This is a genomic window from Klebsiella sp. 10-1, assembly GCF_009758445.1.
Classification (GTDB): domain Bacteria; phylum Pseudomonadota; class Gammaproteobacteria; order Enterobacterales; family Enterobacteriaceae; genus Klebsiella; species Klebsiella scottii.
In genome coordinates, this window is sequence record NZ_WQRE01000003.1 from 228126 (window position 1) to 284799 (window position 56674).

Annotated in this window: 55 protein-coding genes (2 of these 55 only partly in view); 42 read left to right on the forward strand and 13 right to left on the reverse strand. The window is 57.4% G+C overall.

Features of this window, described 5'->3' with window-relative positions; all coding sequences use genetic code 11:
- From hisJ to hisP, 4 genes are all read left to right on the forward strand, one after another.
- Positions 1 to 410 carry the 3' portion of a histidine ABC transporter substrate-binding protein HisJ gene (hisJ, locus tag GO007_RS13065; protein ID WP_095100527.1) on the forward strand. 373 nt of this gene lie to the left of the window's left edge, so 410 of the gene's 783 nt are visible here — the last part of the coding sequence; its start codon lies beyond the left edge, outside the window; it ends in the stop codon at positions 408 to 410.
- 66 nt (positions 411 to 476) lie between these two features.
- On the forward strand, positions 477 to 1163 hold the full coding sequence (locus GO007_RS13070; protein WP_095100529.1) for a histidine ABC transporter permease HisQ: 687 nt from the start codon (positions 477 to 479) through the stop codon (positions 1161 to 1163).
- Positions 1160 to 1876 (forward strand): ABC transporter permease, encoded by a 717-nt coding sequence (locus GO007_RS13075; protein WP_095100531.1) that lies wholly within the window; start codon positions 1160 to 1162, stop codon positions 1874 to 1876. The genes GO007_RS13070 and GO007_RS13075 overlap by 4 nt, the downstream gene beginning before the upstream one ends.
- 7 nt (positions 1877 to 1883) lie before the next feature.
- The gene (hisP, locus tag GO007_RS13080) at positions 1884 to 2657 is read left to right on the forward strand and encodes a histidine ABC transporter ATP-binding protein HisP (protein WP_095100534.1); all 774 of its coding nucleotides are present in this window, start codon (positions 1884 to 1886) and stop codon (positions 2655 to 2657) included.
- Positions 2658 to 2704: 47 nt separating this feature from the next.
- Here hisP and GO007_RS13085 read toward each other — a convergent pair whose 3' ends face one another.
- The 6 genes from GO007_RS13085 to GO007_RS13115 all read right to left on the reverse strand — a co-directional run bounded on the left by GO007_RS13085 (position 2705) and on the right by GO007_RS13115 (position 7306).
- A complete protein-coding gene (locus GO007_RS13085) occupies positions 2705 to 3202 on the reverse strand; it encodes a GNAT family N-acetyltransferase (protein WP_095100536.1) in 498 nt (165 codons plus the stop codon).
- Positions 3203 to 3287: 85 nt separating this feature from the next.
- Complete coding sequence (locus GO007_RS13090; protein WP_095100538.1) at positions 3288 to 3854, reverse strand: helix-turn-helix transcriptional regulator; 567 nt, start codon at positions 3852 to 3854, stop codon at positions 3288 to 3290.
- Positions 3855 to 4347: 493 nt separating this feature from the next.
- Entirely contained in the window at positions 4348 to 5241 is an 894-nt protein-coding gene (locus GO007_RS13100) for a TIGR01777 family oxidoreductase (RefSeq protein ID WP_095100542.1), read from the reverse strand.
- An 18-nt stretch (positions 5242 to 5259) separates the two neighbouring features.
- Positions 5260 to 5622 (reverse strand): dihydroneopterin triphosphate 2'-epimerase, encoded by a 363-nt coding sequence (folX, locus tag GO007_RS13105; RefSeq protein WP_041146583.1) that lies wholly within the window; start codon positions 5620 to 5622, stop codon positions 5260 to 5262.
- 65 nt (positions 5623 to 5687) lie between these two features.
- Positions 5688 to 6317 (reverse strand): GSH-dependent disulfide bond oxidoreductase, encoded by a 630-nt coding sequence (gene yfcG, locus GO007_RS13110; RefSeq protein WP_095100544.1) that lies wholly within the window; start codon positions 6315 to 6317, stop codon positions 5688 to 5690.
- A gap of 80 nt (positions 6318 to 6397) precedes the next feature.
- Positions 6398 to 7306, reverse strand: a complete 909-nt coding sequence (locus GO007_RS13115) for a LysR family transcriptional regulator (protein ID WP_095100546.1) — start codon at positions 7304 to 7306, stop codon at positions 6398 to 6400.
- Between the two features lie 103 nt (positions 7307 to 7409).
- Between GO007_RS13115 and GO007_RS13120 the strand changes: the two genes are divergently transcribed.
- From GO007_RS13120 to yfcD, 4 genes are all read left to right on the forward strand, one after another.
- Entirely contained in the window at positions 7410 to 8831 is a 1422-nt protein-coding gene (locus GO007_RS13120; protein ID WP_095100548.1) for an aldehyde dehydrogenase family protein, read from the forward strand.
- Positions 8832 to 8916: 85 nt separating this feature from the next.
- Positions 8917 to 9561, forward strand: coding sequence for a glutathione transferase (yfcF, locus tag GO007_RS13125; RefSeq protein ID WP_095100550.1), 645 nt, complete (start codon positions 8917 to 8919; stop codon positions 9559 to 9561).
- 54 nt (positions 9562 to 9615) lie between these two features.
- Positions 9616 to 10167 (forward strand): phosphodiesterase, encoded by a 552-nt coding sequence (yfcE, locus tag GO007_RS13130; protein WP_095100552.1) that lies wholly within the window; start codon positions 9616 to 9618, stop codon positions 10165 to 10167.
- A 57-nt stretch (positions 10168 to 10224) separates the two neighbouring features.
- A complete protein-coding gene (gene yfcD / locus GO007_RS13135) occupies positions 10225 to 10779 on the forward strand; it encodes an NUDIX hydrolase YfcD (protein ID WP_095100554.1) in 555 nt (184 codons plus the stop codon).
- Between the two features lie 4 nt (positions 10780 to 10783).
- Here yfcD and GO007_RS13140 read toward each other — a convergent pair whose 3' ends face one another.
- On the reverse strand, positions 10784 to 11803 hold the full coding sequence (locus tag GO007_RS13140; protein ID WP_041146577.1) for a LacI family DNA-binding transcriptional regulator: 1020 nt from the start codon (positions 11801 to 11803) through the stop codon (positions 10784 to 10786).
- A gap of 238 nt (positions 11804 to 12041) precedes the next feature.
- Between GO007_RS13140 and GO007_RS13145 the strand changes: the two genes are divergently transcribed.
- The 5 genes from GO007_RS13145 (at position 12042) to GO007_RS13165 (ending at position 16219) form a co-directional block, all read left to right on the forward strand.
- Complete coding sequence (locus GO007_RS13145) at positions 12042 to 12485, forward strand: PTS sugar transporter subunit IIA (RefSeq protein ID WP_095100556.1); 444 nt, start codon at positions 12042 to 12044, stop codon at positions 12483 to 12485.
- Between the two features lie 77 nt (positions 12486 to 12562).
- Positions 12563 to 12835 carry a PTS sugar transporter subunit IIB gene (locus GO007_RS13150; RefSeq protein WP_041146575.1) on the forward strand — a complete coding sequence of 91 codons (273 nt, stop codon included), beginning with the start codon at positions 12563 to 12565 and terminating at the stop codon, positions 12833 to 12835.
- Between the two features lie 219 nt (positions 12836 to 13054).
- The gene (locus tag GO007_RS13155) at positions 13055 to 14446 is read left to right on the forward strand and encodes a PTS ascorbate transporter subunit IIC (RefSeq protein ID WP_045856066.1); all 1392 of its coding nucleotides are present in this window, start codon (positions 13055 to 13057) and stop codon (positions 14444 to 14446) included.
- On the forward strand, positions 14443 to 15273 hold the full coding sequence (locus GO007_RS13160; RefSeq protein WP_095100558.1) for a transketolase: 831 nt from the start codon (positions 14443 to 14445) through the stop codon (positions 15271 to 15273). The genes GO007_RS13155 and GO007_RS13160 overlap by 4 nt, the downstream gene beginning before the upstream one ends.
- The gene (locus GO007_RS13165; protein WP_045856062.1) at positions 15266 to 16219 is read left to right on the forward strand and encodes a transketolase family protein; all 954 of its coding nucleotides are present in this window, start codon (positions 15266 to 15268) and stop codon (positions 16217 to 16219) included. The genes GO007_RS13160 and GO007_RS13165 overlap by 8 nt, the downstream gene beginning before the upstream one ends.
- Before the next feature lie 65 nt (positions 16220 to 16284).
- Here GO007_RS13165 and pta read toward each other — a convergent pair whose 3' ends face one another.
- Complete coding sequence (pta, locus tag GO007_RS13170; protein ID WP_095101337.1) at positions 16285 to 18429, reverse strand: phosphate acetyltransferase; 2145 nt, start codon at positions 18427 to 18429, stop codon at positions 16285 to 16287.
- 275 nt (positions 18430 to 18704) lie between these two features.
- On the reverse strand, positions 18705 to 19907 hold the full coding sequence (gene ackA / locus GO007_RS13175) for an acetate kinase (protein WP_095100560.1): 1203 nt from the start codon (positions 19905 to 19907) through the stop codon (positions 18705 to 18707).
- A gap of 337 nt (positions 19908 to 20244) precedes the next feature.
- Here ackA and yfbV point away from each other — a divergent pair, with 337 nt between their 5' ends.
- The 4 genes from yfbV to GO007_RS13195 all read left to right on the forward strand — a co-directional run bounded on the left by yfbV (position 20245) and on the right by GO007_RS13195 (position 23861).
- Positions 20245 to 20700, forward strand: a complete 456-nt coding sequence (gene yfbV / locus GO007_RS13180; RefSeq protein WP_041146569.1) for a terminus macrodomain insulation protein YfbV — start codon at positions 20245 to 20247, stop codon at positions 20698 to 20700.
- Between the two features lie 86 nt (positions 20701 to 20786).
- Complete coding sequence (locus tag GO007_RS13185; protein ID WP_095100562.1) at positions 20787 to 21281, forward strand: YfbU family protein; 495 nt, start codon at positions 20787 to 20789, stop codon at positions 21279 to 21281.
- Entirely contained in the window at positions 21281 to 21952 is a 672-nt protein-coding gene (locus GO007_RS13190) for a sugar phosphatase (RefSeq protein ID WP_157349201.1), read from the forward strand. Before GO007_RS13185 ends, GO007_RS13190 begins: the two co-directional genes overlap by 1 nt.
- Positions 21953 to 22028: 76 nt before the next feature.
- The gene (locus tag GO007_RS13195) at positions 22029 to 23861 is read left to right on the forward strand and encodes an SLC13 family permease (protein WP_095100564.1); all 1833 of its coding nucleotides are present in this window, start codon (positions 22029 to 22031) and stop codon (positions 23859 to 23861) included.
- A 45-nt stretch (positions 23862 to 23906) separates the two neighbouring features.
- On the opposite strand, the gene yfbR is transcribed toward GO007_RS13195, so the two are convergent.
- Together yfbR and alaA are read right to left on the reverse strand one after the other, a co-directional pair.
- On the reverse strand, positions 23907 to 24506 hold the full coding sequence (gene yfbR, locus GO007_RS13200) for a 5'-deoxynucleotidase (RefSeq protein ID WP_095100566.1): 600 nt from the start codon (positions 24504 to 24506) through the stop codon (positions 23907 to 23909).
- A gap of 86 nt (positions 24507 to 24592) precedes the next feature.
- Complete coding sequence (alaA, locus tag GO007_RS13205; RefSeq protein ID WP_041146565.1) at positions 24593 to 25810, reverse strand: alanine transaminase AlaA; 1218 nt, start codon at positions 25808 to 25810, stop codon at positions 24593 to 24595.
- A gap of 883 nt (positions 25811 to 26693) precedes the next feature.
- Here alaA and GO007_RS13210 point away from each other — a divergent pair.
- From GO007_RS13210 to nuoN, 14 genes are all read left to right on the forward strand, one after another.
- Complete coding sequence (locus GO007_RS13210; protein ID WP_095100568.1) at positions 26694 to 27620, forward strand: LysR family transcriptional regulator; 927 nt, start codon at positions 26694 to 26696, stop codon at positions 27618 to 27620.
- A 652-nt stretch (positions 27621 to 28272) separates the two neighbouring features.
- The gene (gene nuoA / locus GO007_RS13215; protein WP_004865103.1) at positions 28273 to 28719 is read left to right on the forward strand and encodes an NADH-quinone oxidoreductase subunit NuoA; all 447 of its coding nucleotides are present in this window, start codon (positions 28273 to 28275) and stop codon (positions 28717 to 28719) included.
- Positions 28720 to 28734: 15 nt separating this feature from the next.
- Complete coding sequence (nuoB, locus tag GO007_RS13220) at positions 28735 to 29409, forward strand: NADH-quinone oxidoreductase subunit NuoB (RefSeq protein WP_002913178.1); 675 nt, start codon at positions 28735 to 28737, stop codon at positions 29407 to 29409.
- Between the two features lie 88 nt (positions 29410 to 29497).
- Positions 29498 to 31306: an NADH-quinone oxidoreductase subunit C/D gene (gene nuoC, locus GO007_RS13225; protein ID WP_095100570.1), complete on the forward strand. Its 1809-nt coding sequence runs from the start codon at positions 29498 to 29500 to the stop codon at positions 31304 to 31306.
- Between the two features lie 2 nt (positions 31307 to 31308).
- Positions 31309 to 31809, forward strand: a complete 501-nt coding sequence (gene nuoE, locus GO007_RS13230) for an NADH-quinone oxidoreductase subunit NuoE (RefSeq protein WP_041146562.1) — start codon at positions 31309 to 31311, stop codon at positions 31807 to 31809.
- Positions 31806 to 33143 (forward strand): NADH-quinone oxidoreductase subunit NuoF, encoded by a 1338-nt coding sequence (gene nuoF / locus GO007_RS13235; protein ID WP_095100572.1) that lies wholly within the window; start codon positions 31806 to 31808, stop codon positions 33141 to 33143. The genes nuoE and nuoF overlap by 4 nt, the downstream gene beginning before the upstream one ends.
- 83 nt (positions 33144 to 33226) lie before the next feature.
- On the forward strand, positions 33227 to 35953 hold the full coding sequence (nuoG, locus tag GO007_RS13240; RefSeq protein WP_095100574.1) for an NADH-quinone oxidoreductase subunit NuoG: 2727 nt from the start codon (positions 33227 to 33229) through the stop codon (positions 35951 to 35953).
- Entirely contained in the window at positions 35950 to 36927 is a 978-nt protein-coding gene (nuoH, locus tag GO007_RS13245) for an NADH-quinone oxidoreductase subunit NuoH (protein WP_041146559.1), read from the forward strand. The genes nuoG and nuoH overlap by 4 nt, the downstream gene beginning before the upstream one ends.
- Before the next feature lie 14 nt (positions 36928 to 36941).
- A complete protein-coding gene (gene nuoI / locus GO007_RS13250) occupies positions 36942 to 37484 on the forward strand; it encodes an NADH-quinone oxidoreductase subunit NuoI (protein WP_015365590.1) in 543 nt (180 codons plus the stop codon).
- 10 nt (positions 37485 to 37494) lie between these two features.
- Entirely contained in the window at positions 37495 to 38049 is a 555-nt protein-coding gene (gene nuoJ / locus GO007_RS13255) for an NADH-quinone oxidoreductase subunit J (protein ID WP_095100576.1), read from the forward strand.
- Positions 38046 to 38348, forward strand: coding sequence for an NADH-quinone oxidoreductase subunit NuoK (nuoK, locus tag GO007_RS13260; RefSeq protein WP_002913148.1), 303 nt, complete (start codon positions 38046 to 38048; stop codon positions 38346 to 38348). Before nuoJ ends, nuoK begins: the two co-directional genes overlap by 4 nt.
- Complete coding sequence (gene nuoL, locus GO007_RS13265; protein WP_095100578.1) at positions 38345 to 40186, forward strand: NADH-quinone oxidoreductase subunit L; 1842 nt, start codon at positions 38345 to 38347, stop codon at positions 40184 to 40186. The genes nuoK and nuoL overlap by 4 nt, the downstream gene beginning before the upstream one ends.
- A gap of 249 nt (positions 40187 to 40435) precedes the next feature.
- Complete coding sequence (nuoM, locus tag GO007_RS13270; RefSeq protein WP_095100580.1) at positions 40436 to 41965, forward strand: NADH-quinone oxidoreductase subunit M; 1530 nt, start codon at positions 40436 to 40438, stop codon at positions 41963 to 41965.
- Positions 41966 to 41971: 6 nt separating this feature from the next.
- Positions 41972 to 43429 (forward strand): NADH-quinone oxidoreductase subunit NuoN, encoded by a 1458-nt coding sequence (gene nuoN, locus GO007_RS13275; protein ID WP_095100582.1) that lies wholly within the window; start codon positions 41972 to 41974, stop codon positions 43427 to 43429.
- 92 nt (positions 43430 to 43521) lie between these two features.
- Here the strand turns inward: nuoN and rnz are convergent, their stop codons facing one another.
- Positions 43522 to 44442 (reverse strand): ribonuclease Z, encoded by a 921-nt coding sequence (gene rnz, locus GO007_RS13280; protein ID WP_095100584.1) that lies wholly within the window; start codon positions 44440 to 44442, stop codon positions 43522 to 43524.
- 135 nt (positions 44443 to 44577) lie between these two features.
- Between rnz and GO007_RS13285 the strand changes: the two genes are divergently transcribed.
- The 7 genes from GO007_RS13285 (at position 44578) to menE (ending at position 52183) form a co-directional block, all read left to right on the forward strand.
- Positions 44578 to 45054 carry a GNAT family N-acetyltransferase gene (locus GO007_RS13285; protein ID WP_095100586.1) on the forward strand — a complete coding sequence of 159 codons (477 nt, stop codon included), beginning with the start codon at positions 44578 to 44580 and terminating at the stop codon, positions 45052 to 45054.
- 124 nt (positions 45055 to 45178) lie between these two features.
- On the forward strand, positions 45179 to 46474 hold the full coding sequence (gene menF, locus GO007_RS13290) for an isochorismate synthase MenF (protein ID WP_095100588.1): 1296 nt from the start codon (positions 45179 to 45181) through the stop codon (positions 46472 to 46474).
- A gap of 76 nt (positions 46475 to 46550) precedes the next feature.
- Complete coding sequence (menD, locus tag GO007_RS13295) at positions 46551 to 48221, forward strand: 2-succinyl-5-enolpyruvyl-6-hydroxy-3-cyclohexene-1-carboxylic-acid synthase (protein ID WP_095100590.1); 1671 nt, start codon at positions 46551 to 46553, stop codon at positions 48219 to 48221.
- Positions 48218 to 48976: a 2-succinyl-6-hydroxy-2,4-cyclohexadiene-1-carboxylate synthase gene (menH, locus tag GO007_RS13300; RefSeq protein WP_095100592.1), complete on the forward strand. Its 759-nt coding sequence runs from the start codon at positions 48218 to 48220 to the stop codon at positions 48974 to 48976. Before menD ends, menH begins: the two co-directional genes overlap by 4 nt.
- Positions 48977 to 48990: 14 nt before the next feature.
- The gene (menB, locus tag GO007_RS13305) at positions 48991 to 49848 is read left to right on the forward strand and encodes a 1,4-dihydroxy-2-naphthoyl-CoA synthase (protein WP_095100594.1); all 858 of its coding nucleotides are present in this window, start codon (positions 48991 to 48993) and stop codon (positions 49846 to 49848) included.
- Positions 49848 to 50813, forward strand: coding sequence for an o-succinylbenzoate synthase (gene menC / locus GO007_RS13310; protein ID WP_095100595.1), 966 nt, complete (start codon positions 49848 to 49850; stop codon positions 50811 to 50813). The genes menB and menC overlap by 1 nt, the downstream gene beginning before the upstream one ends.
- Entirely contained in the window at positions 50810 to 52183 is a 1374-nt protein-coding gene (gene menE / locus GO007_RS13315) for an o-succinylbenzoate--CoA ligase (RefSeq protein WP_095100597.1), read from the forward strand. Before menC ends, menE begins: the two co-directional genes overlap by 4 nt.
- A 199-nt stretch (positions 52184 to 52382) precedes the next feature.
- On the opposite strand, the gene nudI is transcribed toward menE, so the two are convergent.
- A complete protein-coding gene (nudI, locus tag GO007_RS13320) occupies positions 52383 to 52808 on the reverse strand; it encodes a nucleoside triphosphatase NudI (protein ID WP_095100599.1) in 426 nt (141 codons plus the stop codon).
- 137 nt (positions 52809 to 52945) lie between these two features.
- Between nudI and GO007_RS13325 the strand changes: the two genes are divergently transcribed.
- From GO007_RS13325 to GO007_RS13340, 4 genes are all read left to right on the forward strand, one after another.
- A complete protein-coding gene (locus GO007_RS13325; RefSeq protein ID WP_095100601.1) occupies positions 52946 to 53914 on the forward strand; it encodes an Rpn family recombination-promoting nuclease/putative transposase in 969 nt (322 codons plus the stop codon).
- Between the two features lie 297 nt (positions 53915 to 54211).
- Positions 54212 to 54754 carry a YfaZ family outer membrane protein gene (locus GO007_RS13330; RefSeq protein ID WP_095100603.1) on the forward strand — a complete coding sequence of 181 codons (543 nt, stop codon included), beginning with the start codon at positions 54212 to 54214 and terminating at the stop codon, positions 54752 to 54754.
- Positions 54755 to 54848: 94 nt separating this feature from the next.
- A complete protein-coding gene (locus GO007_RS13335; protein ID WP_095100605.1) occupies positions 54849 to 56045 on the forward strand; it encodes a nicotinamide mononucleotide deamidase-related protein YfaY in 1197 nt (398 codons plus the stop codon).
- 204 nt (positions 56046 to 56249) lie between these two features.
- Positions 56250 to 56674 carry the 5' portion of an IclR family transcriptional regulator gene (locus GO007_RS13340; RefSeq protein WP_095100607.1) on the forward strand. It continues 358 nt past the right edge of the window, so the window shows 425 of its 783 coding nt (coding positions 1-425); the start codon lies at positions 56250 to 56252; the stop codon falls past the right edge of the window.

Below are 56674 nucleotides of genomic sequence, written 5' to 3' on the forward strand. Positions count from 1 at the left end.
CGCCGGATCTTACCCTCCTGAAGGGCAAGCGTATCGGCGTGCTGCAGGGCACAACGCAGGAAACTTACGGCAACGAACACTGGGCGCCAAAAGGGATTGAGATTGTCTCCTATCAGGGTCAGGACAATATCTATTCCGATCTGACCGCCGGCCGCATTGACGCTGCGTTCCAGGATGAAGTGGCCGCAAGTGAAGGCTTCCTCAAGCAGCCGGTAGGGAAAGACTATCAGTTCGGCGGCCCGTCCATTAAGGACGAAAAGCTGTTTGGCGTCGGCACCGGCATGGGCCTGCGTAAAGAGGACAACGAGCTGCGCGAAGCGCTGAACAAAGCCTTCGCTGAAATGCGCAAAGATGGCACCTACGACAAGCTGGCGAAAAAATATTTCGATTTTAACGTGTACGGCGACTAACCATCACGCGTACGCCACCGCGCGTATTTTAGCGCGCGGTGGTCGATGATAGACAGGGCAGACAGCATGCTGTACGGGTTTTCACAGGTAATATTGCAGGGCGCTCTTGTCACGCTGGAGCTGGCCCTTAGTTCGGTTGTGCTGGCGGTCCTGATTGGTCTGGCTGGCGCCGGCGCGAAGCTATCGAGCAATCGACCGCTGGCGCTGGTATTTGAAGGTTACACCACCTTAATTCGTGGCGTGCCGGATCTGGTGCTGATGCTGCTGATTTTCTACGGGCTGCAGATCGCGCTGAACGCTCTCACCGATGCGCTAGGTATGTCGCAGTTTGATATCGACCCGATGATTGCGGGCATTATCACTCTGGGCTTTATCTACGGCGCGTACTTTACGGAAACCTTTCGTGGCGCTTTCCTCGCGGTACCGAAAGGACATATCGAAGCGGCGACCGCCTTTGGTTTTAGCGGCGGGCAGACGTTCCGGCGTATTCTGTTCCCGGCGATGATGCGCTATGCGCTGCCGGGGATCGGCAACAACTGGCAGGTTATCCTGAAAGCCACGGCGCTGGTTTCGCTGCTGGGGCTGGAGGATGTGGTTAAAGCGACGCAGCTGGCGGGGAAAAGTACCTGGCAGCCCTTCTATTTTGCCATCGTCTGCGGCCTGATTTATCTCGTATTTACAACGATTTCCAATGGTGTACTGCTGCTGCTTGAACGCCGTTATACCGTGGGCGTGAAGAGGGCTGACCTGTGATTGAGATTATTCAGGAGTACTGGAAATCCCTGCTGTGGACCGACGGCTACCGCTTTACCGGCGTCGCAATCACGCTGTGGCTGTTAATCACCTCGGTGGTTATGGGCGGCGTGCTGGCGATTTTTCTCGCCATCGGGCGCGTCTCCAGCAATAAATACATTCAGTTTCCGATCTGGCTTTTTACCTATATTTTCCGCGGTACGCCGCTCTACGTGCAGCTGCTGGTGTTTTACTCCGGTATGTACACGCTGGAAATTGTCAAGGGCACCGAGCTGCTGAACGCCTTTTTCCGCAGCGGGCTGAACTGTACGGTGCTGGCACTGACGCTGAATACCTGCGCCTATACGACGGAGATTTTTGCCGGGGCGATTCGTTCGGTCCCCGCCGGAGAGATTGAGGCGGCGCGGGCGTATGGTTTTTCATCGGCCAAACTGTATCGCTGCATTATTCTACCCTCCGCGCTGCGCATCGCGCTGCCGGCGTACAGTAATGAAGTGATTCTGATGCTGCACTCCACCGCGCTGGCCTTTACCGCCACGGTGCCGGATCTGCTGAAAATTGCTCGTGATATTAACTCGGCGACCTATCAGCCGTTTACCGCCTTCGGCATTGCCGCGGTGCTGTACTTAATTATCTCGTATGTGCTGATTAGCCTGTTCCGCAAGGCGGAAAAGCGCTGGCTGCAGCATATAAAACCTTCTTCGACGCACTGAGAACGCCATGTCCGACAATAAATTAAACGTTATCGATCTCCATAAACGTTACGGCGAGCATGAGGTACTGAAAGGTGTCTCGATGCGGGCAGAAGCCGGGGACGTTATCAGTATCATCGGCTCATCGGGTTCCGGTAAAAGTACCTTTTTGCGCTGTATTAACTTTCTTGAGAAACCGAGCGAAGGCACGATTGTTGTTAGCGGGCAGAATATTGGCCTGGTTCGCGACAAGGATGGTCAGCTCAAGGTGGCGGATAAAAACCAGCTGCGCCTGCTGCGCACCCGTCTGACGATGGTATTCCAGCATTTCAACCTGTGGAGCCATATGACGGTGCTGGAAAACGTCATGGAAGCGCCCATCCAGGTGCTGGGACTAAGTAAGCAGGAAGCGCGGGTACGGGCAGAAAAGTACCTGGCGAAAGTCGGCATCGACGAGCGTCAGCAGATCAAATATCCGGTGCATCTCTCTGGCGGTCAGCAGCAGCGCGTGTCCATTGCGCGTGCGTTGGCGATGGAGCCTGAAGTCCTTCTGTTCGATGAACCGACCTCCGCGCTCGACCCTGAGCTGGTGGGAGAAGTGCTGCGCATCATGCAGCAGCTGGCGGAAGAGGGGAAAACGATGGTGGTGGTGACGCATGAAATGGGCTTTGCCCGCCACGTCTCCTCGCACGTTATTTTCCTCCATCAGGGCAAGATTGAAGAGGAAGGTCATCCCGATGAGGTTTTCGGTAATCCGAAAAGCCCGCGTTTGCAGCAGTTCCTCAAAGGCTCGTTGAAGTAAATTTCGCGCTCTCCCCGGCGGGGTAGATATACTCTGCCGGGGCAGGATCAGCGCTCCAGGCGATAGATCCAGTCATCGTAGTCAACGCCGTCCAGATGCCACGCCTTCTCCAGGATCTGGATCCGCCGGAAACCGTGTCTTTCCAGCAGCCGCGAAGAGCCTGAATTATCCCCGATGACCCACGCATTAATCGCGTTGATGCCGAGCCGGGTAAATCCGTAGCGGCAAATCTCCTTCAGCGCTTCGCTGGCATAGCCTTTCCCCTGAGCCTCAGGCAGCAGGGCATAGCCGACATCGGCTTCGTGCGGATTCTTACTACTGATGCGCAGGCCGATATCGCCAAGAGCCTCGCCGCGGCTATCGCGTAACACGAATACGCCGGATGCTTCACGGCGCGCATCGAACACGTTTCGCAGCGCCGTCTCGTCAAGAATGGGGCCCATAAAGCGCATCACCTGGCGATCGCTACGCAGGCGCAGGAAAAAGGGCCAGTCGGATTCGGTGAACGGAGAGAGCAGCAGGCGCGGGGTGGTTAGCGTAATCATAAGCGGGCCATTACGGTGGATCGTGGGTTCACCTTAACACCAGAAAGTACCGGATAACATGATCCTGTACCGATCGTGGCGGCGGTTATCCGGCGGCTGGTGAGGTCGGTAGCGGCTTGTCGAACCCGTGAAAATAGTGCAGCACGGTTTCGCTCTGGCGAGAGGCCCGCAGCTGCAGGGCCAGATTCAGGTTATCGAGGACCTCTGCGTGCGCCACCAGCGGCGAGTCCGCCGCAATTCTCGCTTCCGCGACCAGCCAGCCGACAATGGTTTTCCAGCGCCACAGCGGCGAGTTGCCTTTTACGCGCTGTACGGGGCCGGGAAATTTGCCGGAGCCTCGCGCCCCGTCTTTTAGCAGGGCAACGGCCTGTCGTGAAAGACCTGTGAGTTCGGCGATGTCGCTTAAGCCTACCAGCGTAGCGTCGACGGACTCGACCCGGGCATTCAGCTCCGATGCGGATTCGATGTTATCGATGGCAGACAGAATCGCCTGTTCGAGCGATTCGCTTTCGCGATCGAATTCCAGATACACCGCCGTGGCGTAAAAACAAACCAGCGCGTCAGCACAACCGGCGTGATGCAGCGCGTCCTCAAGACCTGGCGTATGGGCGCTAACGCCTGATAGCGTTAGGGTAAAGTTATAGAGGGTCATAGTTTGCGCTCCTTATGATTAAACCGAGCCGCCGACGTTGAACGGCAGCGGTCGACCATCCTGATAATTTGCCTGGCGTGATTCTCGGGAACGGCAGGGGTCGACCAGATGCTCATCATATGTTCACGATGATTAGCCGTCCCGCACCTGAGTCGTCCGAAGCAGTGCGCGCTCTTCCCGCCAGCGATAAAAATCCACCCCCGTGTGCGGGCATATTCGATGGCGGCTCTGATGTGTTTATCCGGATGTTCCTTCATCAATGCGTCCTCTGATACTGAATGTTGTGTTGACGGTTGTCAACAGTGTTGTGCTGAAAAAACAGACACCGGGACGTTATGACAGAGAGCGGGAAAGGAAGCTGGAATGAGCTTCACGGTGATAAGGGAACAGCGGCAGGAGATTGGATTACTGCGAGATGGCTTCCACGGGCGACAGGCCATCAGGGGAGTCTCAGGAGACTGGCAAATCCCCTGGGATTAAAAATGCGGCGCATTTACCCGAGGACGTCTTTTAACGCCTCATCCAGATCGTACCAGCGAAAGCCAAAGCCGGCGGCTTCCAGGCGTTTTGGCAACGCACGCTGGCCGCCGAGTACCAGTACCGACGATTCACCCATTAGCAGGCGTATCGCCGCCGCCGGGACGCGAAAAATTGCCGGGCGATTTAGCGCCTGCCCAAGCGCGTGGGCGAACTGTTCGTTACGTACCGGATAAGGCGAAACCATGTTAAAGGGGCCGCGCAGGTCGTTATCCAGCAGCCACAGAATACCGTTAACCATATCGTCGATATGGATCCATGCCAGATACTGCCTGCCGCTGCCGATAGGGCCACCGAGGCCGAGCTTAAACGCCGGAGTCATTTTAGCAAGGATGCCGCCTCTCGATGCCAGCACGACGCCGGTGCGTAAAAGGCAGACGCGGGTGCGGTCGCTTTGCGCTTCGCAGGCCAGCTGTTCCCAGCGGGCGCAGAGTTTGTGGGTGAACTCATTGTGCGGCGGCTCTTCTTCGGTGACGACGACTTCCCCCAGGTCACCATAATAACCTGCCGCAGAGCCGCTAATCAGCACCGCAGGCGGGGTGTCGCTGGCGTTGATGAGCGCGGCCAGCTGTTGCGTGATATCCCAGCGGCTGTGGCACAGGCGCTGTTTTTGTTCCGCCGTCCAGCGTTTGTCGGCGATCGGCTCGCCCGCCAGATTGATAACCGCGTCAATTTCGTTGAGATGCTGGCGATTGTCAAAGCCGCGCCACAGCGTGACGCGGGGATCGAGCCGGGACCGGGCTTTTTCCGGGCTGCGCGTGGAGACCGTTACGTTATGCCCCAGCTCCAGAAGCCGGGGGATGAGATGCCGACCAATCAGGCCGGTACCGCCAGTAAGCAGAATCTTCATAGCGCCTCCCTAAGAAGCCTACCGCCGCCAGCTCATGGTCATTGATACCGAGTCGGCGTAGCGGAGTGCATAAAGTTTATCGATCTCAACTTCAGCATAAGTGACCCAGTGATGTTCGCATGCGATATCGAGCACATCCTGAGTTAATTTTTCCAGTAAGGAGAAGCGGTTATTCTCAATATGGCTGATGATGCGCTTGGTGATGGTGCGGTAATTCAGCGCATCGTTGATATCTTCGCTGTTGCGGGATTGATCCGCCGGGTAGTGAATGGCGACGTTTACCACCACATCCTGACGGTTAGCAATCTCTTCCTCTTTAATACCAATAAAAGTACGCAAGCGTAGGTTCTTTATACGAATAATGGCGTCTGGCTGAGACATTGCAGGCTTCCTCCGTGTTGTAATTTCCGCAATCATACATGAAAGCAGGTCGTGCGAGCAGGGGGTTAAGATTGCTGAATTTTCAGCAACGCCTCGGCGGTTGCAGGGCGCTGGCGAATACGCTCAAACCAGTTATGTACCGCCGGGAAATTTGCGAGATCGATACGCTGGCGCTGATGCGCGTTAATCCACGGCCAGCAGGCGATATCGGCAATGCTGTAGCGGTCGCCGCCGAGCCACGGGCTGACCTCCAGACGCCGGTTGAGTACGCTATATAGCCGCTGCGTTTCCACCTGATAGCGCTCAATGGCATAGGGAACCGTCTGCGGTGCCGAATGGTTGAAGTGCTGATTTTGCCCCAGCATCGGCCCCAGTCCGCCCACCTGCCAGAACAGCCACTGCAGCGTAACGTGGCGCTCGCGCAGCTCGCCGCTCAGCAGCTTTGCCGATTTCTCGGCGAGATAGAGCAGAATGGCCCCGGATTCGAACAGGCTCAGCGGCGCGCCGCCGTCAACGGGAACGTGGTCGACTATCGCCGGGATTTTATTATTGGGTGAGAGGCTGAGAAACTGCGGGCGGAACTGTTCGCCTTTGGTGATATCTACCCGAATCAGCCGATAGGCCAGCTGAGCCTCTTCGAGGAACAGAACGATTTTTTGGCCGTTTGGGGTGGGTGCGTAGTAAAGATCGATCATGATGTCTCCCGCCGTCGTGGGTCGCCAATTTTTCGAGTATAGGCGACCTGGCGTATTGCGGGAGCGTAGGGGGGATAAATTCAGCGCGTTGTTGTGGGGGGAACCCCCATTTCGCGCACCAGCGCGATAAACGCCTGCAGTCCGGGCGGAATATGGCGGCGGCCCGGATAGTAGAGGGACAGGCCGCCAAATGAAGGGCACCAGTCGCCCATCACGCTGATGAGCCTGCCGCTGGCAAGATCGTCCTGGATAAACCAGTCAGAGATAAACGCCAGTCCGATACCCGCCAGCGCCGCGCGGTGGATGGCCTGCATCTCGCTCAGAATAATGCGCGGCGGGACGTTAAGCGCTACTTTTTGCCCATCCCGCTCCAGCTCCCAGCGATAAATTCCGCCATGCGACATGCGCATGCCAATCCCCTGATGACGCATAAGATCGTCCGGACCGTGCGGAACGCCGTGTCGGGCAAAGTAGTCCGGGGTTGCGACGATCAGCATCCGCGCGTCGGGCGTCAGGGCGACGGCAATCATATCCTGCGGCAGCGCTTCTGCGAGGCGGATCCCCGCGTCATAGCCTTCGGCAACGATATCCACCAGCCGGGATTCGGTGGTGATGTCGAGGCGCATTGCCGGATAGCGTTTGAGGAAGGCCTCGAAAATATCAAACAGCAGAGCAACGCTTTCGCGCGGCGCGTTGATCCGCAGGGTTCCGCTCGGCATTTCAGGCTGGGTGGCGACCTCCTCCGAGGCGCGTCGGATTTCAGCCACGGCGGGCGCTATACGCTCAACGTAACGCTGTCCGGCGTCGGTCAGCGCGACGCTGCGGGTCGTACGATTAAACAGGCGCACGTTGAGGCGAGCCTCCAGCCCGGCAACGGCGTTGCTGACGGCGGTAGCCGACATACCCAGCTCCCGGGCAGCCGCGCGAAAGCTTTGCCGATGCGCGACGGCGAGGAGAACTTCGAGTTCAGTAATACCGCTACGCTGCATAATTATCCCGATTTTCGTAACAGGTTGTGCTGATTATACCCTCTTATCGCGGCAATAAGACGACTCTATACTCCCGGGTATCAAGCAGGATGGAGAAATCATTATGCACAACATCGATCAAATTTATATCAACGGCCAGTTTGTCACGCCGCACGGTAGCGAAGAGTTTGCGCTGTTTAACCCGACGACCGAAGAGGCGATTGGCCTGGTGCGGCTGGCCGATGAACTGGATGCAGAGCGGGCGATTGCCGCGGCAAAAGCGGCATTTCCGGCATGGTCGCGGACGACGAAAGAGGAGCGTTTGGCCGTGCTGGAACGTATGTATCAGGCCGTTCAGGCGCGGGAAGCCGATTTGCTGGAAGCCATTGTGACGGAATACGGCGCGCCGGCTTCTCGTTCGCAATGGATGGCGGCGTGGCCGGCGCAAACTATCAGGCAGGCGATGGCGACGCTGGAGCGCTTTGAGTTTGTCGAGCAGGCCGGCCGAGCCCAGGTGGTGATGACGCCGGTCGGCGTCGCGGGATTGATTACGCCGTGGAACAGCGATGCCGGTTTTATTTGCAGCAAGCTGGCGACGGCGATGGCGGCAGGCTGTACGGCGGTGATTAAGCCGAGCGAGATGAGCGCCTGGCAGACGCAAATTATTAGCGAAGCGCTACACGCGGCCCGGATCCCGGCGGGCGTATTTAACATCGTCACCGGGCGCGGGGAGATCGTGGGGGACGTTATCAACCATCACCCCGATATCGCGAAAATTTCGTTTACCGGCTCAACCGCTGTCGGCAAGCATATTATCGAAAGCGGGGCGCAAACGCTGAAGCGCGTGACGCTGGAGCTTGGGGGCAAGTCGCCCACCGTCATTCTTAATGATGCGGATATACAGCAGGCGGTTCCGCTGGCGCTGGCGGCCGGGTTTATGAACAGCGGGCAGGCGTGCGTTGCCGGGACGCGTATTTTGCTCCCCGCGCGGCGCCAGGCCGAGTTTGAGCAGGCTATCGTGCAGGCCGTGGCGGCTGACTATATTTCTGGCGACCCGCGCGATCCGCAGACCGCGATTGGCCCGATGGTCAGCCATAAGCAGTGGCAGCGGGTGCAGGATTATATCCGCCTGGGCCAGCGGGAGGGCGCCAGGCTGCTGACGGGCGGCGTCGGTCGGCCGCAGGGCATGGAAAAAGGCTGGTGCGTTAAGCCGACCGTGTTCAGCGATGCGCATAATCAGATGCGTATTGCGCGGGAAGAGATTTTTGGCCCGGTGCTGGTCATTATTCCTTATCAGGATGAGGCCGAGGCGATTGCGATTGCCAACGACACCGCGTACGGCCTGAGCGCGCTGGTGTTATGCGGCGATCGTCAGCGCGGTACGGAGGTGGCTCTGGCGATTGAGTCCGGGCGCGTGCTGGTCAACACTCTCGAACATGAGCCGCAGGCGCCGTTTGGCGGGTTCAAGCAATCCGGGGTGGGGCGCGAGATGGGGAAATGGGGAATGCAGGCCTATCTGGAGCCGAAAACGCTGCTCGTCGGCTAGTGCGAAATCCTCATGGTGCGATAAGTGACATCCCTCAGAAGACAGGATATGTTGATTTATCGCCCCATTATTTGTCGAGGATGCCATGAGCCAGCCGGTTATTACCCTGTGGTCCGATGCCGATTTTTTCTCTCCGTACGTGATGTCAGCGTATGTTTCCCTGCAGGAGAAGAGCCTGCCTTTCACCCTTAAAACCGTCAATCTGGATAGCGGCGAGCACCTGCAGGCGGGCTGGAAAGGATTCTCCGCCACCCGGCGCGTGCCGCTGCTGGAGGTTGACGATTTTGCCCTCAGCGAATCGTCCGCTATCAGCGAATATCTCGACGAGCGCTTTGCGCCGCCGGAATGGGAGCGGCTCTATCCTCACGATCTGCAAAAGAGAGCCCGTGCCCGTCAGGTTCAGGCCTGGCTGCGCAGCGATCTGCTGCCCATTCGCGAAGAGCGCTCTACCGACGTGATTTTCGCCGGGCAAAAGAAACCCGCGCTTAGCGCGGCGGGCCGCAGGAGCGCGGAAAAATTATTCGAGACCGCTTCCGGGCTGCTGGCCCACGGCGGCACCAATTTGTTCGGCGAATGGTCTATTGCCGATACCGATCTTGCGCTTATGCTCAACCGGCTGGCGCTTAACGGCGATGAGGTGCCGGAGAGGCTGGCAGATTACGCCGCCTTCCAGTGGCAGCGTGCATCCGTTCAGCGCTATGCCGCACTGTCGGCCAAACGCGCCGGCTGATTCGCGTCTGCGGTTCCGCTATCATAGGGCATCGTAATGCGTGGAGATAAAAAAATGCGGCTGATGTTTGCATCGGATATTCATGGCTCTCTGCCCGCCGCAGAGCGCGTGCTGGAACGGTTTGCGCAGAGTGGGGCGCAGTGGCTGATTATTCTGGGCGACGTGCTCAACCACGGGCCGCGTAATGCTCTCCCTGAAGGCTACGCGCCGGCAGAGGTCGCCGGGAAGCTGAACGGCGCGGCGTCGCGCATCATTGCCGTACGCGGCAACTGCGACAGCGAAGTCGATCAGATGCTGCTGAACTTTCCCATTACCGCGCCCTGGCAACAGGTTTTGACCGAACAACATCGGCTGTTTCTGACTCACGGGCATCTGTACAGCCCCGAAAAATTGCCGCCGCTCTGCGCTGGCGATGTCCTGGTTTATGGTCATACTCATATTCCGGTAGCCGAGAAGCGCGGCGATATTTTTCTCTTTAACCCCGGTTCCGTGAGCATCCCCAAAGGGGGATTTCCCGCCAGCTATGGCCTCCTTGAAGGGGATCGGCTGCAGGTTTTAGCGCTCGATGAACATCAGGTTATTGCAGAGGTGGCAATTAACCCGTAATTTACCCCCAACCGTAAAGACGCGCCGCAAGAGCGCTTTAAAAAGTAAGGTTTCCTGATGGCGGAACAGAACGATTTGGCAAGCACAGAATGGGTAGATATCGTTAATGAAAACAATGAGGTGATAGCGCAATCCAGCCGCGAGCAGATGCGCGCGCAGTGTCTGCGTCATCGCGCAACCTACATTGTCGTTCATGATGGCATGGGCAAAATTCTGGTGCAGCGTCGTACCGAAATAAAAGATTTTCAGCCGGGCATGCTGGATGCGACCGCCGGCGGCGTGGTGCAGGCTGACGAGCAGCTGCTGGATTCAGCGCGTCGCGAGGCCGAAGAGGAGCTGGGCATTGCTGGCGTCCCCTTCGCCGACCACGGTCAGTTCTACTACGAGGATAAGCACTGCCGCGTCTGGGGAAGCCTGTTTAGCTGCGTGTCGCACGGCCCCTTTGCTTTGCAGGAAGAGGAGGTCAGCGAAGTGTGCTGGCTGACGCCGGAAGAGATCACCGCCCGCTGCGATGAGTTCACCCCGGACTCGTTAAAAGCGCTGGCGCTGTGGATGACCCGCAATGCCAACAACGAGTCGGCAAAGCCGGAAAAGCAGGAAGAGGAAGAGTAGCTGCCTAGCAGCTATCCCGCAGGCATAAACTGGAGACGATGGGTTTCCTGCCGCTCCAGTTGCCTTCATTAAGGCGCTCCAGAAGGGCGCGTCCAGCTTCAATACCAATCTTGTGATGCGGTACGGCCATCGTGGTTAGCGGCGGCTGGCAGACCCGGCTGACATCGCTATCGCCGAAGCCGACTACCGCCAAATCGTCCGGGACTTTAATACGTCGACGCTGGCACTCGTACAGCGCTCCGCACGCCAGCTCATCCGAAACGCAGACCAGCGCATCCAGCTCCGGCCACGCCAGCAAAAACTCCGGTAGCTGAGAAGCGCCGGTGGAAAAACTGGGGGGGAGCGCGGCGTTAATCACCCGATTCGGCGACATATGGTGGCGCAGCATCGCTTTGTACCACCCCTGCAGGTGCTGCTGAAAAATCCACTGCTCCTGGTTGGCGCACAGCAGGCCGATATTTTGGTAGCCGCGGTGGATGAGCATTTCAGTGAGTTCGAACATTGCGGCAACGTTATCGATGCCGATATTCATGTCAATAGGGTCGGCGCGCATGGCGCCCATCTCCATCACCGGAATCGACGCGTTGTTCAGCCAGTGGCGTACGGTATCGCTATGTTCAACGCTAAGCAGAATGGCGGCCGCGATGTTCGACGCCAGCAGCGTTTCCAGCAGCTTCTCTTCCTGTTCGAGGCGATGCTGCGACTCCGCCAGCATGATTTGATAACCCGCCGGCTGCAGAACCTGCTGAAGCCCGGCAAACATTGCGGAGCAGCCCGCTTCGGCAAGATTTGGCACCACCATAGCTATCGTTCTTGAGGAGGCGGAAGCCAGCGCGCTGGCGGCCAGATTGGGCATATATCCCAGCTCCTGCACCGCGGCTTCGATTTTTTCACGAAGCTTATCGGAAACCTGCTCCGGCGTGCGGAGCGCACGCGAGACGGTCATCGTGCCCACGCCGGCAAGCTGGGCAACATCGGCGATCGTCACCTTACCGGTACTACGCCGTTTTCGGGTTAGAGACATACACATTCCTGCTGAACAGACGCTTTTCATTTGCATCCATCACTTTACGTTTCAGGGAGTATACGCCTTAAATCCACATTTTTGCTGCGTTTTCATATGATGATTGCGAATTGATAGCGCTATCACAATTTTGAATGTTATCTGTTGGTAGCGCTATCTTTGTGATCGCCATCGCAGCTAACTGCTGTGCGCTTGAATAAAGTTTGCCCATCTTTTGCTAAAAGACGGGGGAGATAAAATGCTCAGTAAATGGATCTTTGATTCCACTATCACGCTCCGGCAGAGCGTGGAAGAGTGGCCTCAGGCTCTGGAGATTTGCGCCGGGCCGCTGCTCGACGCTGGCGTTATTGCGCCCGAGTATGTGACCGCGATTGTGGAACAGCACGTGAAGCTGGGGCCGTACTATGTGCTGGCGCCGGGGCTGGCGATGCCGCATGCGCGGCCGGAGGAAGGAGCCAAAGGCCTGGGTTTATCGTTGCTGAAGCTGGAACAGGGCGTGTCGTTTGGTTCAGCAGAGTTCGACCCGGTCGATATTATTATTATGCTGGCAGCACCCGACAAGCATAGTCATATCGAGATGATTTCCGCGCTGGCTGAATTATTTTCCAGTGATGAAGATATGGATCAATTACATCAGGCGAAAACCCTGGAGGAGATTAAAACGATAATCGCGCGATTCTGACCTAATTCATAACCTGATTTATAACCCATTACGCCCGACGTGATGCGGAGAAACTGTACCCAAAAAAGGTGATAACAATGAAAATTATGGCGATTTGTGGTTCTGGCCTGGGCAGTAGTTTTATGGTTGAAATGAATATTAAAAAGGTGCTTAAAAAGCTCGAAATAGAAGCGGAAGTTGAACACTCCGATCTCTCATCGGCAACGCCTGGGGCGGCAGATTTATTTGTGATGGCTAAAGACATCGCCGCCAGCGCTAGCGTGCCGGAAAGCCAGCTGGTGGTGATCACCAACATCATCGACATCAATGAACTCGAAGCGCAGCTGCGCGCGTGGTTCGCCAAACAATAACTATTTATACCCTAAATAATTCGGGTGGCAGAAGGCGGCGACGCAGAGAGTTCCCTGGCGCTTACTGAAGTAAGCGATTGGGGTGAGAGACAAATCTGTCCGGAACAGGTTTGAACGCGGTGTCGCGGTGGCCCGCAAGGGCGAGGCTCATGGATGAGCCGGGTAACAAAGCCAACGCCCATGCAACCTGAAGTATGACGGGGATATAGCGAGGCGGATATGTTTATCCTTGAAACGCTGAATTTTGTTGTTGATATTCTGAAAGTGCCCTCGGTGCTGGTGGGGTTAATTGCGCTGATCGGCCTGGTCGCACAAAAAAAATCATTTTCTGACGTCGTAAAAGGAACGATTAAAACAATTCTTGGTTTTATTGTTTTGGGCGGCGGGGCGACGGTATTAGTTGGCTCGCTGAATCCGCTGGGAGGAATGTTTGAACATGCCTTTAATATCCAGGGGATTATTCCAAATAACGAGGCGATTGTTTCTATTGCCCTCGAAAAATACGGTGCGTCAACCGCGCTGATTATGGCTTTTGGTATGGTCGCGAATATTATCGTCGCCCGCTTTACGCGGCTGAAGTATATATTCCTGACCGGGCATCATACCTTCTATATGGCCTGTATGATCGGCGTGATCCTCACCGTGGCGGGCTTCGAAGGCGTCGGGCTGGTGTTTACCGGTTCGCTGATCCTCGGCCTGGTGATGGCGTTCTTCCCGGCGCTGGCGCAGCGCTATATGAAGCGAATTACCGGAACCGATGATATCGCCTTCGGCCACTTCGGCACCCTGGGCTACGTGCTCTCGGGCTGGATTGGCAGCGTCTGCGGAAAAGGCTCCCGCTCCACCGAAGAGATGAACCTGCCGAAGAACCTAAGCTTCCTGCGCGACAGCTCAATCTCTATCTCCCTGACGATGATGATTATCTACCTGATCATGGCCGTGAGCGCCGGGCGTGAGTATGTGGAAAGCACCTTCAGCGGCGGCCAGAACTATCTGGTCTACGCCATCATCATGGCGATTACCTTCGCCGCCGGGGTGTTTATCATCCTGCAAGGGGTGCGCCTGATCCTGGCGGAAATCGTGCCGGCGTTTACCGGCTTCTCAGAAAAACTGGTGCCGAACGCGCGTCCTGCGCTGGATTGCCCGGTGGTTTACCCGTATGCGCCCAACGCGGTGCTGATCGGTTTCCTGTTTAGCTTCCTCGGTGGTCTGGTGGGGCTGTTCCTGCTTGGGCAAATGAACCTGGTGCTGATTCTACCGGGCGTCGTGCCGCACTTTTTCACCGGTGCGACGGCGGGGGTCTTCGGCAACGCCACCGGCGGTCGTCGGGGCGCAATGATTGGCGCGTTTGCTAACGGTCTGCTGATCACCTTCCTGCCGGTGCTGCTGCTGCCGGTTCTGGGGGCGATCGGTTTTGCCAATACCACCTTCTCAGACGCCGATTTCGGCGCGATCGGTATCGTGCTCGGCAACCTGGCGCGCTATCTGTCGCCGTTTGCGATTACGGGTCTTGTTGTGGCGCTGTTCGCTCTGCTGGTCGCGTACAACGTCTTTGCGAAGAAGAAATCTGCGGGCAATGGCGCGCAGGAGAATACCGGAGCCAAATCATGAATGTACAAGAAGTGACCCAACTGGCGCGCGACATTCGCGTCGCCACGCTTAAATCGCTGACGAATCTGGGTTTTGGCCACTACGGCGGCAGCATGTCGGTCGTCGAAACGCTGGCGGTGCTGTACGGCGCGGTGATGAAAATCGATCCCGCCGACCCGGACTGGCCGGAGCGCGACTACTTTGTGCTGTCAAAAGGCCATGCCGGACCGGCGCTGTACAGCACCTTAGCCATCAAGGGCTATTTCCCGATGGAAGATCTCAGCACGCTTAACCATAACGGAACCCGTCTGCCGAGCCACCCGGATCGCCTGAAAACGCGGGGGGTGGATGCAACGACCGGTTCGCTGGGGCAGGGGATTTCTATCGCCGGCGGCATGGCGCTCTCCCATAAGCTGGCCGGGCGTTCGAATCGGGTATTCTGCATTGTCGGTGACGGCGAGCTGAATGAGGGACAGTGCTGGGAGGCGTTTCAGTTTATCGCCCACCACCGCCTGAATAATCTGACGGTGTTTGTTGACTGGAACAAACTGCAGCTCGACGGCGCTCTCGACGAAATTATCCGCGCCTTCAACCTCGAGGAGAAGTTCCACGCCTTTGGTTTTGACGCCATCACCGTGAAGGGGGACGACATCGTCGGGCTGCTGGCGGCTGTACAGCCCGTTCCGGCTGCCGATGCGCGCCCGCGGGTGGTGATCCTCGACAGCATTAAAGGGCAGGGCGTGCCGTATCTCGAGCAGCTCAGCAATTCCCATCACCTGCGCCTGACGGATGAGATGACAGCGGCGCTGAACGAGACAATTCGTCAACTGGAGGCCGCTCATGATTAACGTCGCACCCGCAGGACAAAAAGACGCAGTGGAAATGCGTAAAGTGTATGCCGGATTTGTCGCCCGGCAGATTGAGGCCGGGAGCGACATTATCGCCCTCGAAGCCGATCTGATGAGCTCGATGGCAATGGACGGCGTGGCGCGGGATTATCCGCAGCACGTGATCAACTGCGGCATTATGGAGGCCAACGTCATCGGCACCGCCGCCGGCCTGTCGTTGACCGGACGTCAGCCGTTTGTGCATACTTTTACCGCCTTTGCCAGCCGCCGCTGCTTCGATCAGCTGTTTATGGCGCTGGATTATCAGCGTAACAACGTCAAGGTCATTGCCTCCGACGCCGGCGTTACCGCCTGCCATAACGGCGGCACCCATATGTCGTTTGAAGATATGGGGATCGTTCGCGGCCTGGCGCACTCGGTGGTGCTGGAGGTCACCGATGCGGTGATGTTCGACGATATCCTGCGTCAGCTGATGACGCTCAACGGTTTCTACTGGGTGCGCACCATCCGCAAGCAGGCGCCGAGCGTTTACGCGCCGGGCTCGACGTTTACCATCGGCAAGGGCAACGTCCTGCGAGAAGGCGAAGATATCACCCTGATTGCCAACGGTATTATGGTGGCGGAAGCGCTGGAGGCGGCGCGACAGCTTGAGCAGGAAGGCGTCAGCGCGGCGGTAATTGATATGTTTACCCTCAAGCCTATCGACCGCATGCTGGTGAAAAATTATGCCGAGAAAACCGGGCGCATTGTGACCTGCGAAAACCACAGCATTCACAACGGACTGGGATCGGCCGTGGCCGAGGTGCTGGTGGAAACCTGCCCGGTGCCGATGCGCCGCGTGGGGGTGAAGGAGCGTTATGGCCAGGTCGGTACCCAGGATTTCCTGCAGAAGGAGTATGGCCTGACGGCGCATGATATTGTGTCGGCGGCGAGAGAGCTGCTGTAAATAACAAAGGCGACCATCGAGGTCGCCTTTTTTTCACCAACCGGCGCAGGCGCCAGCGGAGAGTGTTACTGCTGCTGCTGAGACGACTGAATCGCGGTCAGCGCGATGGTGTAGACGATATCGTCTACCAGCGCGCCACGGGACAGGTCGTTCACCGGCTTACGCATACCCTGCAGCATCGGCCCGATGGAGATTAGGTCGGCAGAACGCTGTACGGCTTTGTAAGTGGTGTTACCGGTGTTCAGATCCGGGAAGATGAACACGGTCGCGCGGCCGGCAACCGGAGAGTTCGGCGCCTTGGATTTTGCCACGTCAGCCATAACGGCAGCGTCGTACTGCAGCGGGCCGTCGATCATCAGGTCAGGACGTTTTTCCTGAGCCAGACGCGTCGCTTCACGAACTTTTTCGACGTCGCTACCCGCGCCGGAGGTGCCGGTGGAGTAGGAGAGCATCGCCACGCGCGGTTCAATGCCAAAGGCAATCGCGGAATCTGCGGACTGAATAGCGATCTCCGCCAGCTGTTCTGCGGTTGGGTCCGGGTTAATCGCGCAGTCGCCGTACACGTAAACCTGTTCAGGCAGCAGCATGAAGAACACGGAGGAGACCAGAGAGCTGCCCGGAGCCGTTTTGATCAGCTGCAGCGGCGGACGAATGGTGTTGGCGGTGGTGTGTACCGCGCCGGACACCAGGCCGTCGACTTCGTCCTGTTCCAGCATCAGCGTGCCGAGAACCACGTTGTCTTCCAGCTGCTCGCGAGCAACCGCTTCGGTCATACCCTTGCTCTTACGCAGTTCGACCAGGCGAGCCACGTAGCTTTCGCGAACCACTTCCGGATCGACGATTTCGATACCAGAACCCAGCTCTACGCCCTGAGCGGCGGCAACGCGGTTGATCTCATCCGGGTTACCCAGCAGCACGCAGGTCGCGATACCGCGTTCTGCGCAGATTGCCGCTGCTTTAACGGTACGCGGCTCGTCGCCTTCCGGCAGAACGACGCGTTTGCCCGCTTTGCGCGCCAGCTCGGTGAGCTGGTAGCGGAAGGCCGGCGGAGAGAGGCGACGGCTGCGCTCGGAGGTCGCAGTCAGAGACTCGATCCAGTCGGCGTTGATGTAGCTGGCCACGTACTCCTGAACTTTCTCGATACGCTCGTGATCGTCAACCGGCACTTCCAGGTTGAAGCTCTGCAGGCTCAGAGAGGTCTGCCAGGTATTGGTGTTCACCATGAATACCGGCAGGCCGGTGGCAAACGCGCGTTCGCACAGCTTGCTCACGCGGGCGTCCATTTCGTAGGCGCCGGTCAGCAGCAGAGCGCCGATTTCTACGCCGTTCATCGCCGCCAGGCAGGCTGCAACCAGTACGTCAGGACGATCGGCGGAGGTCACCAGCAGGGAACCTGCGCGGAAGTGTTCCAGCATGTGCGGAATGCTGCGCGCACAGAAGGTAACGGATTTTACGCGGCGGGTATTGATGTCGCCTTCATTGATGATGGTGGCATTCAGGTGGTGCGCCATATCGATTGCGCGGGTGGCAATCAGATCGAAGCTCCACGGCACCGCGCCGAGAATCGGCAGCGCGCTGCCGTTCTGCAGCTGAGCCGGATCGATCTTGACCACTTTCGCTTTCGAAGAGTCATCGAAAATTTCTGACAGGTCAGGACGGGTACGTCCCTGCTCGTCAACCGGCGCGTTCAGCTTGTTGACGATAACACCGGTAATGTTAGTGTTCTTCACGCCGCCGAAGCTGTTGCGGGTCAGTTCGATACGCTCGTTCAGCTGTTCCTGGGTGTCGGTGCCCTGAGACATCACGAAGACGATTTCAGCGTTCAGCGTTTTGGCGATTTCGAAGTTCAGCGACTGGGCAAACTGGTGTTTACGCGTCGGAACCAGGCCTTCTACCAGCACAACTTCAGCATCCTGAGTGCTGGCGTGGTAGTTAGCGATGATCTCTTCCATCAGCACGTCTTTCTGGTTGCTGGACAGCAGCGACTCAACGTGGCTCATCTTCAGCGGCTCTGCGGCCGGAAGGTTGGAATTAGCGCGAACGATAGCGGTAGTCTGGTCAGGCGCATCGCCGCCAGCGCGCGGTTGCGCGATAGGTTTAAAGACGCTCAGGCGAACGCCTTTACGTTCCATAGCACGGATAACACCGAGGCTGACGCTGGTCAGGCCTACGCTGGTTCCGGTAGGGATTAGCATGATTATACGGGACACGATATATCCTCTTTCGTTACCGCCAGTATCCGGCGGGATGCAAAACTGCACCACCAGCTTCCCGCCATACTTCAGGTTGCATGCGCGTTGGCTTTGTTACCCGGCTCATCCTTGAGCCTCGCCCTTGCGGGCCGCTGCGACACTGCGATCAAATCTGTTTCGGACAGATTTGTCGCTCACCCCGGTCACGTACTACTCATACGCTCCCGGGGATTCGCTGCGTCGCCGCCTTCCTGTAACCCGAATTATTTAGGCTTATCGCTGGCGGTGTGGAATCAGGCGGTCAGACGGTTGGCGTCTTGCGCGATAACCAGCTCTTCGTTGGTCGGGATGACCAGAGCAGGGCGGGTGCCTTCTTTGTTGATGAAGCCGGACTTGCCGAAACGGGCCGCCAGGTTACGTTCATGATCAACATCGAAGCCCAGTACGCCCAGTTTGCCCAGAGACAGTTCACGAACCATCGCCGCGTTTTCACCGATACCACCGGTGAAGATAACCGCGTCCAGACGACCGTCCATCAGCGCGGTGTAGGAGCCGATGTACTTCGCCAGGCGGTGGCAGTAAACGTCCATAGCACGCTTAGCGTCTGCTTTATCCGTGTAGTTGTCTTCAACATAGCGGCAGTCGCTGGTGACTTCAGTCAGACCGAGCAGGCCGGACTCTTTGGTCAGCATTTTGTTGATTGCATCAACGCTCATGCCCAGGGAGTCGTGCAGATGGAAGATGATTGCCGGGTCGATATCGCCGGAGCGGGTACCCATTACCAGGCCTTCCAGCGGGGTCAGACCCATAGAGGTATCAACGCATTTACCGTTGCGGATCGCGGAAACAGAACCACCGTTACCCAGATGGCAGGTGATGATGTTCAGCTCTTCAACCGATTTGTTCAGGACTTTTGCCGCTTCCTGAGTCACGTAGAAGTGGCTGGTGCCGTGGGCACCATAGCGACGTACGCCGTGTTCTTTGTACAGGCTGTACGGCAGGGCGTAGAGGTAAGACTCTTCCGGCATGGTCTGATGGAACGCGGTGTCGAATACGGCAACGTTCTTGTTTTTCAGATGCGGGAAGGATTTCAGCGCTTCAGCAATACCGATCAGATGCGCCGGGTTGTGCAGCGGTGCGAAAGAGGCGGAATCTTTGATGCCCTGAATGACGGAATCGTCAATCACCACGGAACTGGTGTATTTTTCACCACCGTGAACGATACGGTGGCCAATTGCGGTCAGCTGAGCAGACAGTTCTGGTTTTTGTGCCAGAATAGTGTTAACGATAAAGTTAAGCGCTTCACTGTGAGCTGCGCCAGCGCCTAAATCTGCTTCTTGTTTGCTGCCATCCATTTTCCATTTGATACGCGCTTCAGGAAGATGGAAACATTCGGCTAAACCGGACAGATATTCGTCACCGTTGAGAGCATCAAGGATAGCAAATTTCAGTGAGGAACTACCGCAGTTCAGAACCAGTACTAGCTTACTCGACATGGAAGTACCTTTTATAATACGTGGCTAAAAAAACGTCATTGTGTCACAAAGCGTAGCGCAGGATGACACCGACATTTATGATTAACATCATGCCTTGTTCTGTTTCCGGGCACGATGAGATAAGTACATTTGATTTTATGCCATTTTGGATAATTTTCAGACAATGGCAGAATATGCGATAATTTGACTAACCTGGTAAAAGGGTCTAACGCCCTTTCAGGTGGGCACAGGATACCTGATTGCCGCACCCATTGCCAAAATGTTTTGAACGTTGTCATGCACAGTTGGTGTTTTGCACGAATATTTTAAGATTTATATGTAAAGTTGAGGTACAGCCATGTCGACACCCGAGAATCGTCCCGTTAGCTTTTTCAGCTTGTTTCGCCGCGGGCAGCACTACACAAAGACCTGGCCTTTAGATAAACGCCTCGCCCCGGTGTTTATTGAAAACCGCATTATTCGCGCTACCCGCTACGCGATTCGTATCATGCCGCCGGTCGCCGTCTTTACCCTGTGCTGGCAAATTGCCCTCGGCGGCCAGCTGGGCCCTGCGGTCGCCACGGCGCTGTTTGCGTTGAGTCTGCCGATGCAGGGACTGTGGTGGCTGGGTAAACGTTCGGTGACGCCGCTGCCGCCGTCGGTTTTGAACTGGTTTTATGAAGTTCGCGGCAAACTGCAGGAGGCGGGGCAGGCGCTGGCGCCGGTTGACGGTAAGCCGGATTACCAGGCTTTAGCTGACACGCTTAAGCGCGCCTTCAAACAACTGGATAAAACTTTCCTTGATGATTTGTAATTCCCCAGTGAAAACGCATATAAAAGAAGGCGCATGATTAATGCGCCTTCTTTTTTCACGCCGTAAAGTGCCACAGGAGTCAAGAAATGGAAATGACCAATGCGCAGCGCCTGATTTTGTCAAATCAGTACAAGATGATGACGATGCTCGACCCGGACAACGCTGAGCGCTATCGCCGTCTGCAGACCATCATCGAGCGTGGATACGGGCTGCAGATGCGCGAACTGGACCGCGAGTTCGGTGAGCTGACTGAAGAAACCTGCCGTACCGTTATCGATGTCATGGAAATGTATCATGCGATGCACGTCTCCTGGACTAACCTCAAGGACGGCAGCGAAATCGACGAACGTCGGGTGACCTTCCTGGGATTCGACGTGGCCACCGAAGCGCGTTTCCTCGGCTACGTGCGCTTTATCGTCAACGTAGAGGGGCGCTACAGCCACTTTGACGCCGGCACCCACGGCTTCAATTCGCAAACGCCGATGTGGGAAAAATATCAGCGTATGCTCACCGCCTGGCACTCATGCCCGCGCCAGTACCATTTGAGCAGCAACGAAATTAATCAAATTATCAATGCCTGATGGAGGTTTCCGTGCAGTGTAAAGGTTTCCTGTTCGATCTTGACGGGACGTTAGTCGATTCGTTACCGGTGGTGGAGCGCTCGTGGTGTACATGGGCGGATCGTTTCGGTATCCCGCATGATGAAGTGCTGAACTTTATCCACGGTAAGCAGGCGATAACCTCTTTACGCCATTTTTTACCCGGGCGCAGCGAAGAGGAGATTCAGGCGGAATTCCGCTATCTGGAAACGGTAGAAGCACAGGACACCGACGGCATCACGGCGCTGCCGGGAGCGGTTGCGCTGCTGACTCAGCTGGATAATGCAGGCATTCCGTGGGCTATCGTCACCTCGGGTTCGGTGCCCGTCGCCCATGCGCGCCATCGCGCGGGGGGCCTGCCCGAAGCTAAAATCTTCGTCACGGCGGAGCGGGTCAGGCACGGCAAGCCGGCGCCCGATGCCTATCTGCTCGGGGCCGAGCTGCTGGGGCTGGCCCCGCAGGAGTGTGCGGTGGTTGAGGACGCGCCGGCGGGATTACTGTCCGGCCTGAGCGCCGGATGCCGTACGATTGCCGTTAACGTGCCTGCCGACGCACCGCGTCTCGATGAAGCAGACTTTGTGCTGACCAGCCTCGAAGATCTGATCATTGTCCGGCAGCCAGACGGCAACGTTAGCGTCACGCTTAAAGCATAATCTCATGATTTAGCCCCGCGCTGCCGGGGCTTTTTTGTGCCACAATTCCGGCTCCATCTTCAGACAAGGATAAGTTGTGAACGGTGAACTGATTTGGGTGTTATCTCTTCTTGCCGTTGCGGTTGTGCTTTTCGCTACCGGAAAAGTGCGCATGGATGCTATTGCGCTACTGGTGATTGTGGCCTTTGTCCTCAGCGATACGCTGACGCTTAGCGAAGCGTTTTCCGGTTTTAGCGATCCGAACGTTATTCTTATCGCCGCGCTGTTTATCATCGGTGACGGCCTCGTGCGCACCGGGGTGGCAAGTAAAGTCGGCAGCTGGCTGGTGAAGGTGGCGGGCAGCAGCGAAACAAAAATGCTGATCTACCTGATGCTGACCGTCGCCGGGCTTGGCGCTTTTATGAGCTCAACCGGGGTGGTGGCGATCTTTATCCCGGTCGTGCTGAGCGTTTCTGCCCGTATGAATACCTCCCCGTCGCGCCTGATGATGCCGCTGAGCTTTGCCGGACTGATCAGCGGCATGATGACCCTGGTGGCAACGCCGCCCAACCTGGTGGTGAACAGCGAGCTGATACGCGAAGGGCTCCAGGGGTTTAGCTTCTTTAGCGTGACGCCAATTGGCCTGGTGGTTCTGGTTCTGGGCGTGTTCTATATGCTGGCGGTCCGCTTTATGCTGAAAGGCGATGAGAGCGAGCTGGCGCGCGACGGGCGTAAGAAAAGCACCTTTCGCGACTTAATCAAAGAGTACCATTTAACCGGCAGGGCGCGTCGCCTGGCGATCCGCCCCGGCTCACCGATGATTGGCCAGCGGCTGGACGACCTTAAGCTACGCGAGCGCTACTGCGCTAACGTTATCGGCGTGGAGCGCTGGCGCCGTTTTCGGCGGGTGATTGTGAACGTTAACGGGGTATCAGAGTTCCGCGCCCGCGATGTCCTGCTGATTGACATGTCGGCATCGGACGTCGATTTACGCCAGTTCTGCGGAGAGCAAATGCTTGAGCCGATGGTGCTTCGCGGGGAGTATTTCTCCGACCAGGCGCTGGATGTCGGCATGGCGGAGGTGACGCTGATCCCCGACTCGGAACTTATCGGCAAAACGGTGCGTGAAATTGCCTTCCGCACCCGCTTTGGGCTCAATATTGTCGGTCTGAAGCGGGATGGTAAAGCCCTCGATGGAGCGGTGGTAGATGAGTCCCTGCAGCTTGGGGATATCATGCTGGTCGTTGGCAACTGGCGGCAGATTGCCCTGCTGGCGAAACGCGGGCGTGATTTCGTTGTGTTAAATATGCCGATCGAGGTTAACGATGCGTCACCGGCCCACAGCCAGGCGCCGCACGCTATTTTCTGCCTGGTGCTGATGGTGGCCCTGATGCTCACCGATGAAATCCCCAATCCCATCGCCGCCATTATCTCCTGCCTTTTGATGGGGAAGTTTCGCTGTATCAACGCCGAGAGCGCTTACAAAGCTATTCACTGGCCGAGCATTATTCTGATCGTCGGGATGATGCCCTTTGCGCTGGCGCTGCAGAAAACCGGCGGCGTAGATTTAGTGGTCCAGGGACTGATGGACGTTGCCGGCAGCAAAGGGCCATATTTAATGCTGGGCTGCCTGTTTGTGATGTGCGCGACAATTGGCCTGTTTATTTCAAACACCGCAACGGCGGTGCTGATGGCGCCGATTGCGCTAGCGGCGGCGAACTCAATGGGCGTGTCGCCTTATCCCTTTGCCATGGTGGTGGCGATGGCGGCTTCGGCGGCATTCATGACCCCGGTATCTTCACCGGTTAACACCCTGGTGCTTGGCCCCGGTAAATACTCGTTCAGCGATTTTGTGAAGATCGGCGTACCTTTTACCGTGCTGGTGATGGTGGTTTGCGTGCTGCTGATCCCGGTCCTGTTCCCGTTCTGAACCCCGGTTCCTCATGGCCCGGCCGCTGGCCGGGCTGGCGTCGATTTACAGCGGGGAATCCTGGCTGATTTCATCCAGAGAGAGATGAAAGCTCGGAACAAACACCTGCATAAAGTAATCCATTTCATCGCTGCGGCGGGATTCCAGCGTTTTCTCAAGCCGGCCTTTGGCCAGTAAAAATTCGTTATTGCCGGCCGACAGCTCTTCGAGGCATTTCAGATAGGCGCAGAGCGCATCCGCCTGTTTGACGATTAATTTTTCCTCTTCGCTATAGCGGTGTTCATCAATCAGCGGCGCAAAAATATCGCGCAGCTCGTCGGGGACCATATCAATCAGCTTTTGCTGGGCGATTTTCTCGATGGCCTTATACTCCTGGGCGATCTGCGAGTTGAAATATTTAACCGGCGTTGGCAGGTCGCCGGTTAATACTTCCGACGCATCATGATACATCGCCAGCAGCGCAATCCGCTCGGCGTTAACGTTGCCCGCAAACTTGCGATTCTTAATTGCCGCCAGCGCATGGGCAACCATAGCGACCTGCAGACTATGTTCGGACACGTTTTCGGTGCGCACGTTGCGCATCAGCGGCCAGCGGTTAATCAGCTTCAGGCGGGAGAGGTGGGCAAAGAAATGACTCTGACTCATAAGGACCCTTAATCAGTGACAACATCGGGTTCCATTGTGCGCAGGGATTGCCGCCGGATGCAAATACCGGCGGCGGGTTCGGCTTATCAGAGCTGGTGATAGCCAGAGAGGAAGCGGCCGAACCGCGAAATGGCCATTTCCAGATCGTCTTCGCGCGGCAGGGTAACAATGCGCACATGATCCGGCCACGGCCAGTTAAAGGCGGTGCCCTGAACCAGCAGCACTTTCTCCTGCAGCAGGAAGTCGAGAACCATCTTCTGATCGTCGTGAATGTTAAAACGCTTTGCGTCTATTTTCGGGAACATATACAGCGCGCCTTTCGGCTTAACGCAGGAGACGCCCGGGATCTCGTTAATCAGCTCCCAGGCGCGGTTACGCTGTTCATACAGGCGCCCGCCGGGAACAATAAACTCGCTGATGCTTTGATAGCCGCCAAGCGCCGTCTGAATGGCATGCTGCGCCGGAACGTTGGCGCACAGGCGCATAGAGGCCAGCATTTCCAGGCCTTCGATGTAACCTTTGGCGTGCTTTTTCGGGCCATTGAGCACCATCCAGCCCTGGCGGAAGCCGGCAACGCGATAGGTTTTTGACAGGCCGTTAAAGGTGATCGTCAGCAGATCGGGAGCCAGCGCGGCGATCGAGTGGTGCTGGGCTTCGTCGTAGAGGATCTTGTCGTAGATTTCATCGGCAAAGATGATCAGATTATGTTGACGAGCAATTTCGACGATCTCCAGCAGCAGCTCTTTTGAATAGACCGCGCCGGTCGGGTTGTTGGGGTTGATAATCACGATCCCGCGGGTGCGCGGGGTGATTTTTGCGCGAATATCGTCGAGATCCGGGAACCAGTCGGCGGACTCATCGCAAAGATAGTGCACTGCTTTACCGCTGGAGAGCGATACCGCCGCCGTCCACAGAGGATAATCCGGCGCCGGGACCAGCATTTCGTCACCGCTGTTCAGCAGCGCCTGCATGGCCTGGACAATCAGTTCCGATACGCCGTTGCCGATATAAATATCTTCAACCGTCACGTCGCGCATGCCGCGAGCCTGATAGTGCTGCATGATAGCCTTACGCGCCGAGTAGAGGCCTTTAGAGTCACAGTAGCCCTGCGCGGTCGGTAAATTACGAATGACGTCAACGAGGATTTCATCCGGGGCATCGAAGCCAAACGGTGCCGGGTTGCCGATGTTCAGCTTGAGGACTTTATTGCCTTCTTCTTCAAGGCGCTTCGCTTCTTTCAGAACCGGGCCGCGGATGTCGTAACAGACGTTGTCTAACTTGCTGGATTTTTCGATAGGGGACATGAATCTTTGACCTTTTTAGCTGTTATCGCCACTCCCTGCCGTGGAAGTCAGCTCGGAACAATGTACTCTTCATCCCCGCTGTTTTGAAGGGTTAGCAGGAGAAGATTTTGCCATTACTCTTTTTTTAGGGTAATCGATTTATCTGTTGATTGGCTTTTGTCTTTATAGAATATGCCTTTAAGTTGTATTTTATTGGTCAAATATCGTGGTTTTATCGCTATATGATGAATCTTTATCTGGTTTGAAGCTGCGGGAAGGGCCTGCGTTGATACTTTTTTGCTCACAAAAAAGCACTATGCTTTTAACTGATAGTGGAAGACTGTAGCGGTAATGTTAAATATACTTAATAAAAACATCTAAGAGATTAATGACCCTTATTTTTTGACAATGAATAATCCTGGTTTTGTTAATTTAATTAAAGTCCTGAAAAAATGCTTAAAATTATCTTTAATAATACTAATTTACCCTTATAAATAATTCTGTTTTCGGTTAGGATGTCGTTGTTAATATCAAATAAACCTCGTAAATAATGCGGTTTTTCTTATTAATATATTGTTATTGCAGGCTTTTTGTTTGTCGTTCAGCGAGCGTTGGCAGAGGCTGACTGCGTATTGATGTGCAGGGCAGCGCTATTGATGGCTTTTTTGAATCAGGTCACATAAAGCGGGTCACCGTAATTAGAAAAAGCTTAGGCGTACGAACAAAATATGACTCAGAGGTTCCGCACAATTGACGCGGACGAGTACTTTCAAATGCAATAACGTTCTTCCAGCTGTCACCCGTTTCCATTTTGCGGATGACACGAGGCTCAAGGAATAGCCGGAAACCTGGAGCACAGCATCAACAAGGCAGGTAAGCGATAGCCACCTGTGAGTGAAGCAACATGATAAATGCAAATCGTCCAATACTAAATCTCGACCTCGATCTGCTGAGAACGTTTGTTGCCGTCGCCGATCTGAGTACTTTTGCTGCCGCAGCAACCGCGGTATGCCGTACCCAGTCTGCGGTGAGCCAGCAGATGCAGCGGCTGGAACAGCTGGTCGGAAAAGAGCTCTTTGCCCGCCACGGGCGGAATAAGTTATTAACTGAGCAGGGCATTCAGCTGCTCGGCTATGCGCGGAAAATTCTGCGCTTTAATGATGAAGCCTGCATGTCGCTAATGTTCAGCAGCCTGCAGGGCACGTTGACTATCGGCGCCACCGACGAAACGGCGGATACCATTTTGCCGTTTTTACTTAATCGGATCGGCAGCTTCTACCCGCGGCTGACCCTGGAAATTAAGGTTCTGAATTATGCTGAGGTGGTGGACATGCTGGCAAAGGGCGCGATAGATCTCGCGTTGACCACCCATCAGTCTGACAGCTTTGAAATGCTGACGCTGCGCATTTCACCCACCCTGTGGTACTGCGCGGCGGACTACGTGCTGCCCCATGAGGCTTCGGTGCCGCTGATCCTGCTTGAGGGACCTGGTCCCTTCCGGGATGATATTATTTCGGCGCTCGATAGCGCTCAAACCCCGTGGCATCTGGCCCACTCTGCGTCCTCACTTGCGGGCGTAAAAGCGGCGGTGAAAGCCGGGCTGGGCGTTACGGCGCGGCCGGTAGAAATGATGAGCCCCGAGCTGCGGGTGGTAGGCAAGAGCGACGGCCTGCCAGGATTACCGGATACGCGCTACGTTTTGAGCTGCGATCCGCAGAGCGTAAGTGAACTGGCGCAGGCCATTTTTCAGTCGCTGAGTCAGGACCATAGCCTCTGGTCGTCGGACCCGCTTTTTACCCCCGAAGGGGGAGGCCATACCCTCATCTCGTGAGGGTGATCAAAGCCACGCTCGTCACAAAAAGCTGGTAACAAAATGTAAATGCAAAAAGGAACCGCTGAGGTCAGAATTAGACCCTGCGGTTCTTTTTTTTCTTATTTTACGCTGATTTTTAATATATTGTTGTTTTATTGTTATGTATATCAGTTGGTTAGAAGCAATCCCACCCACACTTCTCTACTTTTCCCTGCACTTTCAATAGTTCATGCTAATGTTAAAAAACCGGCCAGTTTGTTGCTGTTTTTTTGGTTTAATTAACAAAAGCGTGTCACAGATCAAGAAAATACCCCTCCTTAGGGGGAGGAATCGAGGCTAAATCCTGTCAAAATAGGCGGGTAATTATGATTTACAATGGAAACGGACACGATTCAACAACACTAAATCCAATTGGTATGCAAGGTTATTTCGCATAAAAGGGCATTTAATGTTAATGAAAAAAACCTAATGTAAATTAATGTTGTTAAAACTTTTGTTGAAGTTGACAAAAGGTTAAAGAAAGGGGTAAAAAGCCAGCGCATATGGCCTTCTACGATAAGTAGGGACGCTTTTTTGCAAGGTTATTTTTTTATTCCTCCCCGTGAAACGCTGTGGCGTTCATCTGCCAGTAAGAGCAGAGGGTTTAGCGCTACACTTTTTTGGTTAAGCAATGCGTATGTCAACATCCACTGAAGTCATCGCTCATCATTGGGCATTCGCTATATTTCTCATCATTGCCATCGGCCTGTGCTGCCTGATGCTTGTCGGGGGCTGGTACCTCGGCGGTCGCGCGCGCGCGCGTAGCAAAAACACGCCGTTTGAATCGGGGATCGACTCCGTTGGTTCGGCTCGCTTACGTCTTTCTGCGAAGTTTTATCTGGTTGCCATGTTCTTCGTTATCTTCGACGTGGAAGCCCTGTATCTCTACGCATGGTCGACCTCTATCCGCGAAAGCGGCTGGGTTGGCTTTGTGGAAGCCGCAATTTTCATTTTAGTGCTACTGGCTGGTCTGGTTTATCTCGTCCGTATCGGCGCACTGGACTGGACGCCTGCGCGTTCCCGTCGCACGCTGGTTAACTCAGAAACAGACAGTCCCACTAACCGTCATATGCAGTAAAAGCGAGGCAATAAGATGGATTATACGCTCACCCGCATAGATCCCAACGGTGAGAACGACCGTTACCCCCTGCAAAAACAGGAGATCGTAACCGACCCCCTGGAGCAAGAAGTTAACAAAAGCGTGTATATGGGGAAACTCGAACACGCTCTGCATGACATGGTGAACTGGGGTCGTAAGAACTCAATCTGGCCCTACAACTTCGGCCTTTCTTGCTGCTATGTAGAAATGGTGACGTCATTCACTGCGGTGCATGACGTAGCGCGTTTTGGCGCAGAAGTTCTGCGTGCCTCTCCTCGTCAGGCTGACCTGATGGTGGTTGCGGGTACCTGCTTCACCAAGATGGCACCGGTTATTCAGCGTCTTTACGATCAGATGCTGGAGCCGAAATGGGTTATTTCCATGGGCGCATGTGCCAACTCCGGCGGTATGTACGATATTTATTCTGTTGTGCAGGGCGTAGATAAATTTATTCCGGTTGATGTTTACATCCCGGGCTGTCCGCCGCGTCCGGAAGCGTATATGCAGGCGCTGATGCTGCTGCAGGAATCTATTGGTAAAGAGCGCCGTCCTCTCTCGTGGGTGGTTGGCGATCAGGGCGTTTATCGCGCCAACATGCAGTCGGAACGTGAGCGTAAACGCGGCGAACGCATTGCAGTGACCAATCTGCGGACTCCGGACGAGATTTAATTTGCGCCTGCGGGCGGCGGCATAATACTTCGCAAATCAATCTACAACAGCGCGAAGCCCGCCCGGCAGTCACCACGGACCTTTTGCAATGGTGAACAATATGACCGATTTAAACGCGCATGACGCCGCACCAGCCTGGCAAACCCGCGATCACCTTGATGACCCGGTGATCGGCGAACTGCGCAATCGTTTTGGCCCGGATGCCTTTACCGTTCAGCCAACCCGTACCGGCGTACCGGTAGTTTGGGTCAAGCGCGAACAGCTGCTGGAGGTGGGTGATTTCCTGAAGAAATTACCGAAACCTTACGTCATGCTGTTCGATCTGCACGGTATGGACGAACGTCTGCGTACCCACCGTGACGGGCTACCCGCCGCGGATTTTTCCGTTTTCTATCACCTGATTTCCATTGAACGCAATCGCGATATCATGCTCAAGGTAGCATTATCTGAAAACGATCTGCGCGTTCCGACATTTACCAAACTGTTCCCTAACGCCAACTGGTATGAGCGTGAAACGTGGGAAATGTTTGGCATTGATATCGAAGGCCACCCGCACCTGACGCGCATAATGATGCCGCCGACCTGGGAAGGCCATCCGCTGCGTAAAGACTATCCGGCACGCGCCACCGAATTCGACCCGTTTGAGCTGACAAAAGCGAAGCAGGATCTGGAAATGGAAGCGCTGACCTTCAAACCGGAAGAGTGGGGCATGAAGCGCGGGACCGAAAATGAGGACTTTATGTTCCTTAACCTCGGCCCGAACCACCCCTCCGCGCACGGGGCTTTCCGTATCGTTCTGCAGCTGGATGGCGAAGAGATCGTCGACTGCGTTCCGGACATCGGCTACCACCACCGCGGTGCTGAAAAGATGGGCGAGCGTCAGTCGTGGCACAGCTACATTCCCTATACCGACCGTATCGAATATCTCGGCGGCTGCGTCAATGAGATGCCGTACGTGCTGGCGGTAGAAAAACTGGCGGGTATCACCGTGCCGGATCGCGTCAACGTGATTCGCGTGATGCTCTCAGAGCTGTTCCGTATCAACAGCCACCTGCTGTACATCTCCACCTTTATTCAGGACGTCGGCGCCATGACGCCGGTGTTCTTTGCCTTTACCGATCGACAGAAAATCTACGATCTGGTCGAAGCCATCACCGGTTTCCGTATGCACCCGGCGTGGTTCCGCATCGGCGGCGTCGCGCATGACCTGCCGCGCGGCTGGGATCGCCTGCTGCGCGAATTCCTTGAGTGGATGCCTAAGCGTCTGGATTCCTACGAAAAGGCCGCGCTGCGCAACAGCATTCTGATTGGCCGTTCGAAAGGGGTGGCCGCCTACAATGCGAAAGAGGCGCTGGAGTGGGGAACCACCGGCGCTGGCCTGCGCGCGACCGGCATTGGTTTCGACGTGCGTAAATGGCGTCCATATTCAGGCTATGAAAACTTCGACTTTGAAATCCCGACCGGCGGCGGCGTTTCCGACTGCTACACCCGCGTGATGTTGAAAGTAGAAGAGCTGCGCCAGAGTCTACGCATCCTTCAGCAGTGTCTCGATAATATGCCGGAAGGGCCGTTCAAGGCGGATCATCCGCTGACCACGCCGCCGCCGAAAGAGCGCACGCTGCAGCATATCGAAACCCTGATCACGCACTTCCTGCAGGTTTCCTGGGGCCCGGTGATGCCGGCCAACGAATCCTTCCAGATGGTTGAAGCGACGAAGGGTATTAACAGTTACTACCTGACCAGCGACGGCAGCACCATGAGCTATCGCACCCGTATCCGTACGCCGAGCTATGCGCACCTGCAGCAGATTCCGGCGGCGATTCGCGGCAGCCTGGTATCCGATCTTATCGTATATCTGGGTAGTATCGATTTTGTTATGTCAGACGTGGACCGCTAATTATGCACGAAAATCAACAACCACAAACCGAGGCTTTTGAGCTGAGTGCGGCAGAGCGTGAGGCAATTGAGCACGAGAAGCACCACTACGAAGACCCGCGTGCGGCGTCCATTGAAGCGCTGAAGATCGTTCAGAAACAGCGTGGCTGGGTGCCGGACGGCGCGATCTATGCGATCGCTGACGTACTGGAGATCCCGGCCAGCGATGTCGAAGGCGTTGCGACCTTCTACAGCCAGATCTTCCGTCAGCCGGTTGGCCGTCACGTTATTCGCTACTGCGACAGCGTGGTGTGTCACATCACCGGCTATCAGGGGATTCAGGCGGCACTTGAGCAAAAGCTGAATATCAAGCCGGGTCAGACTACGTTTGATGGCCGCTTTACCCTGTTACCAACCTGCTGTCTGGGTAACTGTGATAAAGGCCCAAGCATGATGATTGATGAAGACACCCACAGTCATCTGACGCCGGAAGGAATTCCTGATTTGCTGGAGCGGTATAAATGAAAAACGTTATCCGAACTCCCGAAACGCATCCGCTAACCTGGCGCCTGCGCGATGACAAACAGCCGGTATGGCTGGATGAGTATCAAAGCAAAAATGGCTACGAGGGCGCCCGTAAGGCGCTGCTGGGCCTGGCGCCGGATGAGATCGTCAACCAGGTGAAAGACGCCGGTCTGAAAGGGCGCGGCGGCGCGGGCTTCTCCACCGGTCTGAAGTGGAGCCTGATGCCGAAAGACGAATCCATGAACATCCGTTACCTGCTGTGTAACGCCGATGAGATGGAGCCGGGCACCTATAAAGACCGCCTGCTGATGGAGCAACTGCCGCACCTGCTGGTGGAAGGCATGCTGATCTCCGCGTTTGCGCTGAAGGCGTACCGCGGCTACATCTTCCTGCGCGGCGAATATATTGAAGCGGCGGTCCATTTACGCCGCGCCATTGCCGAAGCGACCGAAGCCGGCCTGCTGGGCAAAAACATTCTCGGCACCGGTTTCGATTTCGAACTGTTCGTGCACACCGGGGCAGGGCGCTACATCTGCGGTGAAGAGACCGCGCTGATTAACTCCCTCGAAGGTCGTCGCGCCAACCCGCGCTCCAAGCCGCCGTTCCCGGCGAGCTCCGGAGTTTGGGGTAAGCCGACCTGCGTCAACAACGTTGAGACCCTGTGTAACGTCCCGGCGATTATGGCCAACGGCGTCGAGTGGTATCAGAACATTTCTACCAGCAAAGATGCCGGTACCAAGCTGATGGGCTTCTCTGGCCGGGTGAAAAATCCGGGCGTCTGGGAGCTGCCGTTTGGTACCACCGCGCGCGAAATCCTTGAGGATTATGCCGGCGGTATGCGAGACGGCCTGAAGTTCAAGGCCTGGCAGCCGGGCGGCGCGGGAACCGACTTCCTGACCGAAGCGCATCTTGATCTGCCGATGGAATTCGAAAGTATTGGCAAAGCGGGAAGCCGTCTGGGCACGTCGCTGGCGATGGCCGTTGACCACGAGATCAATATGGTGTCGCTGGTGCGTAACCTGGAAGAGTTTTTCGCCCGCGAATCCTGCGGCTGGTGTACGCCGTGCCGCGACGGTCTGCCGTGGAGCGTGAAAATTCTGCGTGCTCTGGAGCGCGGTGAAGGTCAACCGGGTGATATCGAGACACTTGAGCAACTGTGTCGATTCCTGGGCCCGGGGAAAACCTTCTGTGCGCATGCGCCAGGTGCGGTCGAACCGCTGCAGAGCGCCATTAAATATTTCCGCGACGAATTCGAAGCAGGCATTAAGCAGCAGTTCAGTAATACCCATGCTATCAACGGGATTCAGCCGAACCTGCTTAAGACGCGCTGGTGATTCCCACAACTCATTCAGGCTGTAGCAAGGCGGCAGTCTGAATGAGGAAGTGGTAACGATTTTTTTAATTTGGAAGCATGCTAATGGCTACGATTCATGTAGACGGCAAAGAATACGAGGTCAACGGAGCGGACAACCTGTTAGAGGCCTGTCTCTCTCTCGGTCTTGATATTCCATACTTTTGCTGGCACCCGGCGCTCGGCAGCGTCGGTGCTTGCCGCCAGTGTGCGGTGAAGCAATATCAAAACGCGGAAGACACGCGTGGTCGCCTGGTGATGTCCTGTATGACACCGGCATCGGACGGCACTTTTATTTCCATTGACGACGGCGAAGCGAAGCAGTTCCGCGAAAGCGTGGTTGAGTGGCTGATGACCAACCACCCGCACGACTGTCCGGTCTGCGAAGAGGGCGGTAACTGCCACCTGCAGGATATGACCGTGATGACCGGTCATAGCTTCCGCCGCTACCGCTTTACCAAGCGCACCCACCGCAATCAGGACCTGGGGCCGTTCATCTCGCATGAAATGAACCGCTGCATCGCCTGCTACCGCTGCGTACGCTACTACAAAGACTATGCTGACGGCACCGATCTGGGCGTTTATGGCGCTCATGACAACGTCTACTTCGGTCGTCCGGAAGACGGCGTGCTGGAGAGCGAATTCTCCGGCAACCTGGTTGAGGTCTGCCCGACCGGCGTATTCACCGATAAAACGCACTCCGAGCGCTATAACCGTAAATGGGATATGCAGTTCGCGCCAAGCATCTGCCAGCAGTGCTCCATCGGTTGTAACATCAGCCCGGGTGAACGTTACGGCGAACTGCGTCGTATCGAAAACCGCTATAACGGCACCGTAAACCGCTACTTCCTCTGCGACCGCGGTCGTTTCGGCTATGGCTACGTGAACCTGAAAGACCGTCCGCGTCAGCCGGTTCAACGCCGCGGCGACGATCTGATCGCCCTCAACGCCGAACAGGCGATGCAGGGCGCGGCGGATATTCTGCGCCAGTCGAAAAAAGTGATTGGTATCGGCTCGCCGCGCGCCAGCATTGAAAGCAACTTTGCGTTGCGTGAGCTGGTGGGCGCGGAGAACTTCTATACCGGCATTGCGAAGACCGAGCAGGAACGCCTGCAGATGGTGCTGAAAGTGCTGCGTGACGGCGGTATTCATACCCCGGCGCTGCGCGAAATCGAATCCTACGATGCGGTACTGGTGCTGGGGGAAGATATTACCCAAACCGGCGCCCGCATTGCTCTGGCCGTACGCCAGGCGGTGAAAGGAAAAGCGCGTGAAATGGCCGCGGCGCAGAAAGTCGCCGACTGGCAGATCGCCGCGATCCTCAACATCGGTCAGCGCGCGAAGCATCCGCTGTTTGTCACCAATATCGATGACACCCGTCTTGACGATGTCGCCGCATGGACCTATCGCGCGCCGGTTGAAGATCAGGCGCGTCTGGGCTTCGCCATTGCGCATGCGCTGGATGAAAGCGCACCGGCGGTGGAAGGCCTGAGCAGAGATCTGCAGGGCAAAATCGACGTGATCGTCCAGGCGCTGGCCGGGGCGAAGAAACCGCTGATCGTCTCCGGAACCAACGCCGGCAGCGTCGAAATTATTCAGGCGGCGGCCAACGTGGCTAAAGCGCTGAAGGGCCGCGGCGTAGACGTCGGAGTCACTATGGTGGCCCGGGCGGTGAACAGCGTCGGTCTGGGCATGATTGGCGGCGGTTCGCTGGAAGAGGCGTTAAGCGAGCTGGAAACCGGCGCCGCCGATGCGGTTATCGTGCTGGAAAACGATCTGCATCGCCATGCTTCCGCCGCGCGCGTAGACGCCGCGTTGGCTAAAGCGCCGCTGGTGATGGTCGTTGACCATCAGCGCACGGCGATTATGGACAAAGCGCACCTGGTGCTCTCTGCGGCAAGCTTCGCCGAAAGCGACGGCACGGTGGTCAACAACGAAGGCCGCGCCCAGCGCTTCTTCCAGGTTTACGACCCGGCCTACTACGATGCGAATACCGTGATGCTGGAGAGCTGGCGCTGGCTGCATTCGCTGCACAGCACCGTCGACAACCGTCAGGTTGACTGGACGCAGCTGGATCACGTGATTGACGCGGTGGTGGCTAAGCTGCCGCAGCTGGCCGGCATTAAAGATGCCGCGCCGGACGCGACCTTCCGCATTCGCGGTCAGAAGCTGGCCCGCGAACCGCATCGCTACAGCGGCCGCACGGCGATGCGCGCCAATATCAGCGTGCATGAACCGCGCCAGCCGCAGGACAAAGACACCATGTTTGCCTTCTCGATGGAAGGGAACAACCAGCCGTCCGCGCCACGCTCGCAAATTCCGTTTGCGTGGGCTCCGGGCTGGAACTCCCCGCAGGCGTGGAACAAATTCCAGGATGAAGTGGGCGGTAAACTGCGCCACGGCGATCCGGGCGTGCGCCTGATTGAGGCTTCCGCCGACGGTCTGGATTACTTCACCACGGTGCCGGAAAGCTTCCAGGCCGAAGAAGGGAAATGGCGGATTGCGCCGTACTACCATCTGTTCGGCAGCGATGAGCTTTCGCAGCGCTCGCCGGTGTTCCAGAGCCGCATGCCGCAGCCGTATCTCAAGCTTAACCCGGAAGATGCCGCGAAGCTTGGCGTCAACGCGGGAGCGATGGTCTCCTTCAGCGTTGAAGGCCATATGCTTAGCCTGCCGCTGATTATCTCTGCGGGCCTGACGGCAGGGCAGGTTGGCCTACCTATGGGCATGCCTGGCATTGCGCCGGTTCTGACCGGAGCGCGTATTGATACTCTGCAGGAGGCAAAAGCATGAGTTGGTTAACTCCGGATCTCATCGACATTCTGTTAAGCATCCTGAAGGCGGTGGTCATTCTGCTGGTGGTTGTCACCTGTGGCGCATTCATGAGCTTCGGCGAACGTCGTCTGCTCGGGCTGTTCCAGAACCGCTATGGACCTAACCGCGTGGGCTGGGGCGGTTCGCTGCAGCTCGTTGCCGACATGATCAAAATGTTCTTTAAAGAGGACTGGGTTCCGCGCTTTACCGATCGCGTGATCTTTACTCTGGCACCGGTTATCGCCTTTACCTCGCTGCTGCTGGCCTTCGCTATCGTGCCGGTCAGCCCGTCGTGGGTGGTGGCCGACCTGAACATCGGCATCCTGTTCTTCCTGATGATGGCAGGCCTGGCGGTCTACGCGGTGCTGTTTGCCGGCTGGTCGAGTAACAACAAATACTCGCTGCTGGGCGCGATGCGCGCCTCCGCGCAGACTCTGAGCTACGAAGTGTTCCTCGGCCTCTCCCTGATGGGCGTGGTGGCGCAGGCGGGATCGTTCAATATGGGCGATATCGTCAACAACCAGGCGCATCTGTGGAACGTTATCCCGCAGTTCTTCGGTTTTGTTACCTTTGCGATTGCGGGCGTGGCCGTGTGTCACCGTCACCCCTTCGACCAACCGGAAGCCGAGCAGGAACTGGCCGATGGCTACCACATCGAATATTCCGGCATGAAGTTCGGTCTGTTCTTCGTGGGTGAATATATCGGGATTGTCACCGTATCGGCGCTGATCGTCACGCTGTTCTTCGGCGGCTGGAATGGCCCATTCTTACCTCCGTTCATCTGGTTCGCACTGAAAACCGCGTTCTTCATGATGATGTTCATTTTGATCCGCGCATCATTACCGCGTCCACGTTATGACCAGGTAATGTCCTTTGGCTGGAAGGTATGCCTGCCATTAACGCTGATCAACTTGTTGGTAACGGCGGCTGTCATTCTCTGGCAGGCGCAATAAGGGGTGAATTGACCATGACCTTAAAAGAATTATTGGTGGGGTTCGGCACCCAGGTCCGCAGTATCTGCATGATCGGGATGCACGCCTTCGCCAAACGTGAAACCCAGATGTACCCGGAAGAGCCGGTATATCTGCCGCCGCGCTATCGTGGCCGTATCGTGCTGACGCGCGACCCGGACGGCGAAGAGCGCTGCGTTGCCTGTAACCTGTGTGCGGTAGCGTGTCCGGTAGGCTGTATCTCTTTGCAAAAAGCAGAGACCAAAGACGGCCGCTGGTACCCGGAGTTTTTCCGCATCAACTTCTCACGCTGCATTTTCTGCGGTCTGTGCGAAGAAGCGTGCCCAACCACGGCGATTCAGTTGACCCCGGACTTCGAACTGGGTGAATACAAGCGTCAGGATCTGGTGTACGAAAAAGAGGATCTGCTGATTTCCGGTCCGGGCAAATACCCGGAATATAACTTCTACCGGATGGCGGGTATGGCAATCGACGGCAAAGATAAGGGCGAAGCAGAGAACGAAGCTAAGCCTATCGACGTCAAGAGCCTGTTACCGTAAGGAGAGGGCAATGGAATTCGCTTTTTATATCTGTGGCCTTATCGCCATCCTCGCAACCCTGCGGGTGATCACCCACACCAATCCGGTGCACGCGCTGCTGTACCTGATTATTTCGCTGTTAGCGATTGCTGGCGTGTTCTTCTCGCTGGGCGCGTACTTCGCCGGGGCGCTGGAAATCATCGTTTACGCCGGGGCCATCATGGTGCTGTTCGTCTTCGTGGTGATGATGCTTAACCTTGGCGGCAGCGAAATTGAGCAGGAGCGTAAGTGGCTGCAGCCGGGGATCTGGATCGGCCCGGCCATCCTTTCCGCGGTGCTGCTGGTGGTTATCGTTTATGCCATCCTCGGTCTTAACGATCAGGGAATTGAAGGCAACGCGATAAGCGCGAAAGAAGTCGGTATTGCGCTGTTTGGCCCGTACGTACTGGCGGTGGAGCTGGCCTCCATGCTGCTGCTGGCCGGTCTGGTTGTTGCTTTCCACATCGGCCGCGAAGAGCGAGTCGGTGAGGTGCTGAGCAACCGCCAGAACGATAGCGATAAAAGAAAAACGGAGGAGCACGCATGATCCCCTTAACACATGGACTGATCCTCGCCGCGATCCTGTTTGTTCTCGGTCTGACGGGTCTGGTGATTCGCCGCAATCTGCTGTTTATGCTGATTAGCCTGGAGATCATGATCAACGCCGCGGCGTTGGCCTTCGTGGTTGCCGGAAGCTACTGGGGTCAGGCCGATGGTCAGATAATGTATATTCTCGCTATCAGCCTTGCGGCTGCGGAAGCGAGTATCGGTCTGGCGCTGCTGCTGCAGCTCCATCGTCGCCGCCAGAACCTGAACATCGATTCAGTAAGTGAGTTGCGTGGATGAACATGCTTTCCTTAACCATTCTTTTGCCATTGATTGGCTTTGTGCTGCTGGCCTTTTCCCGCGGGCGCTGGTCGGAAAATCTCTCCGCCACCGTGGGAATGGGATCGGTAGGCCTGGCCGCGCTGGTCACGGCCTTCGTCGGGATGGACTTCTTTGCTAACGGCAGGCAGGCGATCGGCGTTCCGCTGTGGACGTGGATGTCGGTGGGCGATTTCAACATCGGTTTTAACCTGGTACTGGATGGTCTCTCCCTGACCATGCTTTCCGTGGTCACCGGCGTTGGTTTCCTGATCCACATGTTCGCTTCCTGGTACATGCGCGGGGAAGAGGGCTACTCCCGCTTCTTCGCCTACACCAACCTGTTTATTGCCAGCATGGTGGTTCTGGTACTCGCCGATAACCTGCTGCTGATGTACCTCGGCTGGGAAGGCGTGGGCCTGTGCTCCTATCTGCTGATCGGTTTCTACTATACCGATCCGAAGAACGGCGCTGCGGCCATGAAAGCGTTTGTGGTGACCCGCGTGGGCGACGTGTTCCTCGCCTTCGCGCTGTTCATTCTCTACAACGAGCTGGGTACCCTGAACTTCCGCGAAATGGTTGAGCTGGCTCCCGCGCACTTCGAAGCCGGCAACAATATGCTGACGTGGGCGACGCTGATGCTGCTGGGCGGCGCGGTGGGTAAATCTGCCCAGCTGCCGCTACAGACCTGGCTTGCGGACGCGATGGCCGGCCCGACGCCGGTCTCCGCGCTGATCCACGCCGCGACGATGGTCACCGCGGGCGTCTACCTGATCGCCCGTACCCACGGCCTGTTCCTGATGACGCCGGAAATTCTGCATCTGGTGGGTATCGTTGGTGCGGTGACGCTGGTGCTGGCAGGTTTCGCCGCGCTGGTGCAGACCGATATCAAACGCGTGCTGGCCTACTCGACGATGAGTCAGATTGGCTACATGTTCCTGGCGCTGGGCGTTCAGGCATGGGACGCGGCGATTTTCCATCTGATGACCCACGCGTTCTTTAAAGCGCTGCTGTTCCTGTCGTCTGGTTCGGTGATCCTCGCCTGCCATCACGAGCAGAACATCTTCAAAATGGGCGGTCTGCGTAAATCGATTCCTCTGGTGTACGTCTGCTTCCTGGTGGGGGGCGCGGCGCTGTCCGCACTGCCGCTCATCACCGCAGGCTTCTTCAGTAAGGATGAGATCCTCGCCGGCGCGATGGCTAACGGTCATATCAACCTGATGGTTGCCGGTCTGGTCGGCGCGTTTATGACCTCGCTGTACACCTTCCGCATGATCTTCATCGTGTTCCACGGCAAAGAGCAGATTCACGCTCACGCGGGTAAGGGGATTACCCATCACCTGCCGCTGATTGTTCTGTTGATTCTGTCGACCTTCGTTGGCGCGCTGATTGTTCCGCCGCTGCAGGGCGTGCTGCCGCAGACCACCGAGCTTGAGCACGGCCGCGTGATGACGCTGGAAATCGTCTCCGGGATTGTGGCTATCGCCGGTATCCTGATCGCCGCATGGCTGTGGCTGGGTAAACGCACGCTGGTGACCTCCATTGCCAATAGCGCGCCTGGCCGCCTGCTCGGCACCTGGTGGTACAACGCCTGGGGATTCGACTGGTTGTACGACAAAGTGTTCGTGAAACCGTTCCTCGGCGTGGCGTGGCTGCTGAAAAGCGATCCGCTGAATTCAATGATGAACATTCCGGCTATCCTCTCCCGCTTTGCAGGTAAAGGCCTGCTGCTAAGCGAGAACGGTTATTTACGCTGGTATGTCGCGTCAATGAGCATCGGTGCGGTTGTCGTGCTGGCGCTGCTGATGGTATTGCGTTGAGTTTGTTGGCCGGGTGAGCGATTGCCGGATGGCGCTGCGCTTATCCGGCCGACAAACCCTAAAAGAATTTTAGAATTCGTTGAAAATCTGTTCCTGAGGTACAGGCGTCATCGGCGAAGTCAGACCGGAGACCGCCAGCGCAGAGCAACCGCAGCGTATAAAGTACGTGAGGATTGCGAGCGCTGCCGGAATTCGGGCTGGCGAGCGAGATAGCCTGAGCAGGAGTAAATATAAGGGACATACTCAGTTATGTTATTACCCTGGTTAATACTAATCCCCTTTATCGGTGGGTTTCTGTGCTGGCAGACTGAACGCTTTGGCGTGAAGATGCCGCGCTGGATTGCGCTGATTACCATGGGACTGACGCTGGTTCTCTCGCTGCAGCTGTGGCTGCAGGGCGGCTATTCTCTGACACAGGCCGCGGGTATCCCCCAGTGGCAGTCTGAATTTGTCATGCCGTGGATCCCTCGCTTCGGTATTAGCATTCATCTGGCTATCGACGGTCTGTCGCTGCTGATGGTGGTGCTGACCGGCCTGCTCGGCGTACTGGCGGTACTCTGTTCATGGCGCGAGATCGAAAAGTATCAGGGCTTCTTCCACCTCAACCTGATGTGGATCCTGGGCGGCGTTATCGGCGTGTTCCTCGCCATCGACATGTTCCTGTTCTTCTTCTTCTGGGAAATGATGCTGGTGCCGATGTACTTCCTGATCGCGCTGTGGGGCCATAAGGCTTCCGACGGGAAAACGCGTATCACGGCGGCTACCAAGTTCTTCATCTATACCCAGGCGAGCGGGCTGGTGATGCTGATTGCCATCCTCGCGCTGGCGTTTGTTCACTTCAACGCCACCGGCGTGTGGACCTTCAACTATGAAGATCTGCTGAAGACGCCGATGTCCCACGGCGTGGAATATGCGCTGATGCTGGGCTTCTTCATCGCCTTCGCGGTGAAAATGCCGGTTGTACCGCTGCACGGCTGGCTGCCGGACGCGCACTCCCAGGCGCCGACCGCCGGTTCCGTTGACCTCGCGGGGATCCTGCTGAAAACCGCGGCCTACGGCCTGCTGCGTTTTGCGCTGCCGCTGTTCCCGAACGCCTCCGCCGAATTTGCGCCAATCGCTATGTGGCTGGGTATCATCGGTATCTTCTACGGCGCATGGATGGCCTTCTGCCAGTACGATATCAAACGCCTGATTGCCTACACCTCCGTTTCCCATATGGGCTTCGTGCTGATTGCTATCTACACCGGCAGCCAGCTGGCCTATCAGGGGGCGGTGATTCAGATGATTGCGCACGGTCTCTCCGCTGCCGGTCTGTTTATCCTTTGCGGCCAGCTGTATGAGCGCCTGCACACTCGTGACATGCGTCAGATGGGCGGCCTGTGGAACAAAATTAAATGGCTGCCGGCGCTGTCGATGTTCTTCGCCGTGGCGACCCTCGGGATGCCGGGCACCGGTAACTTTGTCGGCGAGTTCATGATCCTGTTCGGCAGCTATAAAGTGGTGCCGGTGATTACCGTGATCTCCACCTTTGGTCTGGTGTTCGCTTCCGTCTACTCGCTGGCGATGCTGCATCGTGCCTACTTCGGTAAAGCGAAGAGCGAGATTGCGGCGAAAGAGCTGCCGGGAATGTCGCTGCGCGAGCTGTCGATTATTCTGCTGCTGGTGGTTCTGCTGGTGCTGCTGGGCTTCTTCCCGCAGCCGATTCTGGACACCTCACATGCTGCGATGAGCAACATTCAGCAGTGGTTTGTTAATTCTGTTTCTACTACAAGGCCGTAATTCGCCATGACAATAACTCCACAACAACTGATCGCACTGCTACCGCTGCTGATCGTCGGCTTGACGGTGGTGGTTGTGATGCTCTCCATTGCGTGGCGACGCAATCATTTCCTTAATGCCACGCTGTCGGTTCTCGGGCTTAACGCCGCGCTGATATCGCTTTGGTTTGTCGGCCAGAACGGCGCGATGGACGTCACGCCGCTGATCCGCGTTGACGGCTACTCCATGCTCTACACCGGGCTGGTGCTGCTGGCGAGCCTGGCGACCTGTACTTTTGCCTATCCGTGGCTTGAGGGTTACAAGGACAATAAAGAAGAGTTCTACCTGCTGGTGTTAATCGCCGCGCTGGGTGGCATTCTGCTGGCGGGCGCCAACCATCTGGCGGCGCTGTTCCTCGGTATCGAATTGATCTCGCTGCCGCTGTTCGGCCTCATCGGCTACGCTTTCCGCCAGAAACGCTCTCTGGAAGCCAGTATCAAATACACCATCCTCTCGGCCGCAGCCTCTTCTTTCCTGCTGTTCGGTATGGCGCTGGTGTACGCGAACTCCGGCAATCTCTCTTTCCTGGCCCTCGGCAAGAGCCTGGCGGATAACACCCTGCATGAGCCGCTGCTGCTGGCGGGTCTGGGTCTGATGATTGTCGGTCTGGGCTTTAAGCTGTCGCTGGTGCCGTTCCACCTGTGGACGCCGGACGTTTATCAGGGTGCGCCGGCGCCGGTATCAACCTTCCTGGCCACCGCCAGCAAGATTGCTATCTTCGGCGTGGTGATGCGTCTGTTCCTGTATATGCCGGTAGGCAATAGCGAAGCGGTGCGCATCGTGCTGGGCCTGATAGCCTTTGCATCCATTATCTTCGGTAACCTGATGGCGCTGAGCCAGACCAACATCAAGCGCCTGCTCGGCTACTCCTCGATCTCGCATCTGGGCTATCTGCTGGTGGCGCTGATCGCCCTGCAGAGCGGCGAAATGTCGATGGAAGCGGTTGGCGTCTATCTGGCCGGCTACCTGTTCAGCAGCCTTGGCGCCTTCGGCGTGGTGAGCCTGATGTCCAGCCCGTACCGCGGCCCGGATGCCGACTCGCTGTACTCCTACCGCGGCCTGTTCTGGCACCGTCCGATTCTGTCGGCGGTGATGACGGTGATGATGCTGTCGCTGGCCGGTATTCCGATGACGCTGGGCTTCATCGGTAAGTTCTACGTGCTGGCGGTCGGCGTGCACGCGCACCTGTGGTGGCTGGTTGGTGCCGTGGTGGTGGGTTCGGCGATTGGTCTTTACTACTACCTGCGCGTAGCGGTGAGCCTGTATCTGAGCGCGCCGGAGAAACTGAACCGCGACGCGCCGTCTAACTGGCAGTACAGCGCCGGCGGTATCGTGGTACTGATCTCGGCCCTGCTGGTGCTGGTACTCGGCGTCTGGCCGCAGCCGCTGATTAGCATCGTGCAGCTGGCAACGCCGCTGATGTAAAGCGTCTGCGCCTGCAAAAAAACCGCCGGTTTACAATCGGCGGTTTTTTTATGCGCGTCGGTTAACCGGGCCAGCCCGATTGAGGCGCCTGCTTAGCCGATGGGATAGACCATAAAATCTTCCGCCAGCAGGGTCTGCGGGAAGATTTCCCGGCACTCCGCCAGCAGGCGCAGGCAGCCCTGCGGGTCGTAGCGCGAGCTGAAGTGGGTGGCGATAAAGGTGCCGACGTTGGCATCGCGCGCCAGCGCCGCCGCCTGCTGGCTGGAGGAGTGCCCGCGAGCGTTCGCCTTCTCGGCCATCGCCTGCTCCAGGGTGGTCTCATGGACCATGACGTCGACGCCGCGCGCCAGTTCCAGCGCCGCCGCACAGGGTGCGGTATCGCCGAAGATGGCCAGCTTTTTGCCCGGCGTTGTCGGGCCAAGATAGCGGCGGCCATCGACGAGCCGCCCGTCGGCAAGCTCGACGCTCAGCCCCTGTTTTAGCTGCTGAAACAGCGGCCCGGAGGGGACGCCGTCGGCGATAAGACGGGCCGCGTCAAGGGCACCGGGCTTATCGTGCTCCTCAATGCGATAGCCGTAGCACTCAACCGGATGGTTTAGCGGCCAGGCGGTAACCCGATATCCGGCTTCGTCAAAGATAAGGCCGGGGCCAACTTCGACAATATCCAGCGGATAATCGGTCCACGAGCCGCTGAGGCGCAGCGCCACTTCGACAAACTCCCGCAGGCCTTTTGGCCCGTATAGGGTCAGCGGCAGCGAGTTTCCCTGCATCGAGCGGCTGCACAGCAGGCCGGGGAGGCCGAACAGATGGTCGCCGTGGAGATGGGTTATAAAAATTTTATTCAGCTTGCCGGGGTGCAGGGCGGTATGCAGAAACTGATGCTGGGTGCCTTCTCCGCAGTCGAACAGCCATACCTCCGCCGCCGTTGGCTGTTGCAAATTCAGCACGATAGACGTCATATTACGCGTACGGGTCGGCACGCCAGCGGATGTCCCCAAAAAAGTTAATTCCATCGTCCTGTGTCCTTAGGGCGTGAGTCAAAAAACAGAGTATACCCGTCATCCCTCAGGTTGCGTGCGCGTTGGCTGAGCTTGCCGTCTTCATGCCGCCGGAATGATGCAGGGCTAATTTCAATGAAGGAATAATAGATGATGATATGGCAGGATCTCCACCATAGCGAGCTGACCGTCCCGCAGCTCTATGCGCTGCTCAAACTGCGCTGCGAAGTCTTTATCGTCGAACAAAACTGTCCCTACCAGGATGTTGACGGCGATGACCTGATCGGCGAAAACCGTCATCTTCTCGGCTGGCGCGGCGATGAGCTGGTGGCCTATGCGAGGATCCTGAAAAGCGAAGAGGATTTCGCGCCGGTGGTCATTGGCCGGGTTATCGTCAGCCCGACGGTGCGGGGTGAGAAGCTCGGCTATCAGCTAATGGAAAGTGCGCTCGCCAGCTGCGCCCGCCAATGGCCGCAGAAAGCTATCTACCTCGGCGCTCAGGCGCATTTACAGCGCTTCTACGCCAGCTTCGGCTTCCAGCCGGTGACCGAGGTTTACGACGAAGACGGGATTGCGCATATCGGCATGGCCCGCGAGGCCGCAGCGGACCCGCTCCTGCCGAGGTAGCCGCAGACTATCTATACTTCCTGAATGACCGACGGGCCGCCAAAGGCCACTCCCTCATCGTGGGTACTGCTATTTTTCGCCAGGACCCCGTATAATGTGGGGTTTTTAGTCTGTGGAGGTTTGCGTGCTGTCTGTTTCCGCTGCGCTGGAAAGCTTACGCGGCTGCCTGAGCGATGAGTTCCCCGCATCGTCCGGCACGCGAATTTTCGATGTCTCGTTTCCTCTCCACGATGCGTTTGATCCCCTGCTGTGGTGCGGGCGCCAGCCTCAGTGGCCGCAGTTTTACTGGCAGCAGCGCAGCGGCGACGAGGAGCTTGCTGCGCTAGGTGCGGTGAAAACGTTCTCTTCGCTGGCCGAAGCGCAGCGTTTTTTACAGCATCAGCAGCATCAGGATCTGCGTATTTGCGGTCTGAATGCCTTCAGTCCGCAGGTCGGAGCGCTGGTGCTGCCGAGGCTGGAGTGGCGTCGGGTAGGGGGAACGGCGTCGTTGCGGCTGGTGCTGTGCAGCGCGACGTCGCTACGCGAAGATGCCCGGGCGGCGCGCGAGTTTCTGCGGACATTAACGGCGGAGCAGGCGCAGCCTGCGGCGATACCGGCCGTACTCAGCGAGCAGCACGTCCCGGAATACCCGCGCTGGCGTGAGCTTATCCTGCAGGCTACCCGGGCCATTGCGGCCGCAGAGATGGAAAAAGTCGTCCTGGCACGCGCCACGGACCTGCGGTTTGCCGCTCCCTTAGATGCCTGGTCGATTATGGCCGCCAGCCGCCGCAGTAACTTTAACTGCTTTCATTTCCTGATGGCCTTTAACCCTCAGCAGGCGTTTTTCGGCTCAACGCCGGAGCGGCTGTGGCGTCGGCGCGGAACGCTGCTGCGTACCGAGGCGCTGGCGGGTACCGTCGCCGGCCATGCTGACGATCGCCAGGCGCGGGCGCTGGCCGACTGGTTAATGCAGGATGATAAAAACCAGCGGGAAAACATGCTGGTGGTGGAGGATATTTGCCAGCGAATGCAGGGCGAAGCGCAGATGCTGGAGGTGCTGCCGCCGCAGGTGGTGCGCCTGCGCAAGGTGCAGCATCTGCGGCGCTGCATCTGGACTGAGCTGAATTCATCCGATGACGCCCGCTGCCTGCGCCAGCTGCAGCCTACGGCGGCGGTCGCCGGGCTGCCGCGGCGGGCGGCGCTGGACTTTATCAGCAAAAATGAACCCTTTACCCGCGAATGGTACGCCGGTTCCGCCGGCTATCTGTCGCTGGCGCAAAGCGAATTCTGCGTGGCGCTGCGCTCGGCGAAGGTGGAAAACGACATCCTCAGGCTGTATGCCGGCGCCGGTATCGTCAGCGGTTCCGAGCCTGAACAAGAGTGGCAGGAAATTGAAAATAAAGCCGCGGGGCTGCGTTCGTTGCTGCTGAGAAAAATGTAGATAAACGACGCATATCAATACTCCATCACTTTGTATTACCTATACTTAGCCTCAATATTTGATATCGGACAATTTCATGTCAGTAAGCGCATTTAACCGACGCTGGGCGGCGGTGATCCTTGAAGCATTAACCCGCCACGGCGTGCAGCATATTTGCATTGCGCCGGGGTCGCGCTCGACGCCTTTAACGCTGGCAGCTGCGGAAAACCGCGCATTGATTCCCCATACTCATTTTGACGAACGCGGGCTCGGCCACCTGGCGCTGGGGCTGGCGAAGGCCAGCAGGCAGCCGGTGGCGGTCATTGTCACCTCCGGTACCGCCACGGCCAATCTCTATCCGGCATTGATTGAGGCCGGGCTGACCGGCGAGAAGCTGATTCTGCTCACCGCCGACCGGCCGCCGGAGCTGATCGACTGCGGCGCTAACCAGGCGATCCGCCAGCCGGGCATGTTCGCATCGCATCCGTCCGAAACCCTCTCTTTGCCGCGTCCGTCGCAGGATATTCCCGCGCGCTGGCTGGTTTCAACCATCGACCAGGCGCTGGGTGCGCTGCATTCCGGCGGCGTACACATTAACTGTCCGTTCGCCGAGCCGCTGTATGGCGATATGGACGATACCGGCGTGAGCTGGCAGCAGCAGCTTGGGGACTGGTGGCAGAGCGATACGCCCTGGCTGCGTCAGTCGCTGCATCTTGCAAGCGAAAAGCAGCGCGACTGGTTTTTCTGGCGACAAAAGCGCGGCGTCGTTATTGCCGGGCGCATGAGCGCCGCCGAAGGCGTACAGGCCGCCGCGTGGGCGAAAATGCTCGGCTGGCCGCTGATTGGCGACGTGCTTTCGCAAACCGGGCAACCGCTGCCCTGCGCCGATTTATGGTTGGGCAACGGGAAAGCGGTCAGCGAGCTGGAGCAGGCGCAAATCGTTATCCAGCTGGGCAGCAGCCTGACCGGAAAACGCCTCCTGCAGTGGCAGGCGAGCTGCGAGCCGGAGGAGTACTGGCTGGTCGATAATTTACCCGGGCGTTTAGATCCGGCCCAGCACCGCGGCCGCCGTCTGGTCTGCCCGGTGGGGGAGTGGCTTGAACTGCATCCGGCGGAAAAACGCCAGCCCTGGGCAACGACGCTGCCGGTTCTCGCGCAGCAGGCCTGGCAGGCGACGGTGGAAAGCAGCGAGCGCTTCGGCGAGGCCCAGCTGGCCCACCGTATTCATCGCTATCTGCCGGAGCAGGGGCAGCTGTTTGTGGGCAATAGCCTGGTGGTGCGCTTAATTGATGCGCTATCGCAGCTGCCGGCAGGCTATCCGGTCTACAGCAACCGCGGCGCCAGCGGTATTGACGGCCTGCTGGCAACCGCCGCCGGCGTACAGCGGGCCAGCGCTCGCCCTCTGCTGGCTATCGTTGGCGATCTTTCCGCGCTCTACGATCTTAATTCGCTGGCGCTGCTGCGCCATGCCTCGGCTCCGCTGGTGCTGATTGTCGTCAACAATAACGGCGGCCAGATCTTCTCTCTGCTGCCGACGCCGCAGGACGAAAGGCGCCAGTTTTATTTAATGCCGCAGGACGTCAACTTCGGGCATGCTGCGGCGATGTTCGATCTCAACTACAGCCGCCCGGGCAGCTGGAACGAGCTGGAGACGGCGCTGTCCGACGCGTGGCGCATCCCTGGCGCGACCGTGATTGAGCTGGTGGTGAACGAAACCGATGGCACCCATACTTTGCAGCAGCTGCTGGCGCAGGTGAGTCATCTATGAGCCTGCACGCCGAGTGCGAACGCGGCCAGGCCAGTGAACCCTGGCTGATTTTTTTACACGGTTTTTCGGGCGACAGTCGTGAATGGCAGCCGGTCGGCGAAGCGTTTAGCGCCCGCTCGCGCCTGTATATCGACCTGCCGGGCCACGGCGGTTCCCGTGATATTCAGGTAGCTGATTTTGCCGATGTCTGCCGGCTGCTGCAGGAGACGCTGGATAGTTACAGCATCCTTAACTACTGGCTGATTGGCTACTCCCTCGGCGGCCGCATCGCGATGGCCTTTGCCAGCCAGCCGCGCGACGGGCTGTGCGGGCTGGTCGTGGAGGGCGGTCATCCGGGACTACGCGACGATAGCGATCGCCTGCTGCGTCGCCGGAGCGATGCGGCCTGGGCCGAACGCTTTCGCCGCGAACCGCTGCCCCAGGTCTTTGCTGACTGGTACCAGCAGCCGGTTTTCGCCTCGCTGGATGCGCAGCAGCGAGCGGCCTTAATCGCATTACGCAGCCGCAATCATGGCGAAAATCTTGCCGCCATGCTGGAGGCGACGTCGCTGGCGGTCCAGCCCGATCTGCGCCCGGCATTACGAGCCTGCCGCTTTCCTTTTCACTATCTTTGCGGCGCGCGCGATGAAAAATTCCGCGCGATAGCGGGCGATTTAGCCGCGACGATACACGTTATTCATCATGCCGGGCACAACGCGCATCGGGAAAATCCCGCGGCGGTAACCGCTTGCCTGGCACAGTTTTTAGCAAGTTAACTAAAGGACATTCTATGATCTCTCTTGATGAAGCCATGCTCTACGCCCCGGTTGAATGGCACGATTGTTCCGAAGGCTATACCGATATTCGTTACCAAAAATCGACGGATGGTATTGCTAAAATCACCATTAACCGCCCACAGGTGCGTAATGCATTCCGCCCGCTGACCGTAAAAGAGATGATTCAGGCGCTGGCGGATGCCCGCTATGACGACAACATCGGCGTCATTATCCTGACCGGCGAAGGGGATCTGGCGTTCTGCGCCGGCGGCGACCAGAAGGTGCGCGGCGACTACGGCGGCTATCAGGACGATTCCGGCGTGCATCACTTGAATGTGCTCGATTTCCAGCGTCAGATCCGCACCTGTCCGAAACCGATCGTCGCAATGGTCGCCGGCTACTCCATCGGCGGCGGCCACGTGCTGCATATGATGTGCGACCTGACGATCGCCGCGGAAAACGCCATCTTTGGTCAGACGGGTCCCAAAGTGGGCTCCTTCGACGGCGGCTGGGGCGCAGCCTATATGGCCCGCATCGTTGGTCAGAAAAAAGCGCGTGAAATTTGGTTCCTGTGCCGCCAGTACGATGCGCAGCAGGCGCTGGATATGGGGCTGGTCAACACCGTCGTCCCGCTGGCAGAGCTGGAAAAAGAGACCGTTCGCTGGTGTCGCGAAATGCTGCAAAACAGCCCAATGGCTCTGCGCTGCCTGAAAGCGGCGCTGAACGCCGACTGCGATGGTCAGGCGGGTCTGCAGGAGCTGGCGGGTAATGCCACCATGCTGTTCTACATGACCGAAGAAGGTCAGGAAGGGCGCAACGCATTTAATCAGAAGCGTCAGCCGGACTTCAGCAAATTTAAACGGAATCCGTAATGCGCCGGGCGCAGGTTTACCGCTGGCAGATACCGATGGACGCGGGCGTGGTGCTGCGCGAACGGCGGTTAAAAACCCGTGACGGGCTGTTTGTCCATCTCCAACACGGCGAGCGCGAAGGCTGGGGGGAAGTTTCTCCTCTGCCGGGATTTAGCGAAGAAACGTTGGAAGAGGCGCAGGCTGCGCTGCTGGCGTGGGCGACAGCCTGGCGTCAGGGGCAGGATCTCCCTTTTCCTGCGCAGCCCTGCGTGGCGTTCGGGGTCAGCTGCGCGCTGGCTGAGCTGAAGAACGAACTGCCGCAGGCGGCAGATTATCGCGCCGCGCCGCTGTGCTCCGGGGATCCGGATGAACTGTTTGCCAGGCTCGCAGCGATGCCGGGCGAGAAGGTCGCCAAGGTCAAAGTGGGCCTGTATGAGGCGGTACGCGACGGGATGGTCGTAAATCTGCTGCTGGAGGCGATCCCTGAGCTGCGGCTGCGTCTGGACGCCAACCGGGCGTGGACGCCGCTCAAAGCGCAGCAGTTCGCCAAATATGTGCAGCCGCAGTATCGGGATCGCATCGCTTTCCTCGAAGAACCGTGCAAAACCCGCGATGATTCCCGCACTTTTGCGAAACAAACCGGTATTACCATTGCCTGGGATGAGAGCCTGCGCGAAGCCGATTTTTGCTTTCAGGCCGAGGAGGGGGTAGGGGCGGTGGTGATTAAGCCAACCCTTACCGGTAGCCTGCAAAAAGTGCAGGAACAGGTTGCCGCCGCCCACGCTCTTGGGCTGACGGCGGTCATCAGCTCCTCGATTGAATCGAGTCTCGGGCTGACGCAGCTGGCGCGTATTGCGGCCTGGCTAACGCCGCAGACCATTCCGGGCCTTGATACGCTGACGCTGATGCAGACTCAGCTGGTGCGCCCGTGGCCTGCAAGCGCGCTGCCGTGCCTGTCAACGGATGCGCTGGAGCCGCTGCTGTGATCTTTCGCGACTGGCCGTGGCGCCACTGGCGTCAGCGGCGGGGGGACGCGTTCGCTCTGCGGCTGAACGACGATAGCCTGACCTGGCAGCAGCTGTGCGAGCGGGTCGATGCGCTGACGGCGGGGTTCGTGGCTCAGGGCGTAGGTGAAGGCGATGGCGTTATTCTGCGGGCCTACAATCAGCCGGCGGCGCTGCTGGCGTGGCTGGCGCTGCTGCAGTGCGGCGCCAGGGTGCTGCCGCTTAATCCGCAGCTGCCGTCGGCCATGCTGACGCAGCTGTTACCGTCCCTCGATGTCCATCATCTGCTGGCGCTTAGCGGCGACGATCTCGCCCTCGGCTATCCGCGGCTGGTTATGCAGGCTGTCGCCGGCGACCGCAGGCTGGCCTGGAGTGAAGATCGTCTGGCTTCGATGACGCTGACCTCCGGTTCTACCGGGCTGCCGAAGGCCGCGGTGCATACTTTCCGCGCTCATCTTGCCAGCGCCCAGGGAGTGCTGGCGATGATCCCGCTGGCGGCGGACGACGACTGGCTGCTTTCCCTGCCGCTGTTTCACGTTTCGGGGCAGGGTATTCTCTGGCGCTGGCTGCTGGCCGGATCGCGTCTGACGGTGCGGGAAAAGCGGCCGTTAGAACAGGCTCTTCAGGGCTGCAGCCACGCGTCGCTGGTGCCAACGCAGCTGTGGCGGCTGCTCAATGGCGATGCGCAGGTATCGCTGAAGGCCGTTCTTCTGGGCGGGGCGGCAATTCCCGTCGAACTCACCGAGCAGGCCCGGGCTAAAGGCATCCGCAGCTGGTGCGGGTATGGCCTGACCGAATTTGCCTCGACGGTGTGCGCCAAAGAGGCCGATGGCGAGGCGGATGTCGGGCAACCTTTGCCCCGGAGGGAGCTGAAAATTATCGACGGCGAGGTTTGGCTGCGCGGAGACAGCATGGCGGCAGGCTACTGGCGCGATGGAGAACTGGTGCCGCTGGTTAACGAGCAGGGCTGGTTTGCAACGCGCGATCGCGGCGAGCTGCGTAACGGTAAGCTGGTGATTGTCGGGCGTCTGGATAATCTCTTTTTCAGCGGCGGTGAGGGGATACAGCCGGAAGAAGTTGAACGGGTGATTATGGCTCATCCGCAGATCCGCCAGGCGTTCATCGTGCCATTGGATGATGCCGAGTTTGGCCAGCGTCCGGTGGCGGTGGTAGAAGGCGACGCGGGCTGCGATATGGCGGAGTTAGCGGCCTGGGTAGAGGATAAGCTGGCGCGCTTTCAGCAGCCGGTACGTTGGCTGGCGCTGCCCGAAACGCTGAAAACCGGCGGCATAAAGATCTCGCGTCGGGCGTTACGCGAGTGGGTCAACGCGCATCGGGAAGATTGCGCTTAGAGCGGCGGATAACTATCGCCAGTGAACCTTTGAATCATCTTTTGATGAAGAGATTGAATACGTTTTTATGATTGCAGTGATGCCGCTCATACTCATCAGGGCGAACTTTCATCGGCAAAATTCGCGGTAGCGCATTGCTCGGGCTAAGTTATTCTCAGCCCGGCGGCGCGGAATCTGCTTTCTGGCTGTGGGTTAAAAATCAGAGCAGTCCTTTCAGCGATAACGTCTTTCGCGTGGCGACGTTCAGATCGTAGCGCGGCAAATCCTCGACGCTGACCCATGCATAATCCTGAAACTCTTCGTTAATGGTGACTTCTCGGTTGGCGCTGACGCAATCAAAAATCAGGTAGATCATATAGATCTCCTCCTGCCGGCCATCGCTGTAGGTTTTGACCCGCACGTCGTCGCTGAAGGTCCAGGGCGTAATGCTCGTCAGCCGCAGCGCCTCACCCAGCTCTTCGCGAATTTCGCGTCTCAGGGCCTCCTCAATGCGCTCGCCAGGCTCCACTCCGCCGCCGGAAAGCGCCCACTGGCCGGGAAAAACGCCGCGATCGTCGGCCATCCTGCAGAGCAGATAGCGCCCCTCATTTTGAATCAGCGGGCAGACAATAGTCCTTTGGCGCATGGTTATCTCCTTTGGGTGAACGGTTAGCAAAGCATCTGGCTGCCAGTTTGCGAGCCGCCTCGGTAAACCGCAAGCGAAAACGCGCGCCCGGCGTTGGCGGTGGTAGGGTGGGGGGAAATGACGGACAGGAGGTCAGCATGAGCCGGGCGACAGCGCACTTCCCGCACGATGCCGTGTTTAAGAGCCTGCTGTCGGACCGGGCGACGGCGGCGGATTTTTTACTGATTCATCTGCCGGAAAATTTACGCGAGCTGTGCGACCTGCAGACCCTGCATCTGGAGTCCGGCAGCTTTATTGACGACGATTTACGGGCAAGCCACTCGGATATTCTCTATTCCGTGCAGACCCGGACTGGCGAAGGGTATATCTATCTGCTGATTGAGCATCAAAGCTCTGCGGATCGGCATATGGCTTTTCGTTTAATGCGCTACGCCGTGGCGGCGATGCAGCGTCATCTCGATAAAGGCCTGCAGCAGCTGCCGCTGGTGATCCCGCTGCTTTTCTATCACGGTAAGGCGAGCCCCTGGCCGCACTCGATGCGCTGGCTGGACGGATTTTCACAGCCAGAGATAGCCGAAAAGCTCTATAGTCAGCCCTTCCCGCTGGTGGATGTGACGACTATCCCGGATAGCGAGCTCCTGCAGCATCGACGCGTGGCCATGCTGGAACTGCTGCAAAAACATATTCGACAGCGGGATCTGATGGAGCTTCAGGCACAGGTAGTCAGCTTATTAGCGCTGGGATACACTAGCGAAAGACAGCTGCAGACGCTGTTGCACTATATACTCCAGGCGGGGAGTACCGCCGATCCCGTGGCATTTCTGCGTCAGCTGGCGCAAAGCGTGCCGCTACAGCCGCATAAGGAGGCGCTCATGAATATTGCTCAGTTCCTGGAAGACCGCGGTCGTCAGGAAGGAATGCAGCAGGGAAGGCAGCAAGGGCTTGAAGCAGGGCTGGAGGCAGGAATAGAAAAAGGCCGACAGGAAGGTGAACAAAAGGCCGCCGAGCGTATTGCGCTGGCGATGATCGACAGCGGACTTGAATTGCCTCTGGTCGCCGAGCTGACCGGCCTGTCCCTGCAGTGCCTGGCGCAGCTTAAGCACTAGCGCATAATTCTCACAACGCGGCGGCCGGATGGCTGCCGCTTTTTTTACGCCGCTATTTTTTGCCGATGTCCGACGATGCGCCACGACGGCGCGCAGAGCGCCTCTTTTTACCAGACATCTTCCCCTCGCCAGCGCTGATGGCGGCGCAGTGACCGGGCAAATCCTGCGTTCCGGTAGCAACTGCTTACAATCACAACAATAAAGGTCGTTTTAGAACATTGATTCCGCAGCATTCGGCAGTACAATTCTGCGGTTTTTGGGACTTCTTTGATTCTTGATTTCTGGATAGAGTAAAAAATGAAAAAATGCATATTAATCGGCCTTGCCGGCATGGCGTTCGTCTCCACGGCGGCAAACGCTATCAGCGTCACCGGGCAGGCGGGTGAGCACTACACCAACCTTGGCGTTGGTTTTGGTACCGAATCAACCGGACTGGCGGTAACCGGCAACTGGATGCACAGCGATAACGACGGCGACGCGGCAGGTTTAGGGCTAGGTTTAAACATTCCGCTGGGGCCATTTCTGGCAACGGTAGGCGGCAAAGGCGTATATACCAATCCGAAAAGCAGTGATGAAGGGTATGCGGCAGCGGTAGGCGGCGGCCTGCAGTGGAAAATTGGCAGCAGCTTCCGCCTGTTTGGCGAGTACTACTATTCTCCGGACTCCCTCTCCAGCGGCATCCAGAGCTATCAGGAAGCCAATGCCGGCGCGAGCTGGACGGTCATGCGCCCTCTGAGCATTGAGGCCGGCTATCGCTATCTGAACCTGGAAGGTAAAGACGGTAACAAAGATAATACCATTGCTGACGGCCCGTACGTCGGCGTCAGCGCCAGCTTCTGATCCCCAGGCGCGGTATCATGCCGCGCCGATTTCCTGTCTACCCAGCCAGCGCCTTTGCGTTATAGTATTTCCACTTATCAGGCTGGAGTTCACAATGTTAAACGTGGAAATGCTGTCCACCGGCGACGAAGTGCTGCATGGGCAAATCGTTGATACCAATGCCGCGTGGCTGGCGGATTTCTTTTTTAATCAGGGATTACCTTTAACGCGTCGCAACACCGTCGGTGACGATCTTGATTCTCTGATCGCAATTTTACGCGAGCGCAGCGAGCATGCGGACGTACTGATTGTCAACGGCGGGCTAGGGCCGACCAGCGACGATCTCAGCGCGCTGGCTGCGGCAACCGCTAAAGGCGAATCGTTAATTCTGCACGCCGGATGGCTGGAGACGATGACGCGTTTCTTTGCCGAACGCGGACGGCCGATGGCGGAAAGCAACCGCAAGCAGGCGGAAATCCCCGCCAGCGCGGAGATGATCAACAACCCGGTGGGCACGGCCTGCGGTTTTGCCGTTCAGCTCAATCGCTGTCTGATGTTTTTTACCCCCGGCGTGCCGTCGGAATTTAAGGTGATGGTTGAGCAGGAGATTTTACCGCGCCTGCGCGAACGCTTCCCGCTGTCTGCGCCGCCGCTGTGCCTGCGCCTGACCACTTTTGGTCGTTCAGAAAGCGACCTGGCGCAAAGCCTCAATCCGCTGCCGCTGCCGCCTGGCGTGGTGATGGGCTATCGTTCTTCGATGCCGATTATTGAGCTCAAACTCACCGGGCCTGCTGAACAGCGCGACGCGATGCTGGCGCTATGGCCAGAAGTGCAAAAAGTGGCCGGCGAGAACCTGATTTTTGAAGGCACCGAAGGGCTGCCTGCGCAGATTGCGCGCCGCTTGCAGGAGCGGCAGCTGAGCCTGACCCTCAGCGAGCAGTTTACCAGCGGCCTGCTGTCGCTCCAGCTCTCCCGCGCCAATGCTCCGCTGCTGGCAAGCGAAGTGGTTCCCGCCCAGGAGGAGACGCTGGCGCAGTCGGCCCGCTGGACGTCAGAGCGGCGGGTGAAGCATTTTGCCGGCCTTGCGCTGGCGGTCTGCGGCCAGGAGGCCGACTATCTGAACTTCGTGCTCTCTACCCCGGAAGGCACCCACGCGCTGCGGGTTAAGCTAAGCGTCACCCGCTACAGCCTGCAGGTCCGCCAGGAGGTTTGCGCGATGATGGCCCTGAATATGCTGCGCCGCTGGCTGAATGGCCAGCCGGTGGCCGGCGATCACGGCTGGATTAACGTTGTCGAAACGCTTTCGATTTAAGTCATAAATAGCGCCGGGAGCCTCTTCCGGCGCGTTGTCAGTCCAGCCCGTTGTACTTATTTTTAAATATTCTGTGCGCTATCCCTCATTTATATTCTTCGGAATGTCCACCTTGCTGGAATAACGCCGTGATTTGAGGCCGCTCACAATTTTCCCCCCTGACAATCGCAACACTGATTCCAGTATTCAGGATTGGAGTCCAGTATGTTGGAATCAAGCAAGGTCCCGGCGCTGACCCGCGCCATCGATATTCTCAATTTAATCGCCCGCATTGGCCCCTGCGGCGCGGCGACGATTATTGACGAACTCGGTATTCCTAAAAGTACCACCTATCTGCTGCTGGGTGAGCTGAGAAAACAGCGCTTCCTCAGTATGGATAATCAGGATAACTACTGCCTGTGGACCAAGCTGGTGGAGCTGGCCGGCCATGCCGTGAGCAAAATGGATCTGCGTGAGCTGGCCCGTCCCCGTCTGACTCAGCTAATGGACGAATGCGGGCTGCTTTGTCATCTGGGCATTATCGATCAGGGTAACGCCTACTACATCCTGAAAGTCGAATCTCCCGCCACGATCAGCGTCCGCTCACACGAGGGAAAAAGCCTCTCGCTTTATCGCTCCGGCATTGGCAA

Coding starts and splice junctions, on each gene's coding strand:
- menC (WP_095100595.1), top strand. CDS start 49,848: ATGCGCCGGGCGCAGGTTTACCGCTGGCAGATACCGATGGACGCGGGC.
- nuoC (WP_095100570.1), top strand. CDS start 29,498: ATGGTGAACAATATGACCGATTTAAACGCGCATGACGCCGCACCAGCC.
- nuoM (WP_095100580.1), top strand. CDS start 40,436: ATGTTATTACCCTGGTTAATACTAATCCCCTTTATCGGTGGGTTTCTG.
- GO007_RS13185 (WP_095100562.1), top strand. CDS start 20,787: ATGGAAATGACCAATGCGCAGCGCCTGATTTTGTCAAATCAGTACAAG.
- menH (WP_095100592.1), top strand. CDS start 48,218: ATGAGCCTGCACGCCGAGTGCGAACGCGGCCAGGCCAGTGAACCCTGG.
- yfcG (WP_095100544.1), bottom strand. CDS start 6,317: ATGATCGATCTTTACTACGCACCCACCCCAAACGGCCAAAAAATCGTT.
- hisP (WP_095100534.1), top strand. CDS start 1,884: ATGTCCGACAATAAATTAAACGTTATCGATCTCCATAAACGTTACGGC.
- GO007_RS13100 (WP_095100542.1), bottom strand. CDS start 5,241: ATGAAGATTCTGCTTACTGGCGGTACCGGCCTGATTGGTCGGCATCTC.
- GO007_RS13285 (WP_095100586.1), top strand. CDS start 44,578: ATGATGATATGGCAGGATCTCCACCATAGCGAGCTGACCGTCCCGCAG.
- alaA (WP_041146565.1), bottom strand. CDS start 25,810: ATGTCCCCTATCGAAAAATCCAGCAAGTTAGACAACGTCTGTTACGAC.
- nuoG (WP_095100574.1), top strand. CDS start 33,227: ATGGCTACGATTCATGTAGACGGCAAAGAATACGAGGTCAACGGAGCG.
- yfbV (WP_041146569.1), top strand. CDS start 20,245: ATGTCGACACCCGAGAATCGTCCCGTTAGCTTTTTCAGCTTGTTTCGC.
- GO007_RS13190 (WP_157349201.1), top strand. CDS start 21,281: ATGGAGGTTTCCGTGCAGTGTAAAGGTTTCCTGTTCGATCTTGACGGG.
- yfcD (WP_095100554.1), top strand. CDS start 10,225: ATGGCGGAACAGAACGATTTGGCAAGCACAGAATGGGTAGATATCGTT.
- yfbR (WP_095100566.1), bottom strand. CDS start 24,506: ATGAGTCAGAGTCATTTCTTTGCCCACCTCTCCCGCCTGAAGCTGATT.
- menB (WP_095100594.1), top strand. CDS start 48,991: ATGATCTCTCTTGATGAAGCCATGCTCTACGCCCCGGTTGAATGGCAC.
- GO007_RS13165 (WP_045856062.1), top strand. CDS start 15,266: ATGATTAACGTCGCACCCGCAGGACAAAAAGACGCAGTGGAAATGCGT.
- GO007_RS13090 (WP_095100538.1), bottom strand. CDS start 3,854: ATGACCCTCTATAACTTTACCCTAACGCTATCAGGCGTTAGCGCCCAT.
- GO007_RS13145 (WP_095100556.1), top strand. CDS start 12,042: ATGCTCAGTAAATGGATCTTTGATTCCACTATCACGCTCCGGCAGAGC.
- GO007_RS13160 (WP_095100558.1), top strand. CDS start 14,443: ATGAATGTACAAGAAGTGACCCAACTGGCGCGCGACATTCGCGTCGCC.
- ackA (WP_095100560.1), bottom strand. CDS start 19,907: ATGTCGAGTAAGCTAGTACTGGTTCTGAACTGCGGTAGTTCCTCACTG.
- nudI (WP_095100599.1), bottom strand. CDS start 52,808: ATGCGCCAAAGGACTATTGTCTGCCCGCTGATTCAAAATGAGGGGCGC.
- folX (WP_041146583.1), bottom strand. CDS start 5,622: ATGTCTCAGCCAGACGCCATTATTCGTATAAAGAACCTACGCTTGCGT.
- rnz (WP_095100584.1), bottom strand. CDS start 44,442: ATGGAATTAACTTTTTTGGGGACATCCGCTGGCGTGCCGACCCGTACG.
- GO007_RS13335 (WP_095100605.1), top strand. CDS start 54,849: ATGTTAAACGTGGAAATGCTGTCCACCGGCGACGAAGTGCTGCATGGG.
- yfcE (WP_095100552.1), top strand. CDS start 9,616: ATGCGGCTGATGTTTGCATCGGATATTCATGGCTCTCTGCCCGCCGCA.
- nuoN (WP_095100582.1), top strand. CDS start 41,972: ATGACAATAACTCCACAACAACTGATCGCACTGCTACCGCTGCTGATC.
- GO007_RS13210 (WP_095100568.1), top strand. CDS start 26,694: ATGATAAATGCAAATCGTCCAATACTAAATCTCGACCTCGATCTGCTG.
- GO007_RS13120 (WP_095100548.1), top strand. CDS start 7,410: ATGCACAACATCGATCAAATTTATATCAACGGCCAGTTTGTCACGCCG.
- nuoB (WP_002913178.1), top strand. CDS start 28,735: ATGGATTATACGCTCACCCGCATAGATCCCAACGGTGAGAACGACCGT.
- nuoI (WP_015365590.1), top strand. CDS start 36,942: ATGACCTTAAAAGAATTATTGGTGGGGTTCGGCACCCAGGTCCGCAGT.
- GO007_RS13140 (WP_041146577.1), bottom strand. CDS start 11,803: ATGTCTCTAACCCGAAAACGGCGTAGTACCGGTAAGGTGACGATCGCC.
- nuoF (WP_095100572.1), top strand. CDS start 31,806: ATGAAAAACGTTATCCGAACTCCCGAAACGCATCCGCTAACCTGGCGC.
- GO007_RS13330 (WP_095100603.1), top strand. CDS start 54,212: ATGAAAAAATGCATATTAATCGGCCTTGCCGGCATGGCGTTCGTCTCC.
- nuoK (WP_002913148.1), top strand. CDS start 38,046: ATGATCCCCTTAACACATGGACTGATCCTCGCCGCGATCCTGTTTGTT.
- GO007_RS13155 (WP_045856066.1), top strand. CDS start 13,055: ATGTTTATCCTTGAAACGCTGAATTTTGTTGTTGATATTCTGAAAGTG.
- nuoL (WP_095100578.1), top strand. CDS start 38,345: ATGAACATGCTTTCCTTAACCATTCTTTTGCCATTGATTGGCTTTGTG.
- nuoH (WP_041146559.1), top strand. CDS start 35,950: ATGAGTTGGTTAACTCCGGATCTCATCGACATTCTGTTAAGCATCCTG.
- yfcF (WP_095100550.1), top strand. CDS start 8,917: ATGAGCCAGCCGGTTATTACCCTGTGGTCCGATGCCGATTTTTTCTCT.
- nuoA (WP_004865103.1), top strand. CDS start 28,273: ATGCGTATGTCAACATCCACTGAAGTCATCGCTCATCATTGGGCATTC.
- GO007_RS13070 (WP_095100529.1), top strand. CDS start 477: ATGCTGTACGGGTTTTCACAGGTAATATTGCAGGGCGCTCTTGTCACG.
- GO007_RS13085 (WP_095100536.1), bottom strand. CDS start 3,202: ATGATTACGCTAACCACCCCGCGCCTGCTGCTCTCTCCGTTCACCGAA.
- menD (WP_095100590.1), top strand. CDS start 46,551: ATGTCAGTAAGCGCATTTAACCGACGCTGGGCGGCGGTGATCCTTGAA.
- GO007_RS13150 (WP_041146575.1), top strand. CDS start 12,563: ATGAAAATTATGGCGATTTGTGGTTCTGGCCTGGGCAGTAGTTTTATG.
- GO007_RS13115 (WP_095100546.1), bottom strand. CDS start 7,306: ATGCAGCGTAGCGGTATTACTGAACTCGAAGTTCTCCTCGCCGTCGCG.
- nuoE (WP_041146562.1), top strand. CDS start 31,309: ATGCACGAAAATCAACAACCACAAACCGAGGCTTTTGAGCTGAGTGCG.
- GO007_RS13325 (WP_095100601.1), top strand. CDS start 52,946: ATGAGCCGGGCGACAGCGCACTTCCCGCACGATGCCGTGTTTAAGAGC.
- nuoJ (WP_095100576.1), top strand. CDS start 37,495: ATGGAATTCGCTTTTTATATCTGTGGCCTTATCGCCATCCTCGCAACC.